This is a genomic window from Alteromonas infernus (genome assembly GCF_902705815.1).
On sequence record NZ_CACSIG010000065.1, the window covers coordinates 1 to 57,232 of the forward strand.

Sequence of the window (57,232 nt, forward strand, 5' to 3'; positions counted from 1 at the left end):
GCATTGTGTCACTTAGCAAGTGATATGAAGTATGCAGGAGCCGTATACGAGGCCCGTACGTACGGTTCTGTGAGAGGGATGAGGCGCAAGCCTCACCCTACTCGATGAACGTATCAAGGTTAAATTATTCGGGGAACAATTCAACATTTACTTCAGCATACAACCCTAAACTCGAACTGGTAGCTATCAATATTCGCGTTCTCCCATTTTGCTCGATTTTTATTAAGTTCATCGAGTGTATTACTCGAGTCGCTACCTCCGCATCCAAAAAGCAAAGTAGTGGCAATAAGTGTTGTCGCAAATCGTACGAAGCTTTTCATAACTGTCCTTGTTTTAGCATGTTTTAAATACTGCAGAGGGTATTCAGCAATTCAAAGGTGCTAGCAACCCTTTCGCAGTACTGTGTTGGCGAACAAACTTTTTAGATCAACGGGTTAAAAAAGCAGCTCACTTTTTATAATAGCACCATTGACTAAAAAGTGAACCGTTAACGAGAGGGGGAAAGTTGGTTGCTTTGTTCTGCCAAGGGAACTTAGTGGGCTGATATACGTTAAAACATGAAGCGTGTCGTTTGTACGTAGTTAATGGCTTTTATTAGCGCAGCATTGCTTGAACTTTTTGCTGCTTCCACATACACAGGGAAGGTTCCTGCCATATTTAACTTTTCCGCAGTCATCGTGCAGTGTGCCATCATGATACCGCCACGCGCCGTTTTCAACTCTAAAGTTGGAGGTTTCATGCAGCTGATACATTTTTTTATCTTCAAAATAAAAGGCTGTAAATTCAACGGTATCTGAATGTAAAGTAGCGCTTGTATTTGGCTCTGCGCTTTCTTCAGATTGCGCATAATGTACCTGAAGAGCAAACCACTTAGCGCCTTGAGCGCTTTGCGCTAAATCATCTACAGACAGACCTTGCTGTTTTTCTTGAGTATAGGTGTCGAGAATATAGGCGTATTGCGCAGTGGCGTAGGCAGAAAATCGCGAACGCATAAGTTGCTCGGCAGTAACAGGGGTTTTATCGCCTTTTATAAAAGGCTCGCAACATGCTTGGAAGGGTTTTGAAGAGCAACAAAAACAGCGCATAGGGCAACTCATAAATAACGGTGTACAAAACGCCACAGTATAATTGCATGTGCCATTAGGCCCAAACTTTTTGAATATATGCTGTTGTTGTTACGCGCAAGCATGGCACGATACCTGCCAAAAAAGAGCTAGCACCGCTGGTTAGGGAAAAACCACTTACCACGGACCTAACGCAACATTCTGTACATCGTTTACGCTATCTACGCGCACGTTAACTAAGCTAACGGAATAAAGTTCACAAAGTTTTCTAATCATCTCGCTGTCAGTAGGCTGTAGGTCTAGATCAATATTTTCGACATACAGTGTTTTACACTGTCCACCCGTAATAAGCTTGCTGATCCACTCCGGCATTTTTTCTTTTTCTGGCTTCTGAATACGTATGGCATGGTCAACCGTTTTCGAAAAAGAAACTGTATTTGAAAGCAAGTAATTCCAGCCTTTATCGTTAGCGCCTTTTCCCGTGTTGTTCTTTTCACTAGGGAAACCTTCTATAGGTAGAGGAAGCTGAACAACATTTGAAACCGAAGCGCGCAATGCATTTAATCGTGAAACTGAAGATGTGCTCATAATAAAACCCTTAATGAATGTAACGTTAAAGCCCAATTTCTTAATACTGGTTACTTATACAGTGTGTATGTGTATACAGTATTGATAATTTGCTGTTTTGGCAAGTGGTTAGTTGTACTTTTTTCGCACAATTTGCGGGAGGAAATGTAACTCTATAAAAAGTAATAAGTTTTTTATTCCGCTTATTTCTTTCAAAGACTTTTCTGAACTCGATAGGGTAGAATGCGCATGATTTTCACAACACTAACTACTGTATAAACTTGGGAAAACATTGAGTGCACTAATACATTTAGGCTATTTAGGCATGTTTTTATCGGCATTTTTAGCTGCCACTATTTTGCCTTTTAGTTCAGAGATTGTTTTAAGCGCACTGTATGGTAGTGGCTTAAATGGGGCAATATTGCTCGTTGTTGCTTCTATAGGAAATGTACTGGGGTCGCTGGTTAACTATTTACTGGGGTATGCGTTTGGAAAGGATATCGCCACTCAAAAACTTAATATTAGCGAGGCTACATTTAATCGAGCGAGCAGTGTGTTTACGCGATGGGGCAAGTGGAGCTTAGTTTTTATGCTGGGTGCCGATCATTGGCGACCCTATAACACTAGTCGCGGGCGTGTTGAGAAGCCCCCTGTGGTTTTTTATGCTTGCAGTCACGCTAAGCAAAACAGGACGGTATGCTGCGCTGCTTTATGTTTTGTCTTAAGAAGGGGGGAGCATCACTTTTGCACTAGGCGATATTCTCTTTACCTCTTCCTTTTTTCGCCGTGCTTTTTCTCCCTTGCTGTTTTCTCTGGTAAGTTGAATACCATCGCTTAATTCTAGGGCTCATTAAGAGCAAACCTACCAGCCAATACCATACAGGTTCTTGCCAAAAGGTTTTTTGTGACCAGCTAAAATGAAGCAGTGCAAGGGGCAAAACCAAATAAATACTATTATGTAGCGTTTGCCATTTTCTTCCCATTTTTCGCTGAAGGCGTTTAAATGACGTAGCCGTAAGTGCAACAAGCAGTATGAGCGCAATCATGCCAACACTAATGTAAGGTCTACTCACTATTTCACTGGCAACCAATGCCATATCTAGCTGAAGTTCGAAGAAAATGTAGGTAAACAAGTGGGCAAAGGCATATACGAAGGCGTAAACACCAATCATGCGCCTGAATTGTATTGGCTCTGGACTGGGGAGCCATTTGGCAAGTGGGCTTAGGGTTAGTGTTAATAGTAAAAAATGAATGGCCCATGTGCCGGTTTCGTTGATTAACGTATTCACGGGGTCGGGGCCGAGCTGGTCGGTGATACCTGCCAAAAACAACCACGCGACATAACCTAAAGCAAAACCGTGGATGATGGCCTTTAAACCGCGGCGTTGCCATGGGGTAAATCTAAATGGTTTTTTTCTTAAGGGCATTAATAACACAACCTGATAATATAAAAACGAGCGGGGCGTACATGTAACCTGCGCTGGTTATGTACACCTATGCAAAGCAATGCAATTTCTCTACTAGCAACAGCGAAACTAGTAATTACGCGTAAGGTCCATACTTTTATAAAGTGGCGCAACTTCGCTATAACCATTGAACATCTGCGTGTCGATACGGTTTCTCGCAAGAAGCCCCCCTGTTGTAATCCTACGCTCGCTGGCCTGACTCCATCTAGGGTGTGCCACGTTAGGGTTCACATTGGCATAAAAGCCATATTCGTTGGCTGCCAGTCGATTCCAGGTTGTAGGGGGCTTTTTATCGGTAAGGCGAATTCGAACAATAGACTTAATGCTCTTAAATCCGTATTTCCAAGGGACAACCAATCTTATTGGCGCGCCGTTTTGCGGTGGCAGCGTTTTACCATAAAGACCAACAGACATAAGTGTTAGCGGGTGCATGGCTTCATCAAGACGTAAGCCTTCCACATATGGGTATTCAATACCGCCACCGGTAAAGCGACTTCGTTGCCCCGGCATTTGCTCTGGGTCGTATAAGGTCTCAAACGCCACGTATTTAGCTGATATCAACGGGTCGGCTTGCTTTAATAGCGCGCCGAGTTCAAACCCAATCCACGGCACTACCATTGACCACGCTTCAACACAGCGCAGGCGGTAAATTCGCTCTTCAAGAGGAAAGCGTTTTGTTAGTGCGTCATGGTCAAGTTCAAGTGGATTTTTTACCATGCCGTCAATTTTTAACGTCCACGGGTTGGTTTGAAATTCAGTCGCATTTTTAGCTGGTGCATCTTTTGACGTACCAAATTCATAAAAATTATTGTAGCTGGTGACTTTATCTTCAGGCGTACGGGTTTCCGCTATTTGAAACCTGGGAGGCTGACTAAACTCAAGCGCCTTACCTTTAAAGGTAGCTTTCTCTTCTTCGTCTTCCCAAAACCAACCTGCTGCACCAGCTGACTTCGCAAGTAACGTAGACGCCCCCACAAAGCCCATAGATTTGAGCAATGAACGACGATTCATATAAACGCCTTCATTAGTTACATCGTTATCGGTCAATTTTACTGAGGGTTTAAATGGTTTTGGCATTACATCACCTTACTTACAAAAACGGCTGATTTACCCACTCGAGTATCTATATTCACTATCTTGGGGAGTATCTAACAGTGTTAACTACGTGAACAATGGGTTTAAGTTTCAATAGCATTGTTATTTATTGACACCGAGATAATAAAAAAGACCGAAGCAGCGGCCTTTTCATTTCAAAAATTTATAAAAAGTAAGCTAGCTTACATGTGCAAACTATCTTGAATGCCGCCTTGTTTAGGGGAAAATATGTTGCTGTATAAGCGAGAGGCAAATTCGTCGGTCATGCCAGATATATAATCTGCCAGTACGCGCATGCCGTTATCGTCTTCACAGGCTTTGCGCCATCGCTCTTGGGTGTTCTCAGGGAGCAGGCGGTCTGGGTCTGACGCAAATGCTTCGAACAGCTCCATAACCACCAACTGTCCTTTGTATTCAAGAAGCTGAACGTCGGGGCGGCGTATTACTTTGTTAAACACAAACCGTTTGAAAAGCTCTAACGCTTCGGCAAACAGCTGTGGCATAACCGCGTTAAACGCAAGTAGTGGATGAGAAAAGCCGTCTACCCCCTTAATCTCAATAGCGGTAATAAAGCTATTTACCAGCGCACCTATGGCATTCTTCCTTTCGTGATGTGCTGCGCTAAATAGCTTGTTTGTTAGGGCTTCTATATTGTCTGACAACCATGGTACGTCAAGGGCTTTTAGTGGGGTGGTTACGTCCTCGACAAAATGATGTTTGCTTACCATGTCCATAACAATGGCATCCTCTAAATCGTGAATGCCATAGGCAATATCGTCCGACAACTCCATTATTGAACAGTCAAACGACTTAAACCGGGTTTTGCTGTGACCATTCGGTTTTGCCGTAAACTGCATAAATGCGTCTTTATCTTCATTGCTAAAGGGGGCAAGCAACCAGTCGAATAAAGGTTCGTCGCAGCGAAACAGCCCCTTTGGCGGGTGCCAGTCGTGGGCTTTAACCTGACGAAGTGAAAGAGGGCGTTCAGGTGTAGGGCCTTTACTATGTAAGGCATCAATGAAGTTTGGATATTTGACTAAGCCTAACACGCTTCTTCGGCACAGGTTCATGCCGTGCTCGGCAGTGTAGGGCTCAAGCTGAGTAATGATCCTAAACGTTTGCCCGTTACCTTCAAACCCGCCGTATTGGTGCATCATGTAATTGAGTGCGATTTCACCGCCATGACCAAAGGGCGGATGTCCAATATCGTGAGCTAAGCACAAGGTTTCAATTAACGTAGGGTCGAGTGCCAACCTACTGGTAATGTCAGGAAATTTCACCCATAGTTGAGCGGTGATGCCTGTACCAATTTGGGCGGCTTCTAGCGAGTGGGTGAGCCGTGTACGATAAAAGTCGCTTAGCCCCACGCCAAGTACTTGGGTTTTCGCCTGTAACCTGCGAAAGGCAGCGCTGTGAAGCACGCGTGCTTTATCTCGCTGATACGGATTGCGATGATCGCCGTCTCTTGTTTCACTACGTGGTAAACGACGCTCGTGTAATGCTAATTCCCATTTGCTTGTTGCCAAAAAAAACCTCGCTGCCATGCTGGATGTTTGCTGTTTCTGTTACATCAATAAAGTAACTTGTGGACTGTTACTCACCTTAATCACATATCGTCTTGTGTGATTTCATCAAGGCTTAATGAAAAGCTTGGTACGTAGCGTGTTAAAAAATAGTCTACCTCTTCAGAATGATACTCTTTAAGGGTTTTATCTAAACGCTTTTTAGCCAGCTTAAATTCTTGGTTGCCAGCAGCAAGTTCTTCTAGCGTTTTCAGATAAGCGCAAAGCACATCTGCTGCTTTTACGATGAAGGCTTCTTCTTCACTGTGGTAGTGGTGATCAATCAGTGCCGCATAGTCTTCACGAAATGCTTCAGGTGCCATTTCAATAAGCTTGTTCTCGGCAATCTTCTCAATTTTTTTGTATTCTTCTTTTATCGCAGGGTTAAAATATTTTACTGGGGTAGGGAGGTCGCCCGTTAGCACCTCAGACACATCGTGAAAAATCGCCATGGTGGCAATACGATCAGGGTTTAACGTACCGCCGAAAAACTTGTTTTTTATAAGTGCAAGAGCATGCGCCACCATCGCCACTTGTAAACTGTGTTCTTGCACGTTTTCTGTACGCACGTTATGCATTAGCGGCCAGCGGTTAATAAGCTTTAAGCGTGCTAAATGGGCAAAAAAGTGGCTTTTATCACTCACGCTATGCCCCTTGCTTATAGGTTCTAAAGAAGTTGCCTATACGGTGCAATGCCGGTACGAGTACGTCACTGTGAGGTAAAAATACCAATCTGAAATAGGTACCTTCGGTTAGGTTAAACGCGCGACCGTGAACCAAAAGAATTTTTTCGGAGCTTAATAAGTCCAGTACCATTTGCTCATCATTGTGAATGTTAAACTTCTTCTCATCCACCTTGGCGAAACAGTACATTGCACCTTTAGGTTTAACGCATGAAATACCGTCGATGCCATTGAGCATATCGGTGGTAACGTCGCGCTGTATACGCAGACGTCCATTTTCATTAACTAAATCGTTGATGCTTTGATAGCCGCCAAGTGCAGTTTGTATTGCACTTTGGCACGGCACGTTGGCACACATTCGCATGGAAGAGAGAATATTCAGCCCGTCAATATAGTCAGACGCCAGTCGCTTGTTTCCACTTACTACTAGCCAGCCAGAGCGAAACCCTGCTACGCGGTAGTTCTTACTTAAACCGCCGAACGTGACAAAAAATACGTCGTCAGCCAATGATGCTATGCTTGTGTGCTGGGCTTCGTCGTACAAAATTTTATCGTAAATTTCGTCACTGAATACTACCAAACCATGTTCTCGGGCAACCTCAACCACCTCTTGTAATAGTGCTTTGTCGTATACCGCACCAGTTGGGTTGTTTGGATTAATTAAAACAATCGCGCGGGTTTTACTGGTAATTTTGCTTTTGATGTCGTCGATATCGGGGAACCAGCCTGCCTGCTCGTCACAGCGATAATGCACTGGAGAACCTGAAGACAAGCTTACTGCTGCCGTCCACAGCGGATAGTCTGGGCTCGGGATCAGTACTTCGTCACCATGATTTAGCAAAGCCTGCATTGCCATCATAATAAGCTCAGAAACACCATTTCCTATGTACACATCATCTACGCGAATATCTTTGATGTTGCGCTGCTGGTAGTACTGCATCACGGCTACGCGGGCGGCATAAATTCCTGTTGAGTCTGAATATCCTTGAGACGTGGGCAGGTTATGAATAACGTCTTTTACGATATCGTCAGGGGCTTCAAAACCAAATGGGGCAGGGTTACCGATATTTAATTTTAAAATGCGGTGGCCTTCATCTTCCATTTTTCTTGCTTGCGCAGCAATAGGGCCTCTGATGTCGTAACAAACGTTATCTAATTTATGTGAGCGAGATACAGTTTTCATGGTCTATCTGGTTGATTTACATACCCTGAGATTATCGCAATACAAGGCTATATGCGATGGCATTTTTGCAGTATTTCGTCTGAAATCGACACTTTTTTCATCGAGTGGCTAATTATTAGACATATAACGAGATGAATAATCCACTTATCACTTAAGTATAAAAATTATGTTAATGACTTGTGAACTTTTCATTCTATGCCTATCGTAGTAGTAAGGTGTGTATAAAAAACACGCTAGTACGGAACAGGCTAACAATCAGAGGTGATTAAAATATGTCGCACCATTTCAAAGAAACACAGGAAAACGCCATTACGCAAAGCGGTATAGCACGCGTTATTCCGTGTAAGGAACTAGACGTTGGCGACCCGATTAAATGGTTGTCATTGGCGCTTCGAGATGCCATGCGCGCACCAGGGTTAACTTTATTTTATGGGGTGCTCTTTGCTGTAATTCCGTGGTTTATTATGTACTTGGTTGAAATGACTGGCTGGCACCTGGTTATACTTCCTGCCATTGTGTGTTTTATGATTATTGGCCCATTTTTAGCAGCAGGGTTGTACGACGTTAGTTGGGAAATGGAAAAAGGCCATAAACCCACCCTTAGACATTCACTTAGAGCAATGCGTCGCAACGCCTTCAACGAATGGGGATTTGCCATTTTGATTATGGTAATGATGATCTTTTGGCTACGGGTGGCGTCACTAATTCATGCGCTTTACCCACCTTACATAGAAAATGATTTAGAAAGCCTGCTACCGTTTTTAGCGTTAGGAACTATTGTGGGCGCAGGCTTTACATTAGCAATGCTGTTCATAACGGCTTTTACTCAACCAATTCTGATGGAGCGCAAAGTTGACCTTGCCACTGCGGTACTAACCAGCGTCAATGCGGTATGGCTAAACAAAATACCTATGCTTATTTGGGGCGCGATTATCTTTAGTGCGGTTGCGATAGGTTACGTGACTGGGTTCATAGGTTTTATTGTACTTATGCCTATCATTGGCTATGGGTCTTGGCATGCATATATAGACGCAATTGAAACGAAAAGGGCGCGTAAATACGAGTAAAATTTGTAATTTAATTACAGGAAGAGTAGCTTTTATCGTGTGGTATTTGCGCTAACCTGCAATATATTTTGTTAAAATTACAGTTTTGAGGCTCCGATAGGGGCCTTTTTATACTTTAGTGTTATATTTGTTTTTTCCATTAAATCCCGCCTTTAGATATATTAGTAATATGAAATGTAAGAAAATCTTTTAAAATCAGCGGCATGAGTTGTTAATCTTTATGTAACAACTGGATTTACCTTACCTTTACTCGCCTTACACAAACATTCAACAGAATAAATTTCATTCTTGATGCATAAATAAAGGGCGTTGAGCAGTTCTTCTGGCTGCTTCAACCACTATGTAAGAGTTTGCCACAAACTTGTTTAACACCTTTATCCACACATTGAGGATTTAAAAATGAAATTAGCCAAAACAGTGAAAGTACTTGCTGCTACAGCAACCGTTGCGTTCAGTATTAACGCAAGCGCCGCCGCACCACAAAAAGATGTTCGTTTTATTGGTGAAACCCAGTTCGCTGGTTTTTGCAAAGCTATCATCAATGACGACGTTCGTGTACTTCGTTCGAGCCTTTCGCGTAATGTAGGTCGTATTGGTGCGAGCCAGCGTGAAGTTCTGCGTATGGTAACGTCTGAAGAAGGCTTAACGTGTAACGGTAGAAGCCTTATTGAGTTTTCTGTAGAGCGTCATGCTGATGCCGTTCACGATTACCTAATGTCGCGTAGCTAAGGCATTGACGGCGGTAAAGTTAAAGCCAGAAAAAGCGGGGTAGGTTTCACAAAACGGCGTTTATTTGTAACGACGACAGTGAAAACTAGACCCGCTTTTTAACGTTAATTAGCTATTCGCCCCCATGCGGCCACCCGTGCCTTACTGGTTTTGAATAGGCGTTGAGTTTTGAACCTAAGCTTAAGTAGCAGCACATAAGCCAGGGGTACTAAGAATAAACTGGTTAATGTTGAAAACACTAACCCACCTATGATGGCAATGGCCATTGGAGAATAAGGCGGGCCGTCTCCCCCAATTCGCGTACTGCCTAGCGCCAGAGGAATTAAACCCAGTACTGTTGTAGCAACCGTCATTAATATGGGACGGACTCGGGTCATACAGCCTTCAATGACGGCGTCATACAGCGACAAACCCTCACCTATGAGTTGATTGATTCTGTCTACTAGCACTATGCCGTTGTTCACCACAATACCCATGAGAATGAGCATGCCGATCATTCCCATAATAGACATAGACGTGCCTGTTACCATAAACGCCCAGAACACGCCTGTGAACGAAAAAAGCAGGGAAGTGATAACTGACGTAGGAAGAATTAGCGACTCGAACAGGGCAGCCATAACCACGTATATCATACACAGGGCTAACAGCATGTTCATTTGCATAACCGCGTTTGCTTCATCTTGGCGAGAAAAGCTTCCGTCTAACGTCCATTTATAGCCCGTAGGCAGTTCAATATTAGCTAGCGCTTGCTCTATGCGCTCTCGGGCTTGCTCGGTTGTGGTTTCACCTTCTAAATTAGCGCCAATCGCTAGTGCAGTTTGGCGATAATTGCGATTAATTTGTGATAACTGTGGTACAACAGAAAAATCTGCAATCATATTTAAGGTTACTGACTGCCCCTGTGTAAACCCAATATTGATATTTTTAAGCGCGCTTAACGACGCCTGAATATCGCTGCCAAACTTTAACTGTACTGCTACTTCTCCAGCGTCACCGTAGCGAAATGTACGCAAGTTGCTACCGCGTAAGGCTGTCGATACTAATTTTGCAACGTCGTTAACTTGAATACCAAAGCGGTTCGCTTTTTCTCGGTCTATACGAATTTGCACTTCGTCGCGTGTAGAGCCCGTATCCGCTTTAACATCTTCTAGCCCATCAACAGCGGCAAGGATAGGGATAATTTGCTTCGAAATGCTAAGCAGTGTTTCTGAAGACTCACCTAACAAGGTTACTCGTATGCCACCCCCATTGCCGCTATCCCACTGGAAAGACGGACGAGCACGTACGAAAGAAGGCATATTTTCGCGAATATCTTCTTTAATGCTCGCAACGCTGACGGGGAGTTCATCGTTAAGCGTAATACCACTTACTGCGTGACCAGGTGTGAAGTAGGTATATACTTGCTTGATGTGAAAACGCGCTTGGTTTTCATATAGGTAAGCTTCCATTTTATCAACGGTCTTTTCAACTTCCTCAAGCGTGAAGTTTTGTGTGACATGATAGTTTAGCCATATGCGCTCTTGGTTGTTATTCCCCTCATCATCGGAGGTGACTACTTGCATGGGAACAAAGGTAGACGCCAGGATCGCTAAGGCGATAACACAGGTTGCTCCTTGGTGTTTGAGCATCCACTTTAGCGCCCGTCCATATCGCGTAATGTAAGCAGGTGTTAGGGCAGTTTTTACGACAGGTATCTTAACTTTGGTAGTCAGTAACGGGATAAGCGTCTTTGCAATAAATAGTGACGCAAATAAAGAGATACAAATGGCCACTGCTACGTGCTCTAAGAAGATTGTCACGTCTATTTTTACGCCAATAATATTTGGCAAAAACACAATGGCAGTGGTTGCCGTTCCTGCGATAACGGCAAGGCTTACTTTGTTCACACCAATCTGCGTGGCCCGTTTAACATTGCCTTCTTGTTGGCGCTCTTGAAAAATGCTCTCAGTAATAACCACGGCGTTATCAACCAGCATACCTACTGCCAGCATTAGCCCCATTAGCGATAAAATGTTTAGCGTATAGCCTAAGAGGTACATAACCCCAAGGGTGATACAAATAGAAAAGGGCACAGAAAGCACGACAATTAACGTTGTGGTGAGTTGCCGTAAGAATAAATACAGCACAATAACCGACAGCAAAGCGCCTAAAAGGCCTGCGTTTAAAAGGTCACTTAACGATGAAGTGACGCTTTTGGCGGTATCATCCATAACAAACAGACTAATGCCAGTGAATTCTGGGTCTTCTTTCGCTTTATCGATAACCTTCATTACCGCATCGGACACTTCTACTAAATTACTGCCTGATTCGCGAAAGACGTTAAAACCTACAGCAAAGGTGCGATCTAAATGACGTCCTTCGTTGCGCTGTGGCAACTCGTAAGTCACGCTGGCAATATCAGATAAGCGAACGCTGCGGGTAACCCACATGTTTTTAAAATCGTTAACGTCACTAAATTCGCCAGTCGGGTTTACCAATATTTTTTCACCGTTGTTGTACATGTAGCCTGCAGTCAGCGAAAAGTTTGCGTTTTGAAGTTGTTGTTCTAAACGGGTGCCATCAATTTGATATGCCGCTATTTTCTTAGGATCTAAGCGAATGGTAATTTGCCGCTTCATGGTGCCGTATAGCTCTACTTTTGACACGCCGGGTACGCGCTCTAAGGGCCGTTTTAAATTTCTTTCAAGTAAGTCGTACGCATTGGATAGGTCTCTGTCGCTAGACACGCGAAGTTGAAAAATAGGCATGTCGTTGGTGTTGAATTTGTACACCATAATTCGCTCAATATCGTCGGGAAGCTCGTGGCGAATGGCATCTATTTTTTCGCGTGCCTCGATGCTTTTTGCTTTGAGGTTTTCGTCCCAATCGAACTCTACAATGACTTCTGCCATGTTGTCGTATGAACGAGCGCGTAGACGCTTTATCCCCGACATCGTGGCAACGGCTTCCTCTACGGGTCGGGTGATCATGGTTTCAATTTCAACCGGTGTAGCATCGGGATAAGGAATTTGCACCACCATTTCTGGAATATCTATGCCAGGAAACTTTTCCAGCGGTAATAGACGTCCAGAAACAATGCCAAAAAGCAGCATAGACAAAAACAGCATGCCTATCGTCACAGGCTTATTGAGTGCAAAGCGCGCCAGTGATGCGCCTACACCAGCAATCTTAGAAGGCGTACTCATAGCACACCCCCTTTCGACAACCTGTCTTCGTCGCTATAGCTTAAACTCGCGTTAGTTTTTACCGGGTCTTTTTTAACAAGGGTTTTCTTAACATCGAATAAGCTATAAAGCACAGGCAATAATATAAGGGTTAGTAAGCTTGCAAACAGCAGTCCATAAATAACGGTTATGGCCATCGGCGTACGAATTTCTGCTCCTTCGCCTAGACCGAATGCCATTGGAAGTAAACCTAATACCGTGGTTAAGGTTGTCATTACAATAGGGCGCAAACGGGTTTTTGCGGCTTGCATAATAGCCACGTTTTTTTCTAACCCTTGGCGACGTAGCTGATTGATGCGGTCTACCAACACTATGGCGTTATTCACTACAATGCCACAAAGCATGATCAAACCAATAAACACAACTACGTTAAGCGGTGTATTGGTTAGCCACAAACCGTAAACCGAGCCTGCGCCGGCTAAAGGCACAGCAAAAAGGATTAGCAAAGGGTGAAGTAATGATTCAAATTGCGACGCCATAACCAGATAAACCATAAATACCGCAAGCGCTAGCGCAAACTGTAGCGAGCGAAAGCTACTTTGCATGTCTTCGCTCTGACCGGTTACCGAGGCGCTTAACGATAGGGGAAGCTGCGTGCCGTCAATAACTGTATTGGCGATGGCAACGGCTTCATCGAGTTTCCCTTTGGCTAAGTTTGCTGAAACCAGCGCAACACGCTGCTGGCCCACACGCGTTATTTCACTAGGGCCTACGCTCATATACACATCTGCCACGGCGCTAAGCGGTATAGGCTGTACCGAGCCCGGATTTACTACTATCGCCCTTATGCTGGCTATATCATCTCGCTGGTTTTCCTGCGTTCGAACCAGTACATCAACTTTTCTATCTTCAACACTGTACTGTGTGGCAATACGCCCGCCTACTTTTGCTGCAATAAGCTGCGAAACACCTGCTGCGTCAAGCCCCAAGCGAGCGAGTTTAGCATGGTGAAACGCAATTTTAAGTTCAGGGTTTCCATCGCGAATGCTGGTAGTCACATCGGCAAAGTTGCCGTAGCTGGCAAGTTTCGTGGCAATAGCGTCGCCATACTGTTGTAATTGTTTGAGATCGTACCCTGCAATTTCAATTTGAATAGGCGAGGCAAAACTAAACAGTTCGGGTTCTGAAAACGTGGCCTGAACCTCAGGTTTAAACGCTAAGCTATCTCGTAGCGCATTTTTAACATCAGCCATATCTTGTGGGGTTGCAATGGGCTGCATAACAATGTTTAAACGGCCCCAATGATCACCCCCTTGATTAGGTGCAGCACTTATTAGGCTTCCTGTTCCCGACATAGCATAGGTGCGCAGCACGTTCGATTCACTCGCAGATGCCACATTGGCAAGCTCGTTAATAATCGCATCGGTGCGGGCGAGGGGCGAACCTGCAGGTAGCGTAACTTCTACTGAAAATTCTCCTTGAGATAAGGTGGGTATAAGCTCCATACCAAGTTTAGGTACAAGTACAACGGCACCAGCAGCCAGTACGAAAGCAATAGAAAGCACCGCGGTTCTTGCGCGAAGGCTGATGCTAAGTAGTTTTTCATACGCTGAGGCAAGTAGGTCAAAGCCTTTATTGAACGCCCAAATTAGGGGTTTAAACGCTGCGCCTAAAACCCTACTCGTGATATGCCATCCACCTATTACTAGCGTAACTAAAGCTGCAGGTAAAAATACAAAGACCAGTTTAAATACCCAGCGAATTGGTAACGTAACCCAGTACATCATTTTGCCCAATGTCGAAGTAGGGCGCACAGCAGGTGGCGTAGTAAATACGTCTTCATGATCTAGCTGCTGCTTCTTCCGTTTATGCGCCATGGCAGGTATAAGGGTTAGCGCTACCACTAACGATGCGGCCAAGGCGAATGACACGGTTAGGGCTTGGTCTTTAAACAGTTGCCCTGCAATGCCCTCAACAAAAATAAGCGGTACAAACACCGCCATGGTGGTAAGGGTAGAGGCAATAATAGCTCCAGAGACTTCCTTTGTGCCCTTGCTAGCAGCAGAGTCGCTAGCGGCCGATGCAACGCCTTCACCCGCTACCGCTTCATCGCTTGCTGACGCTTTTAACTTTTTATGACGATCAATGTTTTCAAGCACCACAATACTGTTGTCGACAAGCAGTCCTACGGCAAGGGCAATACCGCCCAAACTCATCATATTCAAACTGATGTTATTGGCATACATCAAATTGAAGGTGGCAATGACTGATACCGGAATAGACACGGAAATAATGATCGTTGCCCAAAAGTCTTTCAAGAATAGGTACAGGACTAACATGGCAAGTACACCGCCCATAACAGCAGCCGATTTAACATTGTCTATGGCTTGCTTTATAAATACGCTTTGGTCGTAAATTTCACTAAGCATATAATTAGCGGGCAAATTGACGTTCACTTCACTTAAACGCTTCGCCACTTTCTGCGCGACGTTTACCGCATTAGCATCACCCTCTTTATAGATGGCAATTTCGATCCCTTCGCTACCGTTGAAGCGCGTTACTACATCTCGGTCTTTATACGCATTTTCTACTGTGGCTACATCTTTAAGCTGAATGTTTCTACCTTCAAAACGACCTATAAATAGGTTTTCTATGTCGTTTAGTGTTTCGAACTGATTAAGGGTTCTTACTAAAAATGCCTGTGCGGCGTTATCAATTCTGCCTCCCGCCGCATTAATATTCTCAGCCCTTACTCGCTCTGTAATTCGGGTAATAGGAATAGAGAGTTGACTGGCTTTTCGCTGGTCAATAAGAATGTGAATTTCATTTTCTAAACCACCGCCAACCCGAACGGCAGCAACCCCCTCGACTGACTCTAAAGAACGCTTTACTTGTTGTTCGCCATACAACCGAAGGCGCTTCATTTGCGCTATGCTCAAACTTGATGCGTCACTTTGTGCGGTAAGCCCCAGTTTAATAACGGGGTCTAAACTTGGGTTGAAGCGAAGCAGTCGTGGCTTTTCTATATCGAGGGGAAGCTGCAATACATCAAGCTTTTCTCGCACCTCTAAGCTTGCGAAATCCATGTCGGTCCCCCAAGCAAAAGACAGCACCACATCAGATTGACCCGCTCGCGAAGTAGAGGTTACTTTACGCACACCTTTAACTACGCCAATGGCTTCCTCTATTGGTTTGGATACTAGCTGTTCTACTTCACCAGGCGCTGCGCCGTCATAGTCGGTTCGAATAGTAAGGGTGGGGTAAGACAAGTCTGGCAGCAAGTTCACCGATAGTCTGCCTAACGACACCATACCAAATAACAATACCGCGAAGATGAACATACTTACGGCAACAGGGCGTTTTACGGCTATATCTACGATACGCATAGTCTAAATCCTTGATTGGCCGAATTAGCTGTTTACAACTTCAACAGGGGCGCTGTCTTTTAAATTTTGGTGACCTGCAGTGACCACTTCTTCGCTTCCAGTTAGGCCATTTATCACTTCAATCATCTCGTTATTTTCAAAGCCGGTAGAAATATCTACTTTTTTCACTTTGCCGTTATCTACAACGAATACGCTGTGATTGTTGTCGATAGTGACAAGGGCTCTACGAGGAAGCAGTGTGGCGTTAGCATGAGTAGCATATTCAAGAGATACATCGGTAAACATGCCTGCTTTAAGCATGTTGTCTTGGTTGGGCACTTTAAGGGTGACTTTAAATGTACCTGTGGTGGCATCAATTACGGGGCTTATTCGCTCCACGTTTGCACTAATGCTTCTATCGCTTAATGCAGCAATAGTCAGCGTCGCACCTTGCCCAATCACCACGTTAGGTAGCTCATTTTCGGGTAAGTACACAATGCCTTGAAGGTTTCGCTGCTGAACGATATGAAACATCCTTTCCCGTTGGAAAGACTCAGTTAAGTTACCTACCTTGGCGTTTCTTTCTGCAATATATCCATCGATAGGTGCCGTAATCGTTGCTTCTTTTAAGTCTAGTTCAGCCAAACGAACTGAGGCCTTTGCCGACTCAAACTGCGAGGTAAGCTTGTCGTAGGTGTCATCGCTTATCAGCTTTTGAGAATAAACTTTATTGACCTTTTCAAGCTCGCTTTCAATACCCTTTAAATCGGCCTGTGCTTTGGAGAGGTTTAATTCGTAGCGGCGTTTGTCGAGTTGTGCAAGTACTTGCCCTTTTTCGACATAGTCGCCTTCTTCAACAAATATCTCTTCAATAATGCCAGAGGCCCGGGCGACCACAAACGCTTCTTCTCGCGCCTCTAGTATCGCTGTTGTGTCGTAGGTAGAGGTGATATCCCCTGTAATAATCGTTTGCGTTTCAACGGGTATGGCAAAAACCGTCTCTTCAACCGTTGCAGACTCTGCATTCGCGTCTATGGCGTCGGCGTCAGAGCATGCGGTTGTCGCTAAAGACAACACAACAATACTGCAGCCTAATAGGCGTTTAAATGAAGAAGGGGCGAAGTGAGAAAGTGAATTAAGCGATAATAAAGCGGTGCTGCGCGTTGCTGTTTCCATGGTCAATAACCTTAACGTTAATGTCGTTATATAATAATGACCGTATACAGCATCTAGCATGCCAATGATGTTACACAATGTTAAATTTCAATGATTTCAACAGGGTAGCATGATTTGAGACGCACAAACGAAAAAAGCTAACCGATAGGGTTAGCGTTTTTATACTAATGCTTAGCCAGAACCGCTAATAAGCGGTGTATTGCACTATAGTTTATTAAACCAAAGTATAGCTGGTGGTGATGTCTACATTACCCGTCAGCATAAGCATTACTGAACAATATTTTTCAGCCGAAAGTTGTACAGCGCGAGCGAGTGCTTTTTCGCTAATACCTTCGCCTGACACTGTGTAATGGGCGTGAATTTTTGTAAACACGCGAGGGGGTTCCTCAGCACGCTCAGCTTCCATTTCACAATTACACGCTTCAATAGAAAAACGGCCTTTCTTAAGGATATCTACCACGTCAATACTTGAACATGCACCCACAGCCAAAAGTACTGATTCCATAGGCGATACAGCATTACCGCTTCCATCCATTACGGTTTTATAGCCGCTGTCAGTTGTACCGGTAAATGTCAGGTCTTTATCCCAAGAAACACGAGCTTTCATTTTATGTCCTAGCGTTTTAATGATTAAAAAAGGTGGCTGCACTTAAGGAAAAGTACAGCAGTAAACATTGCGATTATTTGATAAGGCGAACAGCGTCAGGGCTAAGCGTGATTTTCTTTTGCTTGTACAGGGCGCCCAGTGCCTTTTTGTAGGCCGCTTTACTCACATTGAAATGTGAATAGATGGCATCCGGCGCACTTTTATCGGTTAACGTTGAAATGCCGCCGTGGGCTTCTAGATCATCGAGTATTGCTTGTTGAAGGGCGTCGCGGCCGCCTTTATCAACACGCTGCAGCGCGACATCAACCTTGCCATCTTCACGAATGGTTTTAATCACACCTTCAGTGGCTTGCCCTACTTTAAGCGGCTTAAAGGCATCGCTATGGAAAATAAGCCCTAGGCTTTTTTCATTAATTACCACTTTAAAGCCTAAATCGGTCTTAGCGTATACCAAGCACTCAACCGTATCGCCTTCACTTAAATAGGCACTGCCTTCTTTTAAGAAATAGTGAAGTTTAGTTGCACCTAAAATGCGTTGGGTCTTGTCATCGAAAAACGTGTGAACCACATAATACATACCGGGGTTAACCGGCTGCGCTTGGTAGTCGTTAGGGACAAGTAAGTCATTATCTAAACCCCACTCGAAGAACGCCCCAAAGTTGGTCGCTGATACCGCTTTTAGCACTTTTGTTTCGCCAACTTGAATAAGCGGCTTCTTCATGGTTGCATAGAGGTCGCCGCGCTGATCAGTAGCAACAAATACCTCAACCTCTTGGTCTTCAGCAAGCGATGCCTCTACTTCATCGATAGCGAGAGTGACGGTTTGCTGTTCATCAGCATCATCTATTTCTATTACGCCGTCACCATCATCGGTTTTTTCGACAAGTGGCGCTAACGCGTAGCCAAAAGGGTATTGGGCTACCACGCGTAGTGTATTAATTTTTCCAATATTTATCATCAGCACTGACTTTTTAAAAAGAACAGGTAACATGATACTGGAATGAAGGTAAGAGCAAAACCATTATGAAGTTAAATTGCGATTTAGGTGAGAGTTTTGGCGCGTGGTCTATGCCGGTGGAATCAGCCATTATGGCGGAAATTGACCAAGCAAACATTGCGTGCGGTTTTCACGCTGGCGATCCGCTAGTGATGAAACAGGCACTATTTCTTGCAAAAACACACGGGGTAGCAGTAGGCGCTCACCCATCGTATCCAGATTTACAGGGCTTTGGCCGGCGAAGCATGGCCATAGCATCCGATGAACTTAATGCAATGCTACAGTATCAGGTTAGCGCGTTATCAGGCATGGCTGCACTTTATGGCGTGAACGTTACTTATGTTAAACCTCACGGTGCGCTATACAATGATATGATGAAAAGCGCAGAAGTAAGGCTTACAGTTATGCAGAGCATTGCTGAAATTAATGCGTCATCGACTGGTGCGCCATTAACCTTAATGGTCCAAGCCACTGCACAAAATGCCGCGCTTAAAGAAGAGGCAAAAGGGTGGGAATTGCCCCTGTATTTTGAAGCATTTTCTGACAGGCGCTACACCGATGAGGGGTTGCTTCAATCTCGCGGTATCGAAGGTGCTGTATTAGACGAAGACGACGCGCTAATGCAAGCAGAGCAGCTAATTGAATCAGGCACGGTGACTACCGCTTCTGGAAAAACGTTAACCGTCGAAGCCGACTCACTATGTGTTCATGGTGACACGCAAGGTGCTGTAAGTATTGCGCAAAGGATCAGAAGTTTTCTATAAACTTGCCTCATAAAAAACACATTTATTAAGAATAATAACAGTATCAAGGACAGCAGATGCAAGCTTTCGGTCGTATCAAGCGATTAGTAACGGCTGGCGCCGATGCCATAATCGTGTATTTTGACGGCGTAAACCTAGATGAGGCAAATAATGCGTGTCACCACATGCTCGCAGCCATAGATGCGCAACGCAATCAGTGGTCGTGGTTAAAAGAATGCGTGCCTTCCTACGACAGCCTGCTTGTCGTTTTCGATATGGCACTCATTGATAGCCATGGTGTATATCAAGCCCTGCATGCGCTTTCAGACACAAGCGAGTTCGCGCAAAGCAAGGGGGCTAATTCAGTTAACTCTGTAGAGGGTACAAGCGCCGTGATCGAAATACCCGTTTGGTACGGCGCGCCACATGCGAGTGACTTAAGCGTGGTGAGTAAGAAGACGTCGCTTTCTATCGATGAGATTATTGAACTGCACACGAGCGTAACTTACAAGGTGTACGCGGTGGGCTTCGCGCCAGGCTTTGCCTACATGGGAGACATTCCCGAAGCAATGAACTGTGCTCGGTTAGGTACACCGCGTAAGCGCGTGCCTAAGGGCGCAGTAGCTATCGCAGACAGGCAAACCGCGGTTTACCCTAGCGAATCGCCGGGTGGCTGGAATTTATTAGGGATCACGTCGTTTGACATGCTTTTGCACAGTGAAGAGCATAGCGAGTCTCGGTTAAAAGCAGGTGATATCGTTAAATTTGTATCCATTACAGAGCAGGAATACAGGTCGCACTATGAAAGTTGAAGTACTCGACAAAGGAATGTTCAGCCTTATTGTTGATAGCGGCAGAGTAGGGCGGCAGCGGGACGGTTTTTGTGAGTCTGGACCCATGGATAGCCAAGCTTATCATTGGGCTAATTTTTTAGCCTTTAATTTAGACGGTACGCCTTGTATCGAAGCGATTGGCGAAATGGAATTGCAGGTTGACCAAGACTGTGTCATTGCAGTGACGGGCCGAGAGCCTTCGCTTTTAATAAACGGAGAGTCGGCAGAAGTTTACCAAACCTATGCTGTTGAGGCTGGCTCACATATCCGTTTTGGCAGTAAGTTGTTAGGAAGCAAAACCTACCTGGCGATATGTGGGAACTGGCAAGTACCGAAAGTGGTGGGCAGCGCGTGCACTGTTGTACGTGAGAAACTAGGTGGTCTAGACGGCAAAGGCAGTGCCTTGGTTAAAGGGGATTGTTTTAAAATAAGCGCGAATACTAAGCCGAAAGAGAAGCCAGAGCTAAGAGTATTACCCCAGCAGTATCGAGAGGATTACGGGTTTGTTGAGTCTATTCGGGTTGTGCCAGGCTATCAGTATTCAAGTTTCAGTCGGGTTGCTGTGCGCGCCTTTGAAACGAGCACTTATACAGTGTCTACATCGATAGATCGTATGGGGTTTAGACTGACAGGCGAAAGCGTTGCATCAGATATGGTGCGGATGCGCTCAGAAGCTATACATTTGGGCGCGATTCAAGTTCCGGGCGATGGTCAACCTATTGTTATGATGTGCGATCGGCAAACGCTCGGCGGATACCCTAAGCTGGGTTGTGTTAGCCCCTGTGCTATCAGTCGCTTGGCACAAGCGGTGCCTGGCGAAAAAGTTAATTTTACGTTTCAGAACGAAGAAGAAGCGCGGGCTGATTGGCTTTTGATGACTAGTCGGCGCCGGCGCTTAGAAGGAGAAATATTGTGACAATTGCGTTTTTAAACGGCGAGTATATGCCTCTTGATGAGGCAAAAATTTCTCCAATGGATAGAGGGTTTCTTTTCGGTGATGGTATTTACGAAGTTATCCCCACCTACGCGGGACACCCGGTAGGTTTTACAGGGCACACCTCAAGAATGGCTCAAGGCCTTGAAGCTATTGCAATCACAAACCCTTATACGGCAAGCCAGTGGCATGAAATTTTATCTAATTTAGTAGAGAAAAATGCATCGTTTATAGACAGTGGCAATATAGGCATTTATTTTCATGTAAGCCGCGGGACAGACTCAAAGCGCTTCCATGCTTATCCGAAAGACATACCGCCTACCGTATTTGGTTTTGCCTTTGAAATAGCCCCGCCGCAACCTTTAGCGAAAGCTGACGTAAAACCGTTTAAAGTGGCACTGCAACAAGATAAACGTTGGCAACGCTGCCACATCAAGTCTACCTCTTTACTAGGCAACGTTATGCACTTTCAAGCTGGGGTTGATGCAGGGGTAAATGAAACTATTTTGTTCAATAATGAAGGCATGATAACGGAAGCTAGTTCGTGCAATGTATTTATGGTGAAAGATGGCAACATTACCACACCGCCGTTAAATCACGAGTTATTGCCCGGTATTACGCGAGCTATCGCTATTGAAGCATTCAAACAAGCAGGCTTAATTGTCACCGAGGCTTTGTTTAGTAAAGAAGCGCTTCTTGAGGCCGATGAAGTGTGGCTTACTTCGTCGAGTAAAGAAGTCGCGCCGGTAATAGAGGTTGATGGAAAAGCTATTGGAACTGGGGAAGTGGGCGACGTTTGGGAGCAGGCGATCAAAGCATACCATGCCTATAAGTTTAACGCTTAATACCTACAAAAAAGCCCGCGTGATAATGCGGGCTTTAGCACAGTAGCTATAATGTCTATTCAGGCATGTTGTCACAGTTGCCGTCTGTACATTCACCATATAGATAAAGGCTGTGATGGGTAAGTTTCATCTTGTGCTTTTTAGCAATCATCTCTTGACGTTCTTCGATAATCTCGTCTTCAAATTCGATCACTTTACCACACTTAAGGCATACAAGGTGGTCGTGGTGATCTTTATGACTGATTTCAAATACTGACTTTCCACCTTCAAAGTGGTGGCGGTTAAGAATACCTGCATCATCAAATTGGTTTAATACGCGGTAAACGGTCGCAAGACCTATCTCTTCACCCTGTTCAATTAGGATCTTATAGACATCTTCAGCGCTGATATGTTGGTTTTCTGGCTCTTGCAGAATTTGTAAAATTTTAAGGCGAGGCAGAGTGACTTTAAGCCCTGCTTTTTTCAATTCTTTATTTTGATCCATTACAACCTACTAAGAACGAGTGAATAAGTATTTGGGGGTTATTATAGGTAAGTTGAAACAATTTAAAAGTAAAACCGTGGAAACTTTGTTTTCTCGCTGAAAAATTACCCATTGGCCTTTGAATTGAAATTTAGGGCATGAGGTGCACCCCTTAACGCATCTGGCCTGACCAGAATGTAAGTGCAAGATAATTCAGCTAAATAAGTAAAATAAATAAAAGTTTTAATGCATTGAATTAACATCCTGTTAAACTAAACTTAAAGAGGTAGTAATAAACCTTTTATTTTTTGGCATGTAGTTTTAATGGAAGTGCCCATGCAGTTAACAATTATAAATAAAATTACGCTTGGCTTTGGTCTATTCGGCTGCTTACTGTTACTCACTAGTATTCTTTCCTATTTCGGTCTTAGCGGCATTAAGGATTCTGCGCTGGATGTTGTAGAGCAGAAAATGCCGGTGCAAACCAGCATGGTCAAGGTTAAAACCGAAATCTTGTCGCTATCTGTAATAACAGCTAACGGTTATCACGTTGAAGATATTGCTGAGCTATCAGCGAATAAATCGACATTTGATACTTTATCATCGGCGTTTTCCGATGATCTCTCGCGCCTAAAATCACTTATGCCGAAAAATGCGGTAGCGACGAACGCGGTGGAAGTAAGCTTGGCCTACGTAAGTAGTAGTAACCAAATGTATGACGCCATCAACGAGCGAATGAACATTGAAAAAGCCCTTGCTGGTCAACTGGAAAAAGTACTAATGACAGCCGATGAGGCCAGTGCATTAATGCTGGATCTCTCTTACCTAGAAAGCAGCGACCCCAGTATTGAAACACTCATCGGGGCGGGTACTGCTATCGACAATAAACTTCTAACAATGAACGATTCATTCATCGAGTTAGCCGAGACACATAACGCAGAGCAAAGCGCCAATATTATTGAAGATTTAGAATATCAGTTAAGTAACCTTCAAGTAGATAAAGACTACGTGAACAGGCTTGCCACAGGTATTGATGATGGCGGTACAATTGATGCGTTCAACGAACAATATAATTTACTTATCGATGCGGTGAAGGGCGCAAATGGCCTTATTGCTCTGCAGCTGCAAAAGCTCGCAGAGGTTGAAAAAGCGACGCAGGCACAAAAGCGTGCGAAAGAAGCATTACAAACAGCATTAACAGACATTAACACCTTGTTTGATTCGGTGCAGACTCAGTCGCTTGAAGGGCAAAACGCAATTCTTGAGTCAGTCCAGGCAAACTTAGTTCGAAACATTATTGTGGCGGCGCTGGGGTTAACCGCGGCTATTTTCTTAGCCGTTATTGTAACCCGAAGCATTTCGAAACCACTTGGTCGGATCAACAAGGGGTTAAGTCAGCTTAGCAAAGGGGATTTGAGCACCACACTGCCGCAAGAGGGCAATGACGAATTTTCAGCGCTATCTGCAAAGGTAAATAGCTTAACAGAAAGCTTAAGAGAGCTTGTTGGCAATATTTTAGAGCAAGAGAAGCGGTTAATTGAAATTACGAAAGAAAGCGTAGAGCTTGGTAACAAGAGCTTGTCGGAAGTAGATAAGCAGCGCGAGCAAGTCACTGTGACCTCAACCAATACGAAAAATGTCCAAGATAAAAGCCGAAGTAATTTGGCTCAAATTAATGACGCCATGGAGGCGCTACGGGATATTACTCATCAAAGTACAGACATCGGGCAATTAGTTGAGAGAAACCGTCAGCAAGTAGGAAATCAAGCTGAACAAGCGGAATCGTCAGCACAAATTATCGGGCGATTAGATGATAACTCGCGAAGTATTGGTAGCATTTTGGATGTGATTAAAACCATCGCAGAGCAAACCAACTTGTTGGCATTAAATGCAGCGATAGAAGCAGCGCGGGCCGGTGAGCAGGGGAGGGGCTTTGCGGTAGTCGCAGATGAAGTACGCACCTTAGCAAACCGCACGCACGACTCTACCGAAGAGATTGAGCAAATGATTGGAAACTTGCAAAAAGATGCGGCTGAGGCTGTCAAAGCTATAAATGCTGGGCGTGAGCAAGCGCAAGAGGGTGTGCAAATAACGCAACAGGTTTCACAGCAAGTAGAAAGTATTCGTGAAATTATTGAGCGTTTAAGTGACATAAATGAGCATATTGTAGCCGATACTGAGCAACAGGATGTACTGCTCGGCGAAGTGGCTAATAGCTTGAACCGCATTGTAGCGCTTGCCGATTCAAGTGCGCAAAGCACTAGGCAGTCTAATGAATCAACCATGATGCTAGATGCCCAAACAGAAAGTTTGAGAAAGGCGGTAGAACGGTTTCACTTATAGCAAGCCGGGCTACAGGGTTTTCAAAGCCGAGGCTGTCTTACGTAACAGCAAGCTTGAAAAGTAATGCGCATTGAATTGCCCATAAAAAACCGCTCAATTGAGCGGTTTTTTGAAGGTGTTAACGGGTCGAGCGATTACGCAAGCTCGGCCAAACAAAGTTCGTCGTGAATCTGTTTACACCAATCTTTAACGCGAGATTCGGTTAGTTCTGGTTGACGGTCTTCGTCAATACCCAGGCCCACGAAATGATTGTCGTCAGCCATACCTTTAGATGCTTCGAAATCATAGCCTTCAGTAGACCATTGGCCTACCAAGATTGCGCCTTTGGCTTCTACGATATCGCGTACCATGCCCATCGCGTCTAAGAAGTATTCCGCATAGTCTTCTTGGTCGCCGCAGCCGAAGATAGCCACAAGCTTATCATTAAAGTCTAGCTGCTCTAGCTCAGGGAAAAAGTCATCCCAGTCACACTGTGCTTCACCGTAGTACCACGTAGGGATACCGAAGATAAGCAAATCAAACTCAGCGATGTCTTCTTTACTGCTCTTAGCAATATCTTTTACATCAATTAGCTGTTTACCCAATTCCTTCTGGATCATTTTCGCAACATGTTCGGTGTTACCCGTGTCACTTCCGAAAAATAGGCCAACGCTTGCCATATCTAACCTCTATTAATCGTTACTAATTAAACGCCTGTGCTTAGCCAAAACCATTCAATAATGCCTTTCGCAAGAAATCCCAATGCGCCTAAACCTAGCACACCGTACGTTACCACTCTTCCAATAAGAGGAACATCGTTCTTACGTAATACATCGTGTACAGCAAAACCCATCAATCCAAAAAGAATAGACAAGCCGCCATACAGCATAATGGACTCAATGAGTTCGTAATTTTCTGCAAGCATAGTGTTGTTACTTAAAAATTTCTGGCGCAACTATATCATAGTATATACGCCTGTAAGAGCCTAAAACGTTCAAAAATATGTAATAATAGTCATTCTCATCTTAAATGATGATGAAAACCCTTCTTTAAGACGATTTGTTGAGCGTTCTTTCTACAATGGCATTAAATGCCGCCGGTTTTTCTGCATGAAGCCAATGACCCGTGCCTTCAATAATATGTGCTTTAGCACTTGGGAAATAGCGGGTTATCGCATCGCGATACTCTGCCGTGATATAGTCAGACTCGCTGCCCTTGATAAATAAGGTTACGCCATTAAACGTCTGCGTTGTTTGTTCCCAATCAATAATGTGCGAATAACTGCTAATAAGGCCGTCTACGTTAAATCGCCACTTCCAGCTACCATTCTCGTCTTGATACAAACTTTTTAGAAGAAATTGCCGAACCCCCATTTCTTTAACGTGGGCAGACATGATTTTGTCAGCGTCCTTCCTACTCTCAATGGTATCTAGTGGAACGGATTTCAAGCCATCAAATACGGCCTGATGGCTGTGGTTGTAACTCACAGGGGCAATATCAGCGACAATTAAATGCGTTACTTTATCATTGTGGTTTAACGCTAATTTCATCGCCACTTTTCCGCCAAGGGAATGCCCTAATACAGCACTTTTTTCAATATTTAGCGACTGCATAATATCGTAAATAGCATCGGCGGCGTCTGACACTAAAAAACCATTGGTCCATGGAGACTCGCCATGGTCGGGGAGGTCTACACTTACAATATTAAAACTTGATTCAAAATGACGTTTTATCCCAGCCAAATTGTCGGCATTGCCGAATAGCCCGTGGATTAGAATTAGCCATGGCGATGAGGCATCACACTTTGAAAGTTTATAATTTAACTTCACAATTAACTTACCCATGAATTATTGACTATAAGATACTGACCTCGTCATAAAAACAAAATAAGGCCTGTAAAAACAGACCTTATTTACGTGCTGAATAAATAAATTAACTAATGGCGTAATCGTCAAGAGACTTACCGCTATCCAGCGCTTCTCTATAAACACGAGGCATGCGGCCAATACCTGTCCACAGATGTTCTTCGCCTGTCTCATCCACAAGCTTATATTTAACAGGGCGCTTTTTACCTACTTTTTTATTCACGTCTGTATTTAACGCCTGCAAATCTTCTACGTTAAGACCTGCTTCTTCCATTTGCTTTTTAATTGCAGCAAGCTTTTCTAATTTCTCTTTTTTAAGCTTTTCTTGCTCTAGTAGTTTTTCTTTTCTTTTTTCAATTATACCGCTAAGTTTTTCCTGAACTTGTTCAAGTTCTTCTATGCTTAATTCCTTAACAGCACCTTGTAAACGTCTTCCATGGGTTAAAATATCTAAAAATTCGCTCATTAATTAACCTTAATACGTTGTACTTAATTTCCACTAGATGATAATTAAAAGTAGCACAAAAAAAAAAAGCGAGCTACGCTCGCTTTTAAAAAATATCCGTTAAATAACTAGTTAAGGCGTTAATTTACATGTTTGGATAATTCGGACCGCCTGCACCTTCTGGTACAACCCATTTAATATTTTGACTCGGATCTTTAATATCACAGGTTTTACAGTGCACACAGTTTTGCGCGTTAATTTGAAAACGCTTTTCACCTTCTTCCTCAATTACCTCGTAAACCCCAGCAGGGCAGTAGCGCTGAGCAGGCTCAGCGAACTTAGGCAAATTAACCTGAATAGGAATAGAAGGATCTTTCAGCTTTAAATGACAGGGCTGATCTTCTTCATGATTGGTATTAGATAAAAATACCGATGACAGCTTATCAAAGCTCAGCACGCCATCTGGTTTTGGGTAGCTGATCTCTTGCGCATCTTTTGCTTCTTTAAGCTGAGCATAGTCTTTGTGCTCGTCTTTCATAGTAAAAAACATATTACCGTTAAAGACATTTTGCTCTAATGTATTAAAAGCGCCGCCCCAGAAATTACCTAACTTGTGAATAGCTGGGCCAAAGTTACGTGAACGGAATAATTCATCATATAACCAAGACGATTTAAATTTGTCTGTAAAGCTGGTTAATTCTTTAACTGGCGCTTCTGCATTTTCTGTAATTGCTTTAAAAATACTTTCTGCTGCCAGCATGCCTGATTTCATCGCGGTATGGTTGCCTTTAATTTTGGCAAAATTTAATGTGCCTGCATCACAACCTACTAAAAGACCGCCTGGGAAGGTCATTTTAGGTAACGAGTTAAACCCGCCTTTAGCTATCGCTCTAGCACCATAAGAAACCCGTTTACCGCCTTCTAAATATTGCTTGAATACTGGGTGGTGCTTCAAGCGTTGGAATTCATCAAAGGGGCTCAAATATGGGTTGTCGTAATTAAGGTCAACGATTAAGCCAACGAACACCTGGTTGTCTTCGGCATGATATAGGTAGCTACCGCCCGTGGCGTCATCAAGTGGCCAGCCCGCACTGTGAACCACTAAGCCCGGCTGGTGTTTTGCGGGGTCGATATCCCAAATCTCTTTAAAGCCGATTGCATAGTGCTGTGGTGAACTGTCTTCATCTAGTTTGAAATGAGAAATTAGCTCTTTGCCCAAATGACCGCGACAGCCTTCTGCAAATACCGTGTATTTAGCGCGAAGCTCCATGCCCGGCATGTAGCCGTCTTTGGGCTCCCCATCTTCGCCAACACCCATATCGCCGGTTAGTACACCGCCTACGCTGCCGTCTTCATTATAGATAACGTCAGATGCAGCAAAGCCTGGGAACACTTCAACACCAAGTTGTTCGGCTTGGTCTGCTAACCAACGGCATACGTTACCCATTGAAACAATGTAGTTACCGTCGTTGTGCATAGTTTTAGGCGTGATGCCATTTGGTAATTTTTTGGCCGATGCTTCATCGTTAAGTAAATAGATGTGGTCTTCAGTTACCGGCGTATTTAATGGGGCGCCTTTCTCTTTCCAATCAGGAAAAAGTTCATTTAGCGCGCGAGGTTCAAATACGGCGCCAGAAAGAATATGTGCACCCACCTCGGAGCCTTTTTCGACCACACAAACCATTAGCTCTTGGTCTTTTTCATTTGCAAGCTGCATAAGCTTACAAGCCGTTGATAATCCAGCTGGGCCGGCACCGACGATGACTACATCAAACTCCATCGATTCTCGTTCCACGGGAGGCTCCTTATGTTTGTATTTTTATAATGCACTATTGATGAAACAAATAATGCTTTGTGTCAAAAACATGTAAATTAATTGTCGTTTTGCAAGGTAATGCAGGTTGACGTTTACGTCAACAGTAAGTACATTGCAAAGCAGTTTACGTTAACGTTAACTGGCAGTGCATTATAACTGCTCGTAAACGTGGTGTTAACGACGTTTTAAGGTTAGCCTTTGAAAAACGTACGTTCCACAGTGTTTTTATTAACGTAGAGCACATTGTTAAAGTTTCAAAAAGCGTGGTGAAGTAATACGTTTTTAATTATTAATAGTTAATTATTAGTGAAACGTAATAGACACCGACGAACTCAACAATTGAGGTAAATATGAAAATACTCGTACCGGTCAAACGCGCGATCGACTACAACGTTAAGGTAAGAGTGAAGGCCGATGAATCAGGCGTAGATCTTACAAACGCAAAAATGGCCATTAACCCTTTCTGTGAAATTGCGGTTGAAGAAGCCGTTCGCTTAAAAGAAAAAGGCGTGGCCACTGAAATCGTTGTTGTTTCAATTGGTGATAAAAGCTGCCAAGAACAAATACGTACAGCGCTTGCCCTAGGCGCTGATCGCGGTATCCAAATCGATACCGACCAAAATCTTGATTCACTTCAAGTGGCTAAGCTTCTATCTAAAGTCGTTGAAGAAGAGCAACCTCAACTGGTTATTCTTGGAAAGCAGAGCATTGACTCTGATAACAACCAAACGGGCCAGATGCTTGCCGCATTAACAGGCATGCCTCAGGGCACCTTCGCTTCTGAAGTGGTTGTAGACGGTGAAAAAGTAAATGTAACCCGTGAAATCGACGGCGGCCTTCAAACAGTAGCGCTTTCGCTTCCTGCTGTGGTAACTACAGACCTTCGCTTAAACGAGCCTCGTTATGCATCTCTACCGAATATCATGAAAGCGAAACGCAAGCCTCTTGACGTAAAAGCGGCAGCTGACTTTGGTGTAGCACTAGAATCCAACGTGAAAGTGCTGAAAGTCACGCCTCCACCACAGCGCGAGGGTGGTATTAAGGTAGCAGACGTTGCTGAACTGGTAGAAAAGTTAAAAAATGAAGCAAAGGTGATCTCATGAGCGTACTCGTATATGCAGAACACGACAACGCAAGCTTAAAGACTGAAACGCATAAGCTTGTTAATGCCGCACAGAAAATGGGTGGTGATATCCATGTACTAGTTGCAGGTGAAGGTTGCCAAGCGGTTGCTGAAGCCGCAGCCCAGATTGACGGCGTTGCAAAAGTATTGGTTGCTGACAACGCAGCGTACAAGCACCAGTTAGCAGAAAATACGGCTGACTTAGTTCTTGAACTGGCAGGTGATTACAGCCATGTTGTGGCTGCTGCTACAACTACGGGTAAAAACTTTATGCCTCGCGTAGCGGCATTATTAGACGTAGCGCAAATCTCAGACATTATTGGTGTTGAAAGCGAAGACACTTTTGTGCGCCCAATTTATGCGGGTAACGCTATCGCAACTGTTCAATCATCTGATGCGAAAAAAGTCATTACGGTTCGCGCTGCTTCGTTTGATGCAGCTGCAACGGGCGCCAGCGCTGAAGTAACCGCGATTGATGTGGTTAAAAGCAGCGAAAAGTCTGATTTTGTTTCAGCAGAACTGACTGAGTCAGAGCGCCCTGAACTCACAGCAGCAGAAGTAGTGATTTCTGGTGGTCGTGGTATGCAAAACGGCGACAACTTCAAACTTCTTGAAGGTATTGCAGACAAACTAGGTGCTGCTATTGGTGCATCGCGTGCTGCGGTAGATGCTGGATTCGTTCCTAACGATATGCAAGTAGGCCAAACAGGTAAGATTGTTGCGCCACAGCTTTATATTGCGGTAGGTATCTCAGGCGCTATCCAGCACCTTGCAGGTATGAAAGACTCTAAAGTTATCGTTGCTATCAACAAAGACGAAGAAGCACCCATTTTCCAAGTTGCAGACTACGGCTTAGTCGGTGATTTGTTTGAAGTGCTTCCAGAGCTTGAAAGCTCTCTTTAAGCTACTTTTATTGTAACAATATGAGGCTGCATTTTTGCAGCCTTTTTTTTGGGCGTTTTTCCCGCATGGGCGACGCTATACGCGAACTACCGAGTTGTCTTCAATACTTACTGGAGATGGCATATAAGCATCGGCCTCCCAGTCGTTTTCCCATTTTTCACCGTCAATAAGGTAACGAAATTGATATTCATGATCTTTTTCTAAATTAACGGTCAAAGTAAAGTCGCCGCTCTTTAGTTTCTTCATTGTTAGTGGCTGGGCTTTCCAGTCGGTAAAGTCTCCGCAAAGCGCCGCTTCTTTTGCATCTTGCGCTGCTTCCGCGTTTAGTCGAAATGTCACTTTGCACAGAGGTTTTGATTTAAGGTATTGTTTCTTAAGGCTCATAATCTGTTTTCCCTTCAACGTAGCGAAATTGTTCCAGTGCCTCCCTCTAGTTGTTAGACGAGGTTAAAATTAAAGCCACCGGTCAACTCATAACCAATGAGTGCTTAAATAATCAACGAAAAAATGATAATTATCAATCTTACTTTGTATTCTTTCGATAATTTTTTATATTAGGACTACTGATTAAAGCGTTCACTTAAAAAACAATAAATAGACACAAAATCTAACAATGTTAAGTGGGCATACGCACTAATAAGTCAGTACACTAGTGTTGAAACAATAATAATAGAAAGTCGTCGGGTGACGGCTTGGTAATTATGTCTGCTTACGAACGGTTTGTGATGACTAATGCCATGCTGGTTTCCTTTCGTTCCTAGGGATAGTAAATGAAAAACTCCATGTTAATGAAAAGTGGATTGCCACTTTTCATCGTGTTAATCGCGTTTATCGCCGCCGCTGTTATGATCAAATCGCGTAAACCGCCTGAGCAAGTCCCCGTAGACGTTCCTGCGTTTCTTGTTGACGCCGAAGCCGTTAACTCAGAGCAGGTAAGCTTCATCGTTAAATCGCAAGGTAATGTGGTACCGCGCAACAAGACGTCTTTAAGTGCACAGGTGAGCGGGCAGGTAGTGAGTTTATCTGACGTGTTTATTGCTGGGGGAACGTTTAAAAAAGGTGACGTGCTAGCAACCCTAGAGCAGGACGACTATCGCACCGACCTTAAATTAGCAGAAGCTGAATTAGCGCAGGCACAGGCGGCGCTTCAAGAAGAAATCGCACGGGGTAAAGTTGCTGAACAAGAATGGCGCTCTGTAAGCAGTGTGGCGCCGCCAGAATTAGGGTTAAGAAAGCCTCAGTTGGCTAAAGAGCAGGCTAATGTAAAAGCGGCAGAAGCAAAACTTGAGCGCGCAAAACGTAACTTAGAAAGAACTAAAATCACGGCGCCTTATAATGGCATTGTGGTAGAGCGTAATATCGATCTTGGTCAGTTCGTGGCAATGGGCTCTGTGCTTGGTACCGTTTATTCAACGGATACGGCGGAAGTAAGATTGCCCATCACCGATAGTGATTTGATGTTCATCAATATTGCCGGGCAATCGAGTGAAGGCGTGCCTGTTTCGCTTACGGCTTCTGTGGGCGGTGTTAAACGCACGTGGCAAGGTCAACTTGTGCGCTCAGAAGGCATTTTAGACACGGGTAGTCGAGTGGTATATGCCATTGTCGAAGTTCAAGACCCGTATAACTTCAAAGCGTCTCATAAAGCACCTCTGCGTTTCGGTCAATTTGTTGAAGCAGAGATCACGTCACGTCAAAATGAGCAGTTGCTTGTATTACCCCGAAGCATTTTGCGCTTAGACAACACCGTTCTTACCGTAAATGACAATCGCGAAATTGAAATTAAACCGGTTGAAGTGGCGCGTACCACGGCGAAAGAAGTGTTTATTCGTTCAGGTATTGAAGAAGGTACGCTAGTGGTTAAGAGCGCAGTGCCAAACCCCTACAACGGCATGAAGGTAAGACTGCCTGGCGATGAGCCGGTGCTGTCAGATGAAGCGCAGGCAGATGCACAATCTTCCAGTACTGACGAAAGCGAGAAAGTGGAAAGCAATACCTCCGAAGGAGGCCGCTAATGAGCCGGATAGATACGCAAAAAGGCTTGATAGCTTGGTTTGCTCGAAATAGTGTTGCGGCAAACTTGCTTATGTGGCTGTTAATAGTCGGTGGCTTATTCGGCGCATTCAGCATTCAAAAGCAAGTCTTTCCCAGCTTCGATATAGACGTCATAAATGTAAGAGTACCTTATTTAGGTGCTGCGCCTCAGGAAGTAGAAGAGGGCGTGATATTAAAAATTGAAGAAGCGATAAAAGACTTAGAAGGTATCAAGCAGCTAAACGCCACTGCCGTTGAGGGTATGGGCACGGTGAGTATTCAAGTAGAAGAAGACTACGACGTTGACTCGCTTCTTGATGAAGTAAAAGTGCAAGTGGATGCCATTCCCAGTTTTCCCGCTGATACTGAGAAACCGGTCATTTACCGTCAAAAAATACAGCAGGATGTTATTTGGCTTTCAGTATATGGCGATGCTTCAGAGCGGGAACTGAAAGAGTTTGCCAAAGATTTACGTGACGACATTGCGAACTTACCCGGCATTTCAAGCGTGCAAGTAGTGGGGGCGCGAGATTATGAAATCTCGGTCGAATTGTCTGAAGTCGATTTGCAGAAATACAACCTTACATTTGCTGAAGTGGTATCGCGTTTAAGCCAAACCAGTGTTGACTTACCTGGTGGTTCAATTCGCACGGAAAATGGCGATATCTTACTGAGAACGAAAGGGCAGGCCTACACGGGCTGGGACTTCTCGCAAATTATCTTATTGACCAATGCAAACGGCACCCGCGTTACGCTGGGAGATGTGGCCTATATCAATGACGGCTTTATCGAGAATAACCAATACGCGTTATTTGATGATAAACCCGCCGTAAGCCTTCGTGTCCGTGCGGTGGGCGATCAAAACGCGCTGGAAATTTCAGAGCAAGTTAACAACTATATAGACAGCCAAAAGTCAGAGTTTCCTGCGCATATAACGGCTGACACGTGGGGCGATAGTTCCTTTTATTTGGCTGACCGGCTAAATATGATGCTTGAAAACATGTTCTTTGGTGCGCTACTCGTATTTTTAGTGCTGTCTCTTTTCTTGAAAATTAAACTCGCCTTTTGGGTAATCGTTGGTCTTCCGGTATGTTTCCTTGGCACGTTATTGGTGATGCCGCTAGATATGATTGGCGTATCTATAAATATGCTGAGTTTATTCGCTTTTATTCTGGTGTTGGGGATAGTCGTTGACGATGCCATCATTATGGGCGAGTCGGCTTATTCCGAAATTGATAAGAAGGGCCACAGTGCTGAGAACGTTATTGCGGGTGTAAAAAAGGTAGCAATGCCGGCAACCTTCGGTGTACTTACCACTATTGCGGCGTTTTCTCCTATGTTAATGGTGTCAGGGCCGTTTGGTATTATCTGGAAAACCATAGGCATGGTGGTCATTGTCTGCCTAATTTTCTCGCTCATAGAATCTAAGCTTATTTTGCCAGCTCACCTTGTACATATGAAGCTAAAGCCATATGACCCGGCAAAGGCAAACGCATTTCAACGGTTTAGAGACTTTTTCAGCGAAGGAATAAAAACCTTTATTAATAACAAATATGCCCCATTTCTCGCTAAAGCGGTACGCAATCGTTATACGACGGTTGCGGTTTTCATGGCGATGCTGATATTAACCGTAGGTTTATTTGGTGGCGGTATTGTCCGATTCGTATTTTTCCCGAATATTCCCAGCGACTTTATGATTGCAAGCTTTGAACTGGAGCCGGGCTCGTCGCTAGAACAACGCGATAACGTGTTAACAACGTTACGTGAAGCCATGCACCGCATGGACGATAAAGTTGCACAAGAATCTGGCGACAATGTTATTAAACACGCCATTGCGTTTGATAACGGTAATCTAGGGGGGGAGATATTCGCGGAGCTTACCAAAGGCGAAACGCGAACGCTTACCGACTTTGAAATCCAGAATATGTGGCGTGAAGAGTTACCTGAAATTCCAGGGGTGAAGTCTTTTAATATCAGTTCGCCGGGTGGGCCTGGTGGAGGCTCAGATCTAAGTTTTGAATTTAGCTCTAGCGATATAAAGGCATTACGGGCAATTAGTGATGAGTTAAAAGAGGCGCTTGACGGTTACGAAGGGGTTACAGATATTAATGATACCTTTTCTGGCGGCAGTGAAGAAATTCAGCTTGCCCTTAAGCCGCAAGCCGACGCGCTAGGAATTTCGTTACGGGACTTAGGGCAACAGGTGCGATTTGGCTTTTATGGTGCTGAAGTACAACGAATTCAGCGCGATGACGAAGAAATAAAGGTGATGGTACGTTACCCCAAAGCCGAACGTAGCTCGGTAGAACACCTTAAAAATATGCGAGTTCGCGCGCCAAATGGCCAAGAGATCCCTTTCGAACAGGTCGCTACGTTTACCGTAGGTCAAGGCTTCGACTCGATTATCCGCGTTGATGGTAAGCGTTCTGTTACAGTATCAGGAGCAGTCGATAAGGCGTTACTTGACCCATCAGAGGTAACCAATGACGTTATTGATAATCTGATGCCAGACCTATTAGCGCGCTATCCCAATGTAGAATTCAAACTACAAGGGAATTCAAAAGAGCAGGCCGATGCAATGTTTAGCTTAATGCAAGGATTATTGTTTTCGCTTTTTGCTATTTACGCCTTACTAGCTATACCGCTTAAATCCTACAGTCAGCCGTTAATTATTATGTCAGTTATACCCTTTGGTATTGTTGGTGCCATTGTCGGTCACTTAGTGCTTGGTATGGCAGTCAGTGTATTGTCTATTTGCGGAATTATCGCGTTGTCTGGCGTTGTAGTGAATGACAGCTTAATTATGGTGGATTTTGTAAACCGCGCTCGCAAGGAAGGAATGTCACTAATGGACGCGGCGATAAGCGCAGGCACCCAGCGCTTCAGAGCGATTATTCTCACCTCGTTAACAACATTTATGGGGTTGATGCCCATTGTCTTCGAACGCAGTTTACAAGCACAAGTTGTGATCCCTATGGCAATCTCGCTGGCCTTTGGTATTTTGTTTGCCACGGTGATTACGCTGCTACTTGTTCCAGCACTTTACCTCATTCTTAACGACCTTAAGAATGTATTTAAAGGCAGAAAACAGGCTCAAATTACGACAGAAAGCTAAGTAGAGAATGCCGGGTAACACCGGCATTTTTCTTATAAGGACTAAAAATGAAGAAAAAACTAATATACGCAGCCGTGGTTGCAGCATCTGCAGGGGTAACCTTTGCTTGTTCAACGTCCTACAGTAACAATGCAGAGCCGGCGAAAAGCGAGATGCAACATACAGCGATGCCAACAGTGTCTAGCTATCCAGAAACAAAAACCGTCGCGCAGCAGGACAATTATCACGGTACTACAGTGAGCGACCCTTATCGCTGGCTAGAAGAAGAAAGTGAAGAGGTAAACGCGTGGGTTGAGGCCCAAAACGAGCTTGCTCGTCCTTATCTAGCTGAGCTACCTTCTAAAGCGTTGTACAAAGAGCGCTTAACCGCATTGTGGGATTATGAAAAGTATTCAACGCCCTACATGGTAAATGACAAACTCTTCTATACGTATAACGACGGATTGCAAAACCAATATGTCCTCTATATGGCTGATGGGCTAAACGGTAAGCCTGAAGTGCTCATTGACCCCAACACCCTAAGTGACGATGGCACTGTATCGATGGCGTCAACTGAACTAAGCCCGAAAGCGTCGTATCTTGCATACATGCTATCCGACGGTGGTACAGACTGGAAAACCATTCATATACGTGAAACCAGCAACAAATCAGATTTAACCGATGTTATTAAAGGGGTTAAATTTTCAAACGTAGCGTGGCTACCTGACGAAAGTGGTTTTTTCTATTCGCGTTACCCAGAAAATGACGCAGGTGAGTTTGACGATAGCCAAACCGTGTCTATCTATTTTCACGCAATAGGCACAGCGCAAAATGAAGATACAAAAGTGTTCTCATTTGACGGCAAACCTACCTGGAACCCATACCCACTGGTTATTCAAGACGGTGAAACACTATTAATCTCGGTATTTGAAGGCTATGAAGCCAATGGGGTATACGCTAAGTCGCTAAAAGAAAAAAACAGTAAGTTGATACCAATCTTTGATAAGTGGGATGGTCGCTACGATTTTATTGGTGAAAAAGAAGACTCGCTTTTCTTTACATCAACGGCCGATGCGCCAACAGGTAAGGTTGTAAAGGTTGAGTTCGACAATGGCGTTCAGTCAAGCGAAACTGTTATTGAAAGTACGTCAGATACCTTAAATAGCGTATCGCTATTAGGCGGTAAGTTATTCGCTCAGTACCTTAAAGATGTAAAAGGGCAAGTGAGTGTATTTGACTTGTCTGGCAAACAAATTGATGACATTTCGTTTTCTGATATTGGCAGCGTAAACGGCTTTTATGGAGATGAAACTGCCGACACGACGTTTTACAAGTTAACGGGCTTCACTAATCCTGGCCAAGTTTACGCTTATGATGTTCAAAGCGGTGAGTCAACATTATTTAAGCGCATAGATACTGGCATTAACTATGATGACTATGTAACCAAGCAAGTCTTTTACACCAGTAAAGATGGCACCAAAGTGCCTATGTTTATTGTACATAAGAAAGGATTAAAGCTTGATGGGAATAATAAAACCTTACTGTATGGCTACGGTGGCTTTAATATTTCACTAAAACCCGGCTACTCAGTGTCCAGAATGGTATGGGTTGAGCAAGGCAATGTGCTTGCCATCGCTAACTTGCGAGGAGGTGGTGAGTATGGCCAGCAATGGCACAAAGCGGGAACTAAGTTAAATAAGCAAAACGTGTTTGATGATTTTATTGCTGCAGGGGAGTACCTAGTAGAAAGTGGTTATACCAACCCTCAAAAAATGGGAATTCAAGGCGGCTCTAACGGTGGCTTGCTGGTTGGTGCAACGTTAACGCAGCGCCCCGATCTTTTCGCTGCCGCCTTACCGGCTGTAGGGGTACTAGATATGCTTCGCTATCACACGCCAAGCGCTAATGCTCGCGCATGGTCGTCTGATTATGGTTTGAGTGAAAACAACGACGAATTTGAAGCCTTGTATGCTTATTCTCCTGTTCACAATACAAAACCTGGAACCTGTTATCCGGCAACCTTGGTTACTACTGGCGATCACGATGACCGCGTAGTTCCTTGGCATAGCTATAAATTTGCGGCACAACTTCAAGCCGATCAAGGCTGCGATAACCCCGTATTACTTCGTGTTGAAACCCGTGCAGGCCACGGTGCTGGTACACCAACGTGGATGCGTATTGAAGGCTATGCTGACCAGTGGGCATTTTTAGAATCGGCCCTCGAATAATGCTAATCGCCCGTCACTAAACGAAAGCCGCTTGTTAAAGCGGCTTTTTTTGTTTGCATTTTAATCAAATGACCATATACTGTATAAATATCAGTATGGTTTATTTTGACTCTTATTGTGGTGTGTCGGCGTCGGCACCTTTTTGGAGATGATTATGCAAACAGGCATCAAAGCGGTCGATCAACTTATTACAAAGCACGGCATATTAGCTGACTTAGGTTCAGATACGTTTCAGCGCCGTAGTCGTTTAACTGGCGGCGATGAGCGAGCTAATACACTGCCGTTCTGCATGTATCAAAAAATCGTAAATGCGCCCTTGTCTCACCAGTTCACGGTACATCACTTTTATATGCCAGGAAATAAAGGAAAGCTTGCTAGCTTTTTGTTTGATGAGAAAGGGCAGTTGATAGAGCAGGTTTACTATCAAAAAGTGGCGCGCTGGGTAAAGGTGTGCCGAAAGCTACAGCAGCTTGTGCAAACGCCTACTTCAGATATTCATATGGCGGCGTAGAATGGCATAAAAAAAGCAGAAACGTTTTTCAACGCTTCTGCTTTTATACTAAATAATTGAATAGCTACAAAAATTGAAAGTAGCTAACTAATCTTCGCTTAGTAATACGTGTACTTAAACTCAACACCCCAAACGCGTGGTTCGTTTACGATACCCGTTAGGTTGTTGAAGTCGATAGCACCTTTAACGTTATCTTCGTCAGTGATGTTACGACCAAATAGCGCTACTGTGTAGTTATGCGCAAAGTTTTCGTAACCAATGCGTAGACCGCCTTCGAAGTTGTCTTCAGTAGTAAATTCAACAGCTTCGTATAGGAAGATGTTAGTTTCACCTTGGAACGCCCAATCAGTAAACACAAAGAACTCACCGTCGTCACCCATGGGGATAGTGTAACGCGCAGTAAAGTTAAAGATTGACTCTGGTGCTTGTGGGAACGGGTTACCGTCGATTGAAGCAACAAAACCGTCTGGACGAGGATCAGTCACTGTACAGTTACCTGTAGAACCAAAAACAGGGTTAGTACCACATGGTGAAACGGTCAGCGTGTCGTCTTTAATTTCAGTGTGGTTGTAGCTGTAGCCTGCAGTGAAGGTTAGCTCATCAGTCGCGAGCCATTGTGCGTCTACTTCAAAACCATACGCTTCGCCTTTGTCAGCATTTACAAGTGCTGTAAAGTTGTTGCCGCCACCAATCGCCGAGAACTGCATATCATCCACTGTGTAGTAAAATGCTGCAGCGTTAAGACGTAGTGAGTCGTCGAACAAGTCAGACTTAATACCCACTTCGAACGAATTGATAGTTTCTGCATCAGCTACAGAAGGTGCACCTTCAAATGCAACGTCACGACCCTGAATCGTTTGAGCTCGGAAACCGTTAGCATAGCGAGCAAATAGTGACATATCGTCTGTCACACGGTAGTTAGCACTCAATTCAAAGCTAGTTTGACCATCATCTACATCAATGTCGTCATAATCTTGAATCAGCGCATCTCCAGTAACCAGTGCGAAGCCGTCAACGTTTTGATCGCCAACAACCAAGCTCTTAGAGTCATGTGTATAGCGAATTCCACCGGTAACGTTTAATTTCTCATTCACTTGATAAGACGTTTGACCAAATACTGCCCATGTTTGGTTGTCATGGAAAACCGTCGTTGCGCCAAAGTAACCGTCGATACTGGTTACGTTGAATGAGGCATCATAATAAAATGCACCTACTTGCCAGTTCAGCGCATCACGACTGTTGCTCGAAAGTCTAAATTCCTGAGTGTACTGCTCTAGATCGTCAAGATTGTCTTGAGTAACCGCTGAGAAAGGAATGAAGCCTGGTCCTGATGTGCCGTCAGCAAGGTTGAAACCACCATCAACATCACCAAGGCTTGAACCGTCAGCTGTTTCAAGCGCAGAGATTGACGTAAATGTTACTTCATCCATGTCGTACTCAAGTTTTAGTGACGCACCAAAACCATCGTACTCTTGAGGGTTATTATCGATGCCGTCGCCTTGAAGATCACCATCATAATATACCGTTTCGCGATCGTAGTTAGCGTTAAGCTCGTTACTACCCTTATCGAATACGTTTGCACGGAAAATAGACGCTGTGCCCTCAAGCTCGCGACCATGTACGTTTAGTAGGGCAGAAAAGTCTGCTGATGGTTCCCAAAGAAGCTGTAGTCGATACGCTTTTTCGTCGTATCCGCCAATTGCATCGTTTTCGCCTGTGAATGCGTTGTCGATGTAGTCATCACGTTCTTGTGATAATAGAGAAAGACGTGCTGAAAGCTCATCTGTTAAGCCGCCGCTGATTGCGCCTTCAAAATTCATTGTGCCGTAAGAACCAAAGCCAGCTTTTGCGTAGCCTTCTAAATCTTGTGTAGGTTTAACGGTGTCGAACTTGATAATACCCGCGGTAGTGTTGCGGCCGAATAGCGTGCCTTGAGGACCGCGAAGTACTTCTACTTGCTGTACGTCGAAAAGCGGGAAGCTTTTTAATACAACATTTTCCATTACCACTTCGTCCATAATAATAGAAACAGGTTGAGAAGCGGCAAGGTCGAAGTCGGTGTTACCAAGACCACGAATATAAAAGCGTGGTGCTACACGACCATTTGATGATTCGGCGTAAAGGCCCGGAACACGAACTGCAAGTGCTAGAATGTCTTCACCGCCTGAGAATAGGCTTTCGAATTTTTCTCCGCTTAATGTCGCAACAGAAATTGGTACTTCTTGAATTGATTGTGTACGCTTTTGCGCAGTAACGGTAATCTGTTCAAGTGAGGCTTTCTTTTTTTTCTGTCGTTGCGGCCTCTTGTGCAAGAACTGAAGAGCTGAACGCTGCACTAACTGCTAACGCTAGCGTGGCGATTTTATGTGTTCTCATGTTTCCACCAAGATGATTTTAAAATTATACTTTTGTAGTGTTTTTAGCACAAAAATTAACAATCTATGCTTGGCGTTGCATTTTACACAAAGTTTGCAATAAAAACTTCAAATTTGTGCAACTTTACAAACTTTTGCCCCCTTAATGCACAACATTAGCAGCAGTGAATATATCGATGAATATTTATTGCACTGAGGTAAAGCAATGAGAGACAACTATGGTTTTTATTAGTGCACAGTTATCAGGCCATAAACACAGCCTGTATTAGCTGCGGTTAAATTTTATGCGGTATTGTGACGGAGAGAGCCCCGTCGTATTCTTAAACAAGCGAGTGAAGGAACTTAAATCTTCGTAACCTACAGCGTTTATTAAGTTTTCTAGCGGCATAGTAGATGTTTCTAACAGTTTGCGAGCTTGTTCAATACGTAGTGCTTGTAAGTACTGACCAGGTGTAATATCACAGGCGTTTTTGAATCGGCGGATCATTGTGCGCTCAGTCATATTGTGTTTCTTGGCTAATTCTGCAAGCGTGGTTTTGCTGCGCACGTTTTTCTCTAAATACGACTGAATTTCCATGATGTCTTTGTCAGCATGAAGCCGGCGCTGCCTGCTGCTCGCGTAAATCGTTTGGCTTGTTCTAGACACATCTAGCACATGTGATTTAGCGGTATCACTTGCAATTTGGTGCCCGCAGTAACGTTCAATTAATTGCGTGGATAAGTCTATCCATGCCATCCCACCCCCTGCACAATAAACCGCATTGTCTTCCGTTACCATTTTGTCTGGCTGTAAATTAACGTTCGGGTACATAGATTTGAACTTGTCAGCGTAGCCCCAGTGAGTAGTTGCGGTTTTGTTCGTTAAAAGACCTGTCTGGGCGAGTAAAAATGTTCCTGTGCAGTTCGCCGCAATGTCAGCGCCTACTTTTTGCAAACGTTTTATATGTACGAGTAGAGGCTGTGTATCTCTCAGTACTTCGTCGATATTCCCGCCAATAGTGGGAATAAGAAGGATATCGGTGTGTGATACATCCTCAATGGCGATGTTGGGTTGTAACATGATTTGGTTCGAACACATAAAAGGCTGGCCGTGGTGGCTTGCCAACTGCACCCTAAACTGTGGAGAAGGGGAAAGTTTGTGAATACGCTGCCAACTGATGCCAGCAAAAGCGAAGACATCAAGCGCGCCAGTGATGGCTGAGGCAAGGGCTTGGTCGAAGCCTAATACGGTAACAGTGAACCTGGTGCTATTCATAAAAGTAATTAGAGTTATTTTAAAAAATAAGTCTGAGTTATTGTTGGCGGCATTAACCATTATTGTGTCATTATTGACAATAATGGCATGATAACGAATATGACACAATGTGTTAACAAGTATTCGTGAAGGACAAAACACCATGGCCGATCAACTTATTCCTCGCCGTGAAATGCAATTCCAATTGTATGAGGTATTAAATACCGCATCGCTCTGCGAAAAGTCACGCTTTGAAGAACATAACGTAGAAACATTCAACGCTGTTATTGATATGGCTGAGAAAATGGCTGAAGAGCTATTTCTTCCTCACAATGCGGTGGCTGATAAAAATGAGCCTACGTTTGATGGTTCAAAGGTTTCGATGATCGATGAGGTTAAAGTCGCGTTTGATACGTACCGTGAATCTGGTTTCATTGCCGGTCACTTTGATTTTGAAGACGGCGGCATGCAGCTACCCGTTACGGTAATGAATGCCTGTGCGGGTTTCTTTTTAGCGGCTAACCCATCATCTACAGCTTATCCGTTTCTAACCGCAGCGGCTGCAAACGTCATTAAGCATTTTGCTTCTAGCGATATCAAAAATGCGTTCCTGCCAAAGATGCTTACAGGTGACTTCACAGGAACCATGGCATTGACAGAGCCTCACGCGGGTTCTTCACTTGCTGATATCCGCACTTCAGCCAAACCGCAAGATGACGGTACTTACCGCATCAAAGGTAGCAAGATTTATATTTCAGGCGGTGAGCATGAGCTATCTGACAATATCGTGCATTTGGTGCTGGCGAAGATACCAGGTGGTCCTGCAGGCGTGAAAGGTATTTCACTTTTCGCTGTACCTAAATACCGTTTAGATGCAGACGGAAATCCAGGTGTGCGCAATGATGTTACCCTTGCGGGCCTTATTCACAAAATGGGCTACCGCGGTACTACATCTACGGCACTTACGTTTGGCGAAAACGGAGATTGCCACGGCTATCTTATTGGCGAGCCTCATCAAGGTTTGCGTTATATGTTCATGATGATGAACGAAGCGCGTATTGGCGTGGGCTACGGTGCTGCCATGATAGGGTATCGCGGGTACCGCTATTCATTGGAATACGCAAAAGATCGCACCCAAGGCCGTGCTGCTCCTAACTTAGCGCCAGAAGATGACCCGTCACCTATTATCAATCATGGCGACGTGCGCCGAATGTTACTCGCGCAAAAAGCCTACTGTGAAGGTGGTATGTCGCTTTGCCTGTATGGCAGCATGCTGATAGACAAAATGGAAACCGAGACGGATAGTGAAAAGCGTACCGAGCTTTCCCAGCTGTTAGACTTATTAACGCCGGTGTTTAAAGCCTGGCCATCAGAGTTTGGTCCTAAAGCGAATGACTTAGCTATTCAGATTTTGGGGGGCGCGGGTTATACCCGTGAATACCCTGTTGAGCAATGCTGGCGTGACAACCGCTTAAACCCCATTCACGAGGGGACTAATGGTATTCAAGCACTTGACCTGCTTGGTCGAAAATTGTGGCAACACGACGGTAAGGGGCTAGAGGCGTTGCTTTCTCGTGTAACGGGCGACATGAAGCGTGCAGAAACGCCACGTGCACAGACACTTGCCGCTAAGCTAAAGCCTTACCTAGACAAGCTAGGGGCACTTATTCAACAAGCTGCCACCGATTTGCGTTCAGACAAACAACCGGTATTGCTTACTAACGCAAGCTGCTTTTTAAATATATTCTCAAGTTGTGTAGTGAGCTGGATTTGGCTGCGCCAAGCGAATGTTGCCGAACAAGCACTCGCGAGAGGGGCAGGCGAACAAGACGTTGACTTTTACGAAGGCAAGTTAGCAGCCGCCGAGTATTTTTTAAATTGGGAACTGCCGCTGGTTAGTCGCGACATCGAAGTACTCACGTCACAAGACGCCACATGTAATAACGTTAAAGCGAGCTATTTCTAAATTGAGATAAGCCTTAAAAGGGAAAGATGCTATAGCATCAGGCGGCAAGCATTACATTCATTGTTGCTTAGCCAGTCATTGAATTGAAGTACATTTTTTGGAGTTCATTACATGAACGTAGCTGCAAATGTTGAAGGTAAACATATTCTTATCACCGGTGGTGGCTCTGGTATAGGGGCTGCTTCCGCCCGGGTTTTAAGTGCTCGTGGGGCCTTAGTGGGTATTGCCGATTTAAATGAAGACAACGCGAATTCGTTGGCAAGCGAAATTGAACAGGCTGGTGGTAAGGCGTACGCCGTAGCGGTAGATGTTACTGAACCTAGCCAGGTTAAGGCCATGTTCGATACGGCGTTATCTCGCACCGATAAAATAGACGTGATCATCAATAATGCGGGTATCGATCATTTTCCAGCACCGCTCACCGAAGTCGATGACGCTATGTTTATGAAAAATATTCAGGTGAATTTAGCGGGGGTATGGTACTGCATGAAAAATGCGTTGAAGCATATGACAGCAACAGGTGGTGGACACATCATTAATATCGCTTCCGTTGCTGGGCTTCGCTCTGCGCCTATGATCAGCGCGTACAGTGCATCAAAACACGGTGTCATTGGGTTAACCAAATCAGCGGCAGTGGAATATGCGCGTGCCAATATTCGCATTAACGCTGTTTGCCCCAGTTTTGTAGATACCCCTATGGTGCAGGGTGTGCTGTCAAAACTCGATGAGCGTGGTCAAAAAGGTCTGATTGGCGCAAACCCGATGAAGCGGCTAGGTAAGCCAGAAGAAATTGCAAATGCGGTTGCCTGGTTGTGTAGCGATGAATCATCGTTTATGACGGGCCAGTCGGTTGTATTGGATGGGGGCATGCTGGCATAAGCTTCACTATGGCGCTACCACTAAGCGTAGGGGCAATATAAAAGGTTATGTACCTTATCTATATAAGCCTTAAAAACGATTACGAAACTATGCAAGAAGAGAATAAATCACAATCTGCATAGTTTGCTCGAAAACAGCAAGAGAAGGAATATTTAATGAAAGACTTGTTCGATTTAACAGGAAAAGTGGCACTAGTTACTGGCGCTAGTCGCGGTATTGGTGAATCTATTGCGCGTTTACTTGCTCAGTACGGCGCGCACGTTATTGTATCTAGCCGTAAAATAGACGGTTGTGAGGCGGTTGCTTCTTCAATTCGCGATGCGGGCGGCAAAGCAACGGCATTGGCTTGTCACGTGGGTGAGATGGAGCAAATTACCGAAGCGTTTGATGCGATTAAACGAGATTTCGGTAAATTGGACATTCTTGTGAATAACGCTGCGGCAAATCCGTACTTTGGTCATATTCTGGATACCGACCTTGGTGCCTACAATAAAACAGTAGATGTAAATATTCGCGGCTACTTCTTCATGTCGATTGAAGCGGGTAAAATGATGAAAGAGCAGGGCGGTGGCGTCATACTCAATACCGCTTCAGTAAATGGTGTAACACCAGGCGATATGCAGGGTATTTATTCAATCACCAAAGCTGCGGTTATCAGCATGACTAAGTCGTTTGCAAAAGAGTGCGGTAGCCTAAATATTCGAGTGAATGCCTTATTACCTGGTTTAACTGACACCAAATTTGCATCTGCGCTTACTACCAATGAACAAATACTTAAGCATGCGCTTAAAGTAATTCCGCTGGGCCGCGTAGCCGATCCAGATGAAATGGCGGGCACGGTGTTGTATTTAGTATCAGATGCATCAAGCTATACCACGGGCACGACAGTGGTTGTAGATGGTGGTATGCTAGCGTAAATAGAGACAATTACGAGATACGACCATGCATATATGGGTTGACGCCGATGCGTGCCCTGCAGTGATCAAAGATATACTTTTTAAGGCAGCTAGGCGTACCAAGCTGCCTTTATCTTTGGTGGCTAACCATTCTATGTCTGTTCCACCAGACAAGCACATAACCCTTACACAGGTGCCTTCTGGCTTCGATGCAGCTGACGATTACATTGTAGAGAAGTGCGAGGCGGGTGATTTAGTCATCACCAACGACATTCCTTTAGCTGCTGATGTACTAGGGAAAAATGCGCTTGCGTTAAACAACCGTGGTGAGGAATACGACAAGTCGTCAATTAAGCAAATACTGGGTATGCGAGACTTCATGGACACCATGCGTTCAAGTGGCGAACACACTGGCGGTCCAAAGGCGTTCTCCCAGCGCGATAAACAAAACTTCGCTAATGCACTAGATCGCCTCCTAACCCAAGGCCTCCGCGCCCTCAAATAAAATAATGGGGTCAGAGTACATTTCGCCTCTAATGATGGGGTCAGAGTACTTTTACATTGACAAAAATGTACTCTGACTCCATTTGGTTTTAGTAATTATTTTACGATGGTCATTTCTTCGATCAGGTTTGTTGCACCGTCAACGTACTCCATTACCCATAGCATGTAGCGCGTGTCTACATGAATGGTGCGGGTTGTTTTCGGATCAAAGTCCCAATCTGAGTTAACGCTTTCAAACGTACCGTCAAACAACAAACCGATTAGTTCTGCTTTTGCATTAAGCGTTGCAGAGCCTGAGTTACCGCCTGTAGAATCTAAGTCCGTTAGGAAGTTTACCGGTACGCTATTGATATCTTCAAGTTTGTACGGACCATATTGCTTATCTTTAATAAGCTCAAGCTGCTTTTTCGGTGAATCAAACGGTGTTTCGCCGGTATCTTTTTCAGTAATGCCTTCAAGACGGGTAAACGGCTCGTAAATAAGTCCGTCTTTTGGCGAACCGCCCATCACGTTACCGTAAGTTACTCGAAGCGTGCTGTTTGCATCCGGGTAAGCAAGGCTGCCCAAAGACTTTTGCCATTCGATAATCGCGCTCATGTATTTAGGGCGAAGCGCAGCAGCTTTACCGCTAAGCGTTTTACTTTTATCTTCAATAGCCATTTCAGTATCGAATAATGCAACTGCTAGTTTGATGAATGGGTCGTTGCTCTTCTCAAACGCTTCGCGGCTTGCGGTTAACCACTTCAAACGCTCTTCAGTATTGTTCAGTGACGTGTTGTCATAAAACGCTCTTAACTTATTATGAAGCGTTTTGCTGTCAGTACTACCGTCAATGCCTACTGCTTTATCGAAAGCCGCAACTCGGTTTTCTTCAGGCTGCTCTAGGTACATGCTGATCATCTTTTGCCACACGGCTTGATCTACCACAGCGTCGAAGCGGCGCTCTATGCGCTCTGCGCTTTCTTTAAGACGAATTTGATCGCGCTCTTGATACCCACGTTCACGCTCTGCATCTGGCTTTTCCCTTTCAATTGCGTTGCGATATAAGGTTTGCGCGGATGACAACAGTTGTGCACGACTTAGGTTGTTGTACCAGAAGTTTTGCTTGTTCATCTGCATTTGTTCTGCGCTAACCGCATCAAGATCGGCAAGGGCTTGTTTTAGTTCACTCTTACCATTTTTATCAAGCCATGCTGCCAGTTGCTCTTCACGCTCGGCGCGGCGAGGAACAAGCCCAACACGCTTAGCGCCAGAAAGCTGACCTAATGTGTTTTTATGAAAGTTATTCAAGCCTGCAAGTGTTGCTTCATATTTAATACGAGCATCGCTACCTTCTTCTGACGAGGTTTCAATGGTTTTAATCCATTCGTCTACCAGTTCAAGGTAGGTAGGGTATAACCAGTCAAACATGTACGAAACTTGCGACAAACGCGCATAGCGATTCGTTGAGCCAGGGTAACCCGCCGCCATTACAAAGTCGCCGTCTTCAAGGCCCGCTGCCGAAACTTTAAGGAAGTGATCGGGTTCAAACGGCACGTTGTCTTCACTGTAATCAGCGGGTTTACCGTCTTTACCTACGTAAGCGCGATAGAAAGAGAAATCACCGGTGTGGCGAGGCCACATCCAGTTATCTACATCGCCGCCGTATTTACCGATAGAATCAGCGGGCGCATAAGCAATACGCACGTCACGGATTTCCATTTGCTTAATAAGCTTGTATTCAAGGCCTTGGAAGAATGACGGAACAGAGCAGCGAAAGCCTGCTTCTGACTCACATTCTGCAATTAGCGCTTTACGGTTTGCCTCGATAAGGTCGTAGCGCTCGCGCCCTTGAACGTCATCATTGATACCGCCAACAACTTTGTCGGTTACGTCAGAAAAATCCACCGTAACAAACATGCGAGTGCCTGGTGCTGCTGGCAGTTCGTCACCAATTTCTTTTGCTAAGAAGCCATCTTTTAAGTAGTTGTTTTCTGGTGTGCTGTTGTATTGCACTGAACCGCGGGCACAGTGGTGATTGGTTACCGCTAAGCCTTTGTCAGACACAAACGATGCTGAACAACCACCAAGCGACACAATAGCGCCCATTGGAAACGCGGTTAAGTCGTTAATACTACTTGCAGGAATTTCCAAACCGGTTTCTTTTAAATCGCCAGCAATTGAAGGGAGTTGCTCTGGCGTGAACATGCCTTCCTTAGCACCTACCTGCATTGCCGTGCCGAGCAACGCGGCAGAAATACAAAATACACTTACTTTTGACATGGGTGTTCCTTGTTCTTGTCGTTAATCTAATTGTTATAAACCAAACTTAATACATACCAAGTTAACGTATACGTCAACATTGTTATAGTGTAACGATTATTTCCTGTTCGCCCTATGAAAAAGCACCGGGCGTGCAACACAAATTTGTTAGCAAGTGTAACGAGACGTCGTTTAAAGCGTTTATAAGCCTTTCGTCGCAGGGGAGTGAGGAGAAGAGACAAAACAAAAAAGGCAGAGTTTAAACTCTGCCTTCTGAATTTTTAAAAACGTTGGCTAACGCTTAAAGCACTGATACCAACGCTTTCGCTAGTGTTTCAACGTTTTCTTGGTTGATGCCTGCAATGTTTACACGGCTAGAATCAACAAAGTACACGCTGTGCTTTTCACGCACTTCGCGCACTTGCTCAGGTGTAATACACAAGAACGAGAACATACCTTTTTGATCGTTCACAAAGCTAAAGTCTTTCGGTGAACCATTGTCGTGAAGGTTTTGAACAAGCATGGCTCGTAGAGACTTCATGCGGTCGCGCATTTCGTTCACTTCAGATACCCATTCGTTGTTCAGTGCTTCGTCAGCAAGAATGATGTCTACCAATGCACCACCGTAGCTTGGTGGCATAGAGTAGATGCCACGTGCGATTGACTGAATTTGACCCTGCGCAATTTTACGGGTTGCTGAGTCTTCAGTAATGATGGCCGCTAATCCAACGCGCTCGCGGTAAAGACCGAAGTTTTTAGAGCAAGAGGCCGCTACAATTACTTCTGGAAGATTTTCGACCAACAAACGCATGCCGTAGGCGTCTTCGTCTAAACCTTCACCAAAACCAAGGTAAGCCACATCAATAAATGGTAAGAACTCACGCTCTTTCGCGACTTCGAGTACTTCATCCCATTGTGCATTAGTAAGATCTGCACCTGTTGGGTTGTGACAGCAACCGTGAAGAAGAACGATATCGCCTTTTTCAGTTTTGCGAAGAGTTTCCATCATAGCGTCGAAACGAATGCTTGCAGACGCTTTATCGAAGTACGGATAGGTTTCAATTTTAAGGCCAGCAGAGCCAATAAGTGGAATATGGTTAGCCCATGTAGGGTCGCTTACCCATACCTTGCCATTTTCATTACAACGAACTAGCAGTTCTGAAAGAATACGCAGCGCACCACAACCACCAGGCGCTTGAACCGCCGCAACGCGGTCTGCAAGAAGTACTGGACTATTCTTACCTAAAAGCAAAGACAACATGCCATCAATAAAACCTTGATTACCCTGAGGCGTGATATAGGTTTTGCTGGTTTCGGTGTCTAAAAGCACTTGTTGTGCTTTAGCAACACTTGAAAGAATAGGGGTATTACCTTGCTCATCTTTATATACGCCAACACCTAAATCGATTTTATTTGGGTTGGTGTCTTCACGAAAAGCAGCTGACAGGCCAAGAATTGGATCTGGGGCGAGATGGGGTAATACTTCAAACACGATATGTCCTCACGTTACGTTGGTGTGCAAAAGTTAGCAGGCAGGCATTATGCCACCGATGGTAGAAAAAACGACCCCTAAAGGTTGAAAATATTTCAATTATTCGGCTAAGGAAAACGTAAACGAAAGTTTCATTTCAGAAATACCCTAAATTGAAAAAGAAAAGGCACGGGTTTCTAGCACCTCGCCCTTATCTGAGAAACGACGCTCTTTCCATGAAATAGTATTGTTTTTATCGACTAATAGTAGCGTAGAGGTGCGAGTGCCATATTTTTCAGTTTGAATAAAAATGGAGGATAACGCCTTTTCCCATTCGTAGCCTATGCCAGTGTCGGGTAGCTGCGCGTCGTTAGCTTTGTTGTCACAACGCAAAATATCAAATAAGTCGTCATCAATAATGCTGCTCTTATTCGCAACATAATCGTTCAATGCGGTAACGCCTTGGGTCACTTTTGGCCAAGGTGTAGCAATATCAGCGTTAGACAAACCATACACGCCGGTATCGATTGGATGGGTCGAATTGTTTACATTGTTGTAAACCTGAAGCGCCTTTACATTACCAAATAACAAATTATAGCCATTGTATTGATGGCGCGTATTTTCCAGCGTCTTTAAATATTGTGATTGAGCACAGTGCGTTGCGTCAACCTGGTCTTGCTTCAACCAGTTAGCGACTAATTCGCCGCGAGACACCGCATTTTTTATTTATGCTATTGGGGGCTCTTACATTGGTAAGCGCTGCCATGGTGCCATTACGTGTAACGCCCATCCAGGTGCCGTTAGCCTCTAAATCCTGCCCTGCAAGTAAGTGTGGGTAGCTATTCCAAAAATGTGAAGGGGAAGTAGGCCGCGCGTAAAACTCATCCCTATTGGCCGCAATAATAAGCGGGTAATCGTCTCGCATTTTATTAGCGATAAAAAGAATACACATGCTCTTCCTTAAATATGTCTGATTTCAAGCAAATAACAAATACCGTTAACAATTGCGTTACATTAGCATATTGATTACCCTTCGCTTAGAAGTAGTAATGAGAATAATAATGACAGAATTTACGAAAAGTAGCATAGAAGGACGTGCAATAGGAAAGGTAAATGTAGGAGAAAATATTCCTCGAAAATGGCCTAATTGGCTTTCACAATTTGCTGCGTGGCTTCTTACGAAAAGGGGCTGGAAAGTTGAAGGTGAGTTAATCAATCAAAACAAGGCGATTTTGGCAGTGGCACCGCATACGTCTAACTGGGACTTCTTTATTGGCCTGTGCGTAGTGTTTTCTTTTAAGCTTAATATTAACTTCTTCGGAAAACATACCATTTTCAGAGGTCCGCTTGGCGCAGTGGTAAGAAGGCTGGGCGGTATTCCTATTGAAAGAAGCAAAGCCCACGGCGTGGTTACCACTATAGCTCATCAAATTGCGCAAGCAGACCATCTTGTTCTAGCGCTTGCACCAGAAGGGACTAGAAGCCCTGTATATCCATGGAAAACAGGGTTTATGCATATTGCGAAGCAAGCCAATATTCCCATTCAAGTTATTGGGCTAGATTATGCGGAAAAGACTATCGTTTTAGGGCCAATTATTCAGAATGTGACTAATATAGATGAACAAATGCAAACTATTTATACGTTTTATGATAATGTTTGCGCAAAATATCCTAAAAACTGCATTACAAAGCCATAGCTGTTTCGTAAGAAGCAGTGAGTACTGTTTAAGTAACGTACTAGGCTAAGTCGCAATCATCTATTTTCGGAGCTTCACCCGTGACAAAATTGGGATTCACAACCCGTCAGGTTCATGCTGATCGCATGCTAAATACACCAGAACATGGTGGTGTCCATAGCAGTACATCTAATTCAGTGCTTTTCGAGTTTAAAGATGCTCAGGGCATCATAGACGCCTTTCAAGGAAAACGTGCTGCTCACGTCTATTCTCGCTCATCTTCACCGTCAGTTGCTGCGCTTCAAAACATGCTTTGTGAACTTGAAGGTGGCGTAGGTGCGCTATGCTATGCAACGGGAATGGCTGCTATAAGCAGCACCTTGTTTGCGTTGCTTAAGTCAGGCGATCATTTAATAGTAAGCCAGTACTTGTTTGGAAATACCCGCAGTTTTTTTGAGACCATCAAAGACTTTGGTGTGCAAGTAACCTACACAGACGTTACTGATATTCAGCAAGTAAAAGAAGCGTACCAGCCGAACACAAAGGGCGTATACTCAGAAACCGTGGCGAACCCGGTAACCCAAGTGGCTGACCTTCACGCTATCGGTCAGTTTTGTGAAGAAAAGCACGTGCTGTTTATGGTTGATAACACCATGACCCCGCCACCAGTTTTCTACGCAAAAGACGTTAAGGCATCACTGGTGTTTTGCTCATTAACCAAATACATTGCAGGTCACGGTAATGTGTTAGGTGGAGCAGTGGTTGACACTGGCAACTTCGACTGGACAAAGTTTGACAACCTCAAGCCTGCTTATCAGGTGGCAGATACTGCACAGTGGGGTATTACCCAGATCAAAAAGAAAGGCTTGCGCGATTTAGGTGCTACATTGGCACCGCAATCAGCTACGGCCATCGCTCTTGGCATGGAAACCCTTGATTTGCGCTTAACTCGCAGCCAGCACAATGCCATGGAACTCGCTACGTTTTTAGATAACCATCCAAAAGTGTCTAAGGTATTTTATCCTGGTCTTGCCGATCATCCTCAGCATTTCATGGCGCGCGAGTATCTAAACGGTGGCTACGGTGCGATATTGAGCTTTGATTTGATTGAAGGCGCTAACCCTGTGGCGTTTTTAAACGAGATGGAGCTGGTAATCTGCGCCACCCACTTAGGCGATAATCGCACCCTCGCACTACCTGTTGCACCTACTATTTATTTCGAGAACACGGCAGAAGAACGTGAGCTTATGGGTATTTCCGATACCATGTTACGTATTTCAGTAGGTATTGAAGACACTCAGGATCTGATTGCGGATTTTGAAGCAGCGCTAAACACGATTTAGACAATGTTTTGCTGAGTTAAAGTACAGAAGAAGGGGCTTTCGCCCCTTTTTTATTTTGTACTAATTGCGTTCAATATAATTAAAGCAATACGTTTGACTGGCCTCTGTCTAATCAAAACCTAGGGTAATTTGACCGCGAATTTCACCGCTTGGGAATGCATCTGAGTGGAAGTTTGTGTAAAGACCTCCGTCAGCCATAACACCCATTTGCTCAGAGGTTAGCGTTGTATTAGCTGGCACCGACCACATACCATCTGTACCGTCAGTAAGCCCCAGTAATACACCACCGTTTACACCCGCTTCACCTTCGTGGATGTGCGCCATGTTGGCCGTCATACCTGTAATGGTTACGCTACCAGATAGTGCACCTGTGGATGTGTTCAGCGTGAATGCACCCGCGCCGCTTGCTGTTGTAGTAACGGCCGGAACTTCTTGTAAGCCATCGGCAATGATGCCGTACACTTCGATATTGTCAGGCGTGATCTGGCCTCGAATTTCACCGCCAGTGAATGCCGCAGTGTGTACATTCACATAGTGACCTCCTGAAAGTAATTGCGTAGCTGTAGCTTCGTCAAGCATTACGCTTCCGTCCGTCATCCAAACGCCAGCTGTTTCGTCACTTTCCACCAACGCTTCTAGCACAGGACCATTTACTCCAGCAAAGCCAGTGTGAATGTGTGCCATTGTGGCGTTATCGATAGTGGTAACCGCCACAAGAGAAACATTATTGTTGGTCGTATCGAAAAGGGCATAGCCAGAGCCCATAGCCATAGTATCTACCGCTGGTACTTCTTGACTGCCGCTTAGCGAGAATGTCACTACCGTTGTAGTGTCAGGGACAATTTGGCCACGCACTTCGCCACTTGGATTAGCTGTGGTATGAACGTTTAGATACCACTCACCGCTAGTCAGCGCATCTAGGTTACTCGGTGAAATGGTAGTTTCAGCTAAAACATAGGTACCATTTCCAGCATCGGTCAGTGGGAAAGCAACAGGGCCGTTCATACCAATGCCCCCATCGTGAACGTGAACGCCAGTAACTTCGGTTAAACCGGAAACATCTACACTTACGCTAAATGCAGGTAGATCCTCGTCAATCTCAACGACTGCCGTTGCAGTAGACATGGTATCAACAGCAGGTACCTCTTGCGCTCCACTTAAACTAACGTTGTAAGTCATATCAGCATTAAACGCTGGTGGGGGTGGTGCTAGACCATCAAGTAACGCTAACTGCGGTAAATCACCTTCCATCGCGCCATCAAGTGCGATTGCCGTGTATATCTCACCGTTTACTAGTGATAGTACACCCGTTTCGATAGCAGCGGTTTTTGTACCGGTGGGGGTTACAGTTACCACATAGTCGCCTTCAGCTAAGCTAACATACCCTGTTTCAACAAGCTCGCCTGTATCATAGGCTATATCTGCAAAGGTGGGGTCAATGGCATCAATTTCGCCATCCGCTGTCACATAAATATCAACGTTTCCAGCAGAGGGTGAAGCATGAATAATTCGCACTTTTACTTCAGTTGCAACAGAACGTGGCATATCAAGCAGTACGTCTAACTCTGGCGCTGCTAGAGTATTATTTGCGATAGCGGTATACGACATGCCGACTTCTAGCGATAATTCTGCATCGTCAATTGCCACAACACTACTATCGCTATCCGCTACTACATCAATTAAATAATCGCCGGCAGCAACAGAAAGATAATCGGTTGTACGAGGGAATTGGATGCCGTCTACCAACACAATTTCATTATTAGCAATTACATCAACCGCTGGCGCGTCGCTGATACCATGGACCACGCGAATCGCTGCACCCGCTTCTGTGTCCCATATTTTAAAGCTGCCATCACCATCTGCTGCAAGCAGCGTAACGGGTGATTCCCCCGTACCTACATTGTTAGTAGCTGCGATAAGCAAGTCTGCACCATCGGCGAGATTAACCGTGCCTGAATCGTACACCACCGAGGTTTCACCTGCTGGTGTAATACGAATTTGGTAATCTCCTGCTGGAACCTGAATCAAGTCTGTAGAATCAGTAAATTCAGCAGTGACAAGTGGTTGTTCCGCAGTGATGTCTGTATCGGGGGCAGTAACATAAATGTCGACCGTCGGTGCCATAGATGCTGCATGTACAATCTGAACTTGCGCATTACCGGCTTCAACGGCTGTTTCGGTGCTTGTTACCGTGAGAAGCGAAAGCGATTCATCTGCTACATTACCAACAGCAAAGATGTCGTAATTCATGTCTGCTTCTAGCGTTACATTGGCTTGTAAAACTTCAGCGTTTTCACCTGGAAGAATGCCGGTTACACCAATGTCGTAGGTACCCGTTTCCACTCTAAAACGGGAAGAAGCGACTTGGTAGTCTACATTTTCAAGGCTGTTTAATATGGCATCATTTGCGGTAACGTTAACCATGGGGGCATCCGATGCGGCGTGAACAACCCTAACATTGGCAAATTCTGGAGTGGGCTCTTGAACCACATCGTCGTCGTCATCTGAGCAACCGAATAAAAACAGTGGTAGTATTGAACAAGCAAGGAGTGCTTTGGTCCTTCTCATATTTCGTATCCTCTTAATTGTGTTGTGGCAAACTCGATTACGCAAAGCGAAATAGAGAAGATCAACCTCCTTGCAACATTAACGCAATGTAATGTTTTCATATTGTTTACATGTCTAGGCTTTGTTCTATAAAATAGAACAAAGCCTCCTTAATTTTAATATTTTCATCCAAGCTGGTTGGCCTAATATATGAGTCCTTTCGAGATAACAGATATTGGAGGTCTGCATGAAGACAGTACTAGCGATTTTTTCTAGCCTTAACGGTACAGAGGGCAACTCATCTAAACTCGCCAACGAGTATCTATTAAAAATTGAGAACGACGATAGCGTGCGCATCAACCGCGTGGATGTTGCTTCACTGGCGCTGCCGCATTTAACTGGCGAAGAAATGCAGGCGTGGATGACGGATGCATCTGAAAGGAACGAGTCTCAACATGCATTGGCAAAAATTTCTGACAATATTGTTGAAGCAGTGAAAGCGGCGGACGAAATTGTACTTGCAGTACCTATGTATAACTTTGGCATTCCTTCTAGCCTTAAGGCCTACTTCGACCGTATCGCAAGGGCTGGTATTACTTTTAAATATACAGAGACAGGCCCTGTAGGCTTGTTAGAGAATAAATCAGCCACGGTTTTTGCAGCCCGTGGTGGTGTTTACGCTGGTTCAGACTTTGATACACAAACACCATATTTAAAACATTTTTTAAATTTCATCGGGATCAGCGATGTAAATTTCGTTTATGCTGAAGGACTTAACATGGGTGAAGAGCAAGCGAATAGCGCTTTTGCCGATGCGAATGAAAAAATTATTGAACTAACGAAGGGCTAAACACACTAAATTAATGCAGTTAGCTAAAACGTAGGAAGTATGTTTTCAGCTAAAAGTGTGTTCCAAGTTGAGTGTGCTTGATTGCCCCGCGTATTACGCGGGGCTTTTTTGTTTGCCCAGCGAAGCTGGCAAACCCGTCAGGTTGAAAGAAACCTGAATCACCCTGACTGAGGGGAAGATAATCCGAATGGCAAGGGCGCTGTTGGCCAACGATAGGGTCTGAAGGAAGCCATAGGAAGTTAGAGGTACACAACGAAAGTGAACCTGATTCGGCAAGGCAGGTGGGTAAGCGTGCAAAATAGCGCGAAGCCCGATACTCAGTCAGACCTGTTTTGTGTTTGAGGGTTTAATTTCTAACAGGGAGCC

General features: G+C 44.6%; 44 protein-coding genes and 2 pseudogenes. 20 read left to right on the top strand and 26 right to left on the bottom strand.

The features are described from left to right. Positions 1 to 152: 152 nt before the first annotated feature. The 8 genes from ACX5J7_RS15780 to ACX5J7_RS15815 all read right to left on the bottom strand — a co-directional run bounded on the left by ACX5J7_RS15780 (position 153) and on the right by ACX5J7_RS15815 (position 7,620). The gene (locus ACX5J7_RS15780) at positions 153 to 320 is read right to left on the bottom strand and encodes a hypothetical protein (RefSeq protein WP_012519117.1); all 168 of its coding nucleotides are present in this window, start codon (positions 318 to 320) and stop codon (positions 153 to 155) included. 261 nt (positions 321 to 581) lie between these two features. Next, complete coding sequence (locus ACX5J7_RS15785) at positions 582 to 992, bottom strand: YchJ family protein (protein ID WP_278383678.1); 411 nt, start codon at positions 990 to 992, stop codon at positions 582 to 584. Positions 993 to 1,241: 249 nt separating this feature from the next. Further along, the gene (locus ACX5J7_RS15790) at positions 1,242 to 1,652 is read right to left on the bottom strand and encodes a hypothetical protein (RefSeq protein WP_012519114.1); all 411 of its coding nucleotides are present in this window, start codon (positions 1,650 to 1,652) and stop codon (positions 1,242 to 1,244) included. A 728-nt stretch (positions 1,653 to 2,380) separates the two neighbouring features. After that, a complete protein-coding gene (gene msrQ / locus ACX5J7_RS15795) occupies positions 2,381 to 3,058 on the bottom strand; it encodes a protein-methionine-sulfoxide reductase heme-binding subunit MsrQ (RefSeq protein ID WP_278383676.1) in 678 nt (225 codons plus the stop codon). Positions 3,059 to 3,166: 108 nt separating this feature from the next. After that, a complete protein-coding gene (msrP, locus tag ACX5J7_RS15800) occupies positions 3,167 to 4,174 on the bottom strand; it encodes a protein-methionine-sulfoxide reductase catalytic subunit MsrP (protein ID WP_498707490.1) in 1,008 nt (335 codons plus the stop codon). A gap of 200 nt (positions 4,175 to 4,374) precedes the next feature. Beyond that, positions 4,375 to 5,718 carry an anti-phage deoxyguanosine triphosphatase gene (locus ACX5J7_RS15805; RefSeq protein WP_012519110.1) on the bottom strand — a complete coding sequence of 448 codons (1,344 nt, stop codon included), beginning with the start codon at positions 5,716 to 5,718 and terminating at the stop codon, positions 4,375 to 4,377. Between the two features lie 80 nt (positions 5,719 to 5,798). Beyond that, positions 5,799 to 6,398, bottom strand: a complete 600-nt coding sequence (yfbR, locus tag ACX5J7_RS15810; RefSeq protein WP_012519109.1) for a 5'-deoxynucleotidase — start codon at positions 6,396 to 6,398, stop codon at positions 5,799 to 5,801. A gap of 1 nt (position 6,399) precedes the next feature. Continuing rightward, positions 6,400 to 7,620, bottom strand: coding sequence for a pyridoxal phosphate-dependent aminotransferase (locus ACX5J7_RS15815; RefSeq protein ID WP_020743755.1), 1,221 nt, complete (start codon positions 7,618 to 7,620; stop codon positions 6,400 to 6,402). A 272-nt stretch (positions 7,621 to 7,892) separates the two neighbouring features. Between ACX5J7_RS15815 and ACX5J7_RS15820 the strand changes: the two genes are divergently transcribed. Both ACX5J7_RS15820 and ACX5J7_RS15825 read left to right on the top strand, forming a co-directional pair. Next, positions 7,893 to 8,687, top strand: coding sequence for a DUF2189 domain-containing protein (locus tag ACX5J7_RS15820; RefSeq protein ID WP_024016432.1), 795 nt, complete (start codon positions 7,893 to 7,895; stop codon positions 8,685 to 8,687). Positions 8,688 to 9,086: 399 nt separating this feature from the next. Beyond that, complete coding sequence (locus ACX5J7_RS15825; protein WP_278383674.1) at positions 9,087 to 9,416, top strand: DUF3718 domain-containing protein; 330 nt, start codon at positions 9,087 to 9,089, stop codon at positions 9,414 to 9,416. A 104-nt stretch (positions 9,417 to 9,520) separates the two neighbouring features. On the opposite strand, the gene ACX5J7_RS15830 is transcribed toward ACX5J7_RS15825, so the two are convergent. The 5 genes from ACX5J7_RS15830 to ACX5J7_RS15850 all read right to left on the bottom strand — a co-directional run bounded on the left by ACX5J7_RS15830 (position 9,521) and on the right by ACX5J7_RS15850 (position 18,686). Then, positions 9,521 to 12,601, bottom strand: a complete 3,081-nt coding sequence (locus ACX5J7_RS15830) for an efflux RND transporter permease subunit (RefSeq protein ID WP_278383673.1) — start codon at positions 12,599 to 12,601, stop codon at positions 9,521 to 9,523. Next, on the bottom strand, positions 12,598 to 15,966 hold the full coding sequence (locus tag ACX5J7_RS15835; protein ID WP_485165491.1) for an efflux RND transporter permease subunit: 3,369 nt from the start codon (positions 15,964 to 15,966) through the stop codon (positions 12,598 to 12,600). The genes ACX5J7_RS15830 and ACX5J7_RS15835 overlap by 4 nt, the downstream gene beginning before the upstream one ends. A gap of 24 nt (positions 15,967 to 15,990) precedes the next feature. Beyond that, entirely contained in the window at positions 15,991 to 17,121 is a 1,131-nt protein-coding gene (locus ACX5J7_RS15840) for an efflux RND transporter periplasmic adaptor subunit (RefSeq protein WP_012519103.1), read from the bottom strand. Positions 17,122 to 17,335: 214 nt separating this feature from the next. Next, on the bottom strand, positions 17,336 to 17,728 hold the full coding sequence (locus ACX5J7_RS15845) for an OsmC family protein (RefSeq protein ID WP_020743751.1): 393 nt from the start codon (positions 17,726 to 17,728) through the stop codon (positions 17,336 to 17,338). Positions 17,729 to 17,801: 73 nt separating this feature from the next. Next, positions 17,802 to 18,686: a CvfB family protein gene (locus ACX5J7_RS15850; RefSeq protein ID WP_071951702.1), complete on the bottom strand. Its 885-nt coding sequence runs from the start codon at positions 18,684 to 18,686 to the stop codon at positions 17,802 to 17,804. Positions 18,687 to 18,751: 65 nt separating this feature from the next. Between ACX5J7_RS15850 and ACX5J7_RS15855 the strand changes: the two genes are divergently transcribed. From ACX5J7_RS15855 to ACX5J7_RS15870, 4 genes are read left to right on the top strand one after another with little or no spacing between them, the layout of a single operon-like run. Next, positions 18,752 to 19,489 (top strand): 5-oxoprolinase subunit PxpA, encoded by a 738-nt coding sequence (locus tag ACX5J7_RS15855; RefSeq protein ID WP_498707492.1) that lies wholly within the window; start codon positions 18,752 to 18,754, stop codon positions 19,487 to 19,489. A gap of 56 nt (positions 19,490 to 19,545) precedes the next feature. After that, complete coding sequence (pxpB, locus tag ACX5J7_RS15860) at positions 19,546 to 20,280, top strand: 5-oxoprolinase subunit PxpB (RefSeq protein ID WP_012519099.1); 735 nt, start codon at positions 19,546 to 19,548, stop codon at positions 20,278 to 20,280. Continuing rightward, positions 20,270 to 21,217 carry a 5-oxoprolinase subunit C family protein gene (locus tag ACX5J7_RS15865; protein ID WP_498707493.1) on the top strand — a complete coding sequence of 316 codons (948 nt, stop codon included), beginning with the start codon at positions 20,270 to 20,272 and terminating at the stop codon, positions 21,215 to 21,217. The genes pxpB and ACX5J7_RS15865 overlap by 11 nt, the downstream gene beginning before the upstream one ends. Then, complete coding sequence (locus tag ACX5J7_RS15870; protein WP_498707495.1) at positions 21,214 to 22,080, top strand: D-amino acid aminotransferase; 867 nt, start codon at positions 21,214 to 21,216, stop codon at positions 22,078 to 22,080. Before ACX5J7_RS15865 ends, ACX5J7_RS15870 begins: the two co-directional genes overlap by 4 nt. Positions 22,081 to 22,135: 55 nt before the next feature. On the opposite strand, the gene fur is transcribed toward ACX5J7_RS15870, so the two are convergent. After that, entirely contained in the window at positions 22,136 to 22,564 is a 429-nt protein-coding gene (fur, locus tag ACX5J7_RS15875) for a ferric iron uptake transcriptional regulator (RefSeq protein ID WP_020743748.1), read from the bottom strand. Between the two features lie 315 nt (positions 22,565 to 22,879). Here fur and ACX5J7_RS15880 point away from each other — a divergent pair, with 315 nt between their 5' ends. Beyond that, on the top strand, positions 22,880 to 24,886 hold the full coding sequence (locus ACX5J7_RS15880; protein ID WP_012519095.1) for a methyl-accepting chemotaxis protein: 2,007 nt from the start codon (positions 22,880 to 22,882) through the stop codon (positions 24,884 to 24,886). Between the two features lie 134 nt (positions 24,887 to 25,020). Here the strand turns inward: ACX5J7_RS15880 and fldA are convergent, their stop codons facing one another. From fldA to ACX5J7_RS15905, 5 genes are all read right to left on the bottom strand, one after another. After that, the gene (gene fldA / locus ACX5J7_RS15885) at positions 25,021 to 25,545 is read right to left on the bottom strand and encodes a flavodoxin FldA (RefSeq protein ID WP_012519094.1); all 525 of its coding nucleotides are present in this window, start codon (positions 25,543 to 25,545) and stop codon (positions 25,021 to 25,023) included. 26 nt (positions 25,546 to 25,571) lie between these two features. Beyond that, positions 25,572 to 25,790 carry a DUF2788 domain-containing protein gene (locus tag ACX5J7_RS15890; protein ID WP_012519093.1) on the bottom strand — a complete coding sequence of 73 codons (219 nt, stop codon included), beginning with the start codon at positions 25,788 to 25,790 and terminating at the stop codon, positions 25,572 to 25,574. Positions 25,791 to 25,914: 124 nt separating this feature from the next. After that, positions 25,915 to 26,694, bottom strand: coding sequence for an alpha/beta fold hydrolase (locus ACX5J7_RS15895; RefSeq protein WP_052326591.1), 780 nt, complete (start codon positions 26,692 to 26,694; stop codon positions 25,915 to 25,917). Between the two features lie 103 nt (positions 26,695 to 26,797). Further along, positions 26,798 to 27,196, bottom strand: a complete 399-nt coding sequence (locus tag ACX5J7_RS15900) for an H-NS histone family protein (protein WP_015067381.1) — start codon at positions 27,194 to 27,196, stop codon at positions 26,798 to 26,800. A gap of 124 nt (positions 27,197 to 27,320) precedes the next feature. Next, the gene (locus ACX5J7_RS15905; protein WP_020743745.1) at positions 27,321 to 28,970 is read right to left on the bottom strand and encodes an electron transfer flavoprotein-ubiquinone oxidoreductase; all 1,650 of its coding nucleotides are present in this window, start codon (positions 28,968 to 28,970) and stop codon (positions 27,321 to 27,323) included. A 371-nt stretch (positions 28,971 to 29,341) separates the two neighbouring features. Between ACX5J7_RS15905 and ACX5J7_RS15910 the strand changes: the two genes are divergently transcribed. Together ACX5J7_RS15910 and ACX5J7_RS15915 are read left to right on the top strand one after the other, a co-directional pair. After that, positions 29,342 to 30,094 (top strand): electron transfer flavoprotein subunit beta/FixA family protein, encoded by a 753-nt coding sequence (locus tag ACX5J7_RS15910; RefSeq protein WP_012519181.1) that lies wholly within the window; start codon positions 29,342 to 29,344, stop codon positions 30,092 to 30,094. After that, a complete protein-coding gene (locus tag ACX5J7_RS15915) occupies positions 30,091 to 31,017 on the top strand; it encodes an electron transfer flavoprotein subunit alpha/FixB family protein (RefSeq protein WP_485165306.1) in 927 nt (308 codons plus the stop codon). Before ACX5J7_RS15910 ends, ACX5J7_RS15915 begins: the two co-directional genes overlap by 4 nt. Positions 31,018 to 31,092: 75 nt before the next feature. On the opposite strand, the gene ACX5J7_RS15920 is transcribed toward ACX5J7_RS15915, so the two are convergent. Beyond that, positions 31,093 to 31,401 carry an isoamylase early set domain-containing protein gene (locus ACX5J7_RS15920; RefSeq protein WP_012519179.1) on the bottom strand — a complete coding sequence of 103 codons (309 nt, stop codon included), beginning with the start codon at positions 31,399 to 31,401 and terminating at the stop codon, positions 31,093 to 31,095. 386 nt (positions 31,402 to 31,787) lie between these two features. Here ACX5J7_RS15920 and ACX5J7_RS15925 point away from each other — a divergent pair, with 386 nt between their 5' ends. The 4 genes from ACX5J7_RS15925 (at position 31,788) to ACX5J7_RS15940 (ending at position 38,884) form a co-directional block, all read left to right on the top strand. Then, positions 31,788 to 33,032, top strand: a complete 1,245-nt coding sequence (locus tag ACX5J7_RS15925) for an efflux RND transporter periplasmic adaptor subunit (protein WP_020743743.1) — start codon at positions 31,788 to 31,790, stop codon at positions 33,030 to 33,032. Continuing rightward, positions 33,032 to 36,166: an efflux RND transporter permease subunit gene (locus ACX5J7_RS15930; RefSeq protein ID WP_015067379.1), complete on the top strand. Its 3,135-nt coding sequence runs from the start codon at positions 33,032 to 33,034 to the stop codon at positions 36,164 to 36,166. Before ACX5J7_RS15925 ends, ACX5J7_RS15930 begins: the two co-directional genes overlap by 1 nt. Positions 36,167 to 36,213: 47 nt before the next feature. After that, a complete protein-coding gene (locus ACX5J7_RS15935) occupies positions 36,214 to 38,373 on the top strand; it encodes a prolyl oligopeptidase family serine peptidase (protein WP_287150005.1) in 2,160 nt (719 codons plus the stop codon). A gap of 154 nt (positions 38,374 to 38,527) precedes the next feature. Then, positions 38,528 to 38,884: a hypothetical protein gene (locus tag ACX5J7_RS15940; RefSeq protein WP_015067377.1), complete on the top strand. Its 357-nt coding sequence runs from the start codon at positions 38,528 to 38,530 to the stop codon at positions 38,882 to 38,884. Positions 38,885 to 38,982: 98 nt separating this feature from the next. Here the strand turns inward: ACX5J7_RS15940 and ACX5J7_RS15945 are convergent. Together ACX5J7_RS15945 and ACX5J7_RS15950 are read right to left on the bottom strand one after the other, a co-directional pair. Then, a pseudogene (locus ACX5J7_RS15945) lies at positions 38,983 to 41,260 on the bottom strand (TonB-dependent receptor). Positions 41,261 to 41,524: 264 nt separating this feature from the next. Beyond that, on the bottom strand, positions 41,525 to 42,514 hold the full coding sequence (locus ACX5J7_RS15950) for a GlxA family transcriptional regulator (protein WP_498707499.1): 990 nt from the start codon (positions 42,512 to 42,514) through the stop codon (positions 41,525 to 41,527). A 142-nt stretch (positions 42,515 to 42,656) separates the two neighbouring features. On the opposite strand from ACX5J7_RS15950, the gene ACX5J7_RS15955 reads away from it, so the two are divergent. From ACX5J7_RS15955 to ACX5J7_RS15970, 4 genes are all read left to right on the top strand, one after another. After that, positions 42,657 to 44,459 (top strand): acyl-CoA dehydrogenase, encoded by a 1,803-nt coding sequence (locus ACX5J7_RS15955; protein ID WP_278383656.1) that lies wholly within the window; start codon positions 42,657 to 42,659, stop codon positions 44,457 to 44,459. Between the two features lie 111 nt (positions 44,460 to 44,570). Next, positions 44,571 to 45,338 carry an SDR family NAD(P)-dependent oxidoreductase gene (locus ACX5J7_RS15960; protein WP_287150011.1) on the top strand — a complete coding sequence of 256 codons (768 nt, stop codon included), beginning with the start codon at positions 44,571 to 44,573 and terminating at the stop codon, positions 45,336 to 45,338. A gap of 155 nt (positions 45,339 to 45,493) precedes the next feature. After that, positions 45,494 to 46,255 (top strand): SDR family oxidoreductase, encoded by a 762-nt coding sequence (locus tag ACX5J7_RS15965; protein ID WP_012519170.1) that lies wholly within the window; start codon positions 45,494 to 45,496, stop codon positions 46,253 to 46,255. 25 nt (positions 46,256 to 46,280) lie between these two features. After that, positions 46,281 to 46,739 (top strand): YaiI/YqxD family protein, encoded by a 459-nt coding sequence (locus tag ACX5J7_RS15970; RefSeq protein WP_012519169.1) that lies wholly within the window; start codon positions 46,281 to 46,283, stop codon positions 46,737 to 46,739. A gap of 95 nt (positions 46,740 to 46,834) precedes the next feature. Here the strand turns inward: ACX5J7_RS15970 and ACX5J7_RS15975 are convergent, their stop codons facing one another. The 3 genes and pseudogenes from ACX5J7_RS15975 to ACX5J7_RS15985 form a co-directional block, all read right to left on the bottom strand. Further along, a complete protein-coding gene (locus ACX5J7_RS15975; protein WP_485165309.1) occupies positions 46,835 to 49,000 on the bottom strand; it encodes a S46 family peptidase in 2,166 nt (721 codons plus the stop codon). A gap of 280 nt (positions 49,001 to 49,280) precedes the next feature. Next, entirely contained in the window at positions 49,281 to 50,471 is a 1,191-nt protein-coding gene (locus ACX5J7_RS15980; RefSeq protein WP_020743737.1) for an amino acid aminotransferase, read from the bottom strand. A gap of 255 nt (positions 50,472 to 50,726) precedes the next feature. Then, positions 50,727 to 51,402 (bottom strand): annotated as a pseudogene (locus ACX5J7_RS15985) (NRDE family protein); the annotation flags it as partial. A 109-nt stretch (positions 51,403 to 51,511) separates the two neighbouring features. Here ACX5J7_RS15985 and ACX5J7_RS15990 point away from each other — a divergent pair. Both ACX5J7_RS15990 and ACX5J7_RS15995 read left to right on the top strand, forming a co-directional pair. Next, complete coding sequence (locus tag ACX5J7_RS15990; RefSeq protein WP_498707500.1) at positions 51,512 to 52,147, top strand: 1-acyl-sn-glycerol-3-phosphate acyltransferase; 636 nt, start codon at positions 51,512 to 51,514, stop codon at positions 52,145 to 52,147. A gap of 80 nt (positions 52,148 to 52,227) precedes the next feature. Then, positions 52,228 to 53,469 (top strand): cystathionine gamma-synthase family protein, encoded by a 1,242-nt coding sequence (locus ACX5J7_RS15995; protein ID WP_462836020.1) that lies wholly within the window; start codon positions 52,228 to 52,230, stop codon positions 53,467 to 53,469. A 108-nt stretch (positions 53,470 to 53,577) separates the two neighbouring features. On the opposite strand, the gene ACX5J7_RS16000 is transcribed toward ACX5J7_RS15995, so the two are convergent. Then, positions 53,578 to 56,037: a CHRD domain-containing protein gene (locus ACX5J7_RS16000; RefSeq protein WP_498707501.1), complete on the bottom strand. Its 2,460-nt coding sequence runs from the start codon at positions 56,035 to 56,037 to the stop codon at positions 53,578 to 53,580. Between the two features lie 226 nt (positions 56,038 to 56,263). On the opposite strand from ACX5J7_RS16000, the gene ACX5J7_RS16005 reads away from it, so the two are divergent. Next, positions 56,264 to 56,866, top strand: a complete 603-nt coding sequence (locus ACX5J7_RS16005; protein WP_012519162.1) for an FMN-dependent NADH-azoreductase — start codon at positions 56,264 to 56,266, stop codon at positions 56,864 to 56,866. Positions 56,867 to 57,232 lie beyond the last annotated feature (366 nt).

Bases quoted from the DNA above. Each gene is read 5' to 3' on its own strand.
- ACX5J7_RS15780 (WP_012519117.1), bottom strand. From the start codon at position 320: ATGAAAAGCTTCGTACGATTTGCGACAACACTTATTGCCACTACTTTG.
- ACX5J7_RS15785 (WP_278383678.1), bottom strand. From the start codon at position 992: ATGCGTTCGCGATTTTCTGCCTACGCCACTGCGCAATACGCCTATATT.
- ACX5J7_RS15790 (WP_012519114.1), bottom strand. From the start codon at position 1,652: ATGAGCACATCTTCAGTTTCACGATTAAATGCATTGCGCGCTTCGGTT.
- msrQ (WP_278383676.1), bottom strand. From the start codon at position 3,058: ATGCCCTTAAGAAAAAAACCATTTAGATTTACCCCATGGCAACGCCGC.
- msrP (WP_498707490.1), bottom strand. From the start codon at position 4,174: ATGCCAAAACCATTTAAACCCTCAGTAAAATTGACCGATAACGATGTA.
- ACX5J7_RS15815 (WP_020743755.1), bottom strand. From the start codon at position 7,620: ATGAAAACTGTATCTCGCTCACATAAATTAGATAACGTTTGTTACGAC.
- ACX5J7_RS15820 (WP_024016432.1), top strand. From the start codon at position 7,893: ATGTCGCACCATTTCAAAGAAACACAGGAAAACGCCATTACGCAAAGC.
- ACX5J7_RS15825 (WP_278383674.1), top strand. From the start codon at position 9,087: ATGAAATTAGCCAAAACAGTGAAAGTACTTGCTGCTACAGCAACCGTT.
- ACX5J7_RS15830 (WP_278383673.1), bottom strand. From the start codon at position 12,601: ATGAGTACGCCTTCTAAGATTGCTGGTGTAGGCGCATCACTGGCGCGC.
- ACX5J7_RS15835 (WP_485165491.1), bottom strand. From the start codon at position 15,966: ATGCGTATCGTAGATATAGCCGTAAAACGCCCTGTTGCCGTAAGTATG.
- ACX5J7_RS15840 (WP_012519103.1), bottom strand. From the start codon at position 17,121: ATGGAAACAGCAACGCGCAGCACCGCTTTATTATCGCTTAATTCACTT.
- ACX5J7_RS15845 (WP_020743751.1), bottom strand. From the start codon at position 17,728: ATGAAAGCTCGTGTTTCTTGGGATAAAGACCTGACATTTACCGGTACA.
- ACX5J7_RS15850 (WP_071951702.1), bottom strand. From the start codon at position 18,686: ATGATAAATATTGGAAAAATTAATACACTACGCGTGGTAGCCCAATAC.
- ACX5J7_RS15855 (WP_498707492.1), top strand. From the start codon at position 18,752: ATGAAGTTAAATTGCGATTTAGGTGAGAGTTTTGGCGCGTGGTCTATG.
- pxpB (WP_012519099.1), top strand. From the start codon at position 19,546: ATGCAAGCTTTCGGTCGTATCAAGCGATTAGTAACGGCTGGCGCCGAT.
- ACX5J7_RS15865 (WP_498707493.1), top strand. From the start codon at position 20,270: ATGAAAGTTGAAGTACTCGACAAAGGAATGTTCAGCCTTATTGTTGAT.
- fur (WP_020743748.1), bottom strand. From the start codon at position 22,564: ATGGATCAAAATAAAGAATTGAAAAAAGCAGGGCTTAAAGTCACTCTG.
- ACX5J7_RS15880 (WP_012519095.1), top strand. From the start codon at position 22,880: ATGCAGTTAACAATTATAAATAAAATTACGCTTGGCTTTGGTCTATTC.
- fldA (WP_012519094.1), bottom strand. From the start codon at position 25,545: ATGGCAAGCGTTGGCCTATTTTTCGGAAGTGACACGGGTAACACCGAA.
- ACX5J7_RS15890 (WP_012519093.1), bottom strand. From the start codon at position 25,790: ATGCTTGCAGAAAATTACGAACTCATTGAGTCCATTATGCTGTATGGC.
- ACX5J7_RS15900 (WP_015067381.1), bottom strand. From the start codon at position 27,196: ATGAGCGAATTTTTAGATATTTTAACCCATGGAAGACGTTTACAAGGT.
- ACX5J7_RS15910 (WP_012519181.1), top strand. From the start codon at position 29,342: ATGAAAATACTCGTACCGGTCAAACGCGCGATCGACTACAACGTTAAG.
- ACX5J7_RS15915 (WP_485165306.1), top strand. From the start codon at position 30,091: ATGAGCGTACTCGTATATGCAGAACACGACAACGCAAGCTTAAAGACT.
- ACX5J7_RS15920 (WP_012519179.1), bottom strand. From the start codon at position 31,401: ATGAGCCTTAAGAAACAATACCTTAAATCAAAACCTCTGTGCAAAGTG.
- ACX5J7_RS15925 (WP_020743743.1), top strand. From the start codon at position 31,788: ATGAAAAACTCCATGTTAATGAAAAGTGGATTGCCACTTTTCATCGTG.
- ACX5J7_RS15930 (WP_015067379.1), top strand. From the start codon at position 33,032: ATGAGCCGGATAGATACGCAAAAAGGCTTGATAGCTTGGTTTGCTCGA.
- ACX5J7_RS15935 (WP_287150005.1), top strand. From the start codon at position 36,214: ATGAAGAAAAAACTAATATACGCAGCCGTGGTTGCAGCATCTGCAGGG.
- ACX5J7_RS15940 (WP_015067377.1), top strand. From the start codon at position 38,528: ATGCAAACAGGCATCAAAGCGGTCGATCAACTTATTACAAAGCACGGC.
- ACX5J7_RS15950 (WP_498707499.1), bottom strand. From the start codon at position 42,514: ATGAATAGCACCAGGTTCACTGTTACCGTATTAGGCTTCGACCAAGCC.
- ACX5J7_RS15955 (WP_278383656.1), top strand. From the start codon at position 42,657: ATGGCCGATCAACTTATTCCTCGCCGTGAAATGCAATTCCAATTGTAT.
- ACX5J7_RS15960 (WP_287150011.1), top strand. From the start codon at position 44,571: ATGAACGTAGCTGCAAATGTTGAAGGTAAACATATTCTTATCACCGGT.
- ACX5J7_RS15965 (WP_012519170.1), top strand. From the start codon at position 45,494: ATGAAAGACTTGTTCGATTTAACAGGAAAAGTGGCACTAGTTACTGGC.
- ACX5J7_RS15970 (WP_012519169.1), top strand. From the start codon at position 46,281: ATGCATATATGGGTTGACGCCGATGCGTGCCCTGCAGTGATCAAAGAT.
- ACX5J7_RS15975 (WP_485165309.1), bottom strand. From the start codon at position 49,000: ATGTCAAAAGTAAGTGTATTTTGTATTTCTGCCGCGTTGCTCGGCACG.
- ACX5J7_RS15990 (WP_498707500.1), top strand. From the start codon at position 51,512: ATGACAGAATTTACGAAAAGTAGCATAGAAGGACGTGCAATAGGAAAG.
- ACX5J7_RS16000 (WP_498707501.1), bottom strand. From the start codon at position 56,037: ATGAGAAGGACCAAAGCACTCCTTGCTTGTTCAATACTACCACTGTTT.
- ACX5J7_RS16005 (WP_012519162.1), top strand. From the start codon at position 56,264: ATGAAGACAGTACTAGCGATTTTTTCTAGCCTTAACGGTACAGAGGGC.